Genomic DNA, 45,866 nt, shown 5'->3' on the forward strand with positions numbered 1-45,866 from the left:
ACGGCCCTTGACGCCGGCGACCTGCAGGCCGACGGTGCCGCCCGCGCCGACCCGGGCCTTGGGGGCGCCGGTGCCGTCCCGGGTGTCCAGGAACCGGGCGGGGGTGACCGGCGTCAGTGCGGAGCCCCGGTCGGCGGCGTCGGTGTAGTAGCCGGCGACGTCGGCGACCAGGTCGACCGTTCCGGTGCTGTTGCGCAGGTCGACCTTGCCGTTGGCGACCGGGACCGTGACCTGGGCGGGCACGGTGCGGTGGGCGGCGAAGGACAGGCTCGGCAGGCCGGGGGCGCTCTGCCCGTTCGGGTACGCGGTGACCTGGCCGGCCTCGCTCGGGTCGACGGCGGTCAGGTTCATCACGACGGCGGTGACGCCGTCGGCCGGGACGCCCTTGACGCCGGCGACCTGCAGGCCGACGGTGCCGCCCGCGCCGACCCGGGCCTTGGGGGCGCCGGTGCCGTCCCGGGTGTCCAGGAACCGGGCCGGGGTGAGCGGCACGAACCGGGACTTGGCGGGGGTGTCCGCCGCGGTGACCTCGAACGCCTTCGGCAGGTAGCCCGGGGAGGGCTGGCCGGAGGTGTACCCGATGCCGTCGACCACCAGGTCGTAGCTGCCCGGGGTCAGGCCGCGGGTGTCGACGAGCACGTTCACCGCGGTGCCGTCGGCGTTCACGGACTGCGGGTACACCGGCTTCTGGTAGGCCGGGGCCAGCTCGATCCGGCTGCCCAGCGACAGGCCGGTGCCGTGGATGACGGCGGGCACCAGGGTCTCCGCCCGGCCGGTGGCCGGGGCGATCGACTCCGGGAGGCCGTACCTGGGCGTCGTGCCCCCGGCCATGCCCTGGAGGGTGTACTCCACCGGGGTGGGGGCCTTGGCCGGCGTGACCATCAGCAGCGCCCGGCCGGCGGTGGAGCCGTTGTTCCGGCAGGCGCCGCCGAACTGCGCGTAGTTCTGCATGCACTGGTAGCGCGCGTTGGAGTCGGTCCACTCGTCCGGACCGGAGATCCCCAGCCACGGCACGTCGGCGCCGGTGGCGCTGGTGGTGCCCGCGACGGTGAAGCCCTGGTTCGGGTCCAGGTCGACCACGCCGCAGTAGGCGGTGCCGGACTCGGTGAGCAGTCCGCTGTGCTGCGGGAAGCCGCCCGCCGACAGGACGTTGGAGGCGCACTCGGGGGCCCAGCCGTCCGCCCCGCCGACCTTCCAGACGTCGACGTTCGCGTGGATCGGCCTGTCCTGGTACTCGGACGCGACCACCAGGGCCAGGTACGAGGTCGAGCCGCTCACCTTGCAGGTGATGCCCCACTGCCGGCACAGGACCGTGCCGTCGGCGTCCACCGCCATCAGCACCGTGGACGGGTCGTAGCGGCCGCCGACGGTGCGGCTGCTCAGCCAGAACTTGTCGGTGGGCGCGGCGCCGACCCGCACGCAGCGGGCGTCCAGCGCGGAGGTGAAGTCGAACTGGGTGGACGGGCCGCCGACCGCGGTCGACGGCCGGGAGGTGCACTGCGCGCCGGGCGAGATGTCGCGGCGGACCATCTTGTACGTGTCCGCCTGGCCGTAGCCGACCAGCAGTGCGGTGTAGGACGCGCCGGGGGTCAGCTTGCAGGTGGTGGTGGAGCTGCCGACCGCCGAGCAGACGGTGCTGCCGGAGCCGTCGTTGACGTACACGGCGGCGTTCACCCGGTTGAGGGTGTTGGCGTAGTCCAGCATCTCGGCGGGCGCGTGCCCGTCGGCCGGGACGCTGAGGCAGCGCTGCTGCTCGGTCGGGGTCAGGGACACCTCGGCGCCCCAGGAGCCGCCGTAGCCGGACTGCGGCCAGGCCGTGCAGCCCGCGCCGTTGTCGGTCCGGTGGATCACCAGCGCGTACGCCGTGCCGGCGGTGCCGGTGACGACGGCCCGGAAGGGGGCGGTGCCGGTCAGCTTGCAGACGGTGTAGCCGTAGCCGCCGTTGTCGCACTGCTCGGTGCCGTTGGCGTCGTCGACCTCGACGGTGACCGGGGCGCCGTCGGCGGGCGGCCGGTTGAGCAGGTACAGGCCCTTGCCGGAGGCGGTGGGCAGGGTCAGGCAGCGGGCCTGACCGGCGGTCGCCCAGGTGCCGGTGACGGGGCCGGAGGCGAGGCCGTCGTCGGCGGTGGCGGTGCAGCCGCGGGTCTCGGTCGCCGAGCGCAGGGCCATGCCGAAGGCGCCCGGGTCGCCGGCGTTGCCGTCGAGGACCCAGGTGTGGTCGCCCGCGGTCAGCGTGCAGTCGCCGCTCTGGCAGCTCTCCTGGGTGCCGTCGGCCCGGAACAGCCGCCCGGGCAGGTTCGCTGCGGTGCCGCTCGCCGGGCTGTAGAGGTAGCGTCCCTCGGCCGGCACCCGCAGGGTGCGGCAGCGGGCGGTCGAGGTCAGGTCGGGCGCGTCGCCGTAGGCCTGCGGCTGCGCGACCGCGCAGCCCTCGGGTCGGGACAGCCGGGCCGCGGCGAAGGTGTAGTCCAGGGTCCGGCCGACGATCTGCTGGACGGTCGCCCGGTAGGGGGCGGTGCCGGTCAGCGTGCAGTCGAGGCCGCGGGCGGAGTCGCCGCTGGTGGAGTCGCAGATCCGCTGGCCGGTGCCGTCGTAGACGGTCCAGGTGGTCGAGTAGTCCGGCCCGTAGGTGCGCAGCACGTCGCCCGGGGCGAGGTCGGTGGTGTAGCAGTCGCCGACCGCGCCGGTGCCGAGGGCACCGGTGAACGACTTGGCGGTGCCGAGCGCGCTGTCGGCGCCGGCCACGGTCCGGCACGTGCCGGTGGACAGCAGCGGCAGGTAGGCGACCGAGACCGTGTTGTCCCCGTAGGAGTTGCTCAGCTTCAGGGTGTACGTGCCGGCCTGCGCGGTCGCGCACCGGAACGCGCCGCCGCCGTAGGAGTTGCCGACGTTCTCGCACGCGACGGTGGAGCCGTCGGGCGCGGTGAGCGCGGTGGTCAGGTAGTACTGCTGCGTCGCGAGCACCTGGAACAGCAGCAGGTCGTGATCCTGCGTCAGGTTCAGCGTCGGGCTCGCGGTGCTGTACGCGGTCATCGTGCAGGTGACGGGTGCCTGCGGGTCGAGCGCGGCCGGGCAGGCGCCCGCCGGGTCGGACTCCTGCAGGGACTTCACGGCCGCCTTGTGCTCGGCCTCCGGGTCGGGCTTCGGCGCGGCCTGCGGCCCGGCCTCGGCCTGCTTCCGGGCGGACGCGGCGGGTGTCTGCGGCGCTCCGGCCGCGGGGTTGGCGTCGGCCTTGGCGTCGGCCGGGCCGGCGGCCGCGAAGGCGGTGCCGGACTGGGTGATCAGCGAGGTGAGCAGCAGCGCTCCTGCGGTGAAGATCCCGAGGGAACGCTTCGGTCTGCCGGCGGACGGCAGCAGTCCCATCAAACCCCCCAAAGGTTCGAAAATGCCCAACGCCGGTGATGTCCACCGGAGTTCGAGGCAGGCGGAGTCTAGCGGGCCGTACACACAGCATCGCCACCGATATTCCGGGCCCGGCACGGCCGGGCCCCGGCGGGGGTGCGGCGGGGGTGCGGCCGGCTGCGGAAGATGAGAAAGACGGGCGTCCTTTACCTCCGGGGTTCTGTGTATGGAGGAACCGTCACCTGGGACGCCCCGGCGGTAAAGGGCGGGTCCAATCCGGGGCCGGGCCATTGCAGTTGACGGGACATCATCACTAGCGTCGTCGGTGGCTCACCGTGCGATTCCCCCCGGCGCAGGAGCCTCGGCCCCGTTCGTGCCGTCACTCCCGCCTGCCCCGCCGCACGTTCGCGGGCCGCTCCCCCTCGTGCTCCCCCACCACTGGAGGCAGTCCCTTGCGTACCCTCACCGCGCCCACGCTCATCAGCGCCGCGGCGCTCGCGCTCACCGCGTTCACCGGACTCGCCGCCGCGCCGGCGGACGCGCAGTCCGCGCCCACCACGTACAGCAAGAACGGGGTGTCCTGGGTGCGGGCGTGCGACACGCTCGCCAAGGGCGACACCATGGGCTGCCACGCGCTGAAGGTGACCAGCGTGGCGCAGCACGTCAACGCGCTGGGCGTGACCCCGAACGCCACCCCGTCCGGCTACGGCCCGGCGGACCTGCAGAGCGCGTACAACCTGCCGGCGAACGGCGGCGCGGGCGCGACCATCGCGATCGTCGACGCGTACAACGACCCGAACGCCGAGTCGGACATGGCGGTCTACCGGGCGCAGTACGGCCTGCCGGCCTGCACCACCGCGAACGGGTGCTTCAAGAAGGTGAACCAGACCGGCGGCACCAAGATGCCGACCTCCAACTCCGGCTGGGCGGGCGAGATATCGCTCGACCTGGACATGGTGTCGGCGATCGCGCCGAACGCGCACATCATCCTGGTGGAGGCCAGCAGCGCGACCATGGCGAACCTGGGCACCTCGGTCAACACGGCGGTCAGCCTCGGCGCGAAGTACGTGTCGAACAGCTACGGCGGCGGCGAGTCCTCGTCCGACACCAGCTACGACTCCTCGTACTTCAACCACCCGGGCGTGGCCATCACGGTGTCCTCGGGCGACGGCGCGTACGGCGTCGAGTACCCGGCCGCGTCGAAGTACGTGACGGCGGTCGGCGGCACCGCGCTGACCCGCAACTCCAGCGCCCGGGGCTGGGGCGAGTCGGTCTGGTACACCAACTCGACCGAGGGCGCGGGCTCCGGCTGCTCGGCGTACGACGCCAAGCCGACCTGGCAGAAGGACACCGGCTGCGCCAGGCGCACCGTCGCCGACGTCTCGGCGGTCGCCGACCCGGCGACCGGCGTGGCCGTGTACCAGACGTACGGCGGCAGCGGCTGGGCGGTGTACGGCGGCACCAGCGCGTCGGCGCCGATCATCGCGAGCGTGTACGCGCTGGCCGGGACGCCGTCGACCGGGTCCAGCCCGGCGTCGTTCCCGTACGCGCACACCGGTGCGCTGAACGACGTCACCTCCGGCTCGAACGGCAGCTGCTCGCCGAGCTACCTGTGCACCGCGGCCGCCGGCTACGACGGCCCGACCGGGCTCGGCACCCCCAACGGCATGGCGGCGTTCGCGGGCTGACGGCGCCTCACCCGCGGCACGCCGAAGGGCGGTGGTGCGCAGGGAACCCCCTGTGCGCCGCCGCCCTTCGGCGTGTCCCGCCCGGTGATCGACCGTCAGGGATCAGGACGACGCCGGGCGGACCAGCCGCTCGTCGGGGACGACCGCGACGCCGAGGATCTCGATCATCGCCTCAGGCTGCCACAGGGCGGTGGTGCCGATGCCCGCCATCGCCGGGTAGACCGGGCCGGCGAGCTCGCGCCACACCTCGCCGATCTCCTTGCCGTGCGCCTGGTAGTCGGGGATGTCGGTGAGGTAGAGCGTGATGCTCACCAGGTCCTCCGGGCGGCCGCCCGCCTCGGCGAGGGTGGCGAGGACGTTGGAGAACGCCTGCCGGAACTGTTCGACGATGCCGCCGGGGACGATCCGCATCTCGCGGTCCAGGGCGGTCTGCCCGCCGAGGTGCAGGGTGTTGCCGCAGAGGGTGCCGTGCGAGTAGCCGCGGGGCTGGGGCAGCGAGGCGGGGTTGACCGGTACGGGGGCCGAGTGGCTCGCCATGGAGGGTCTCCTGCGGGTCGGTTGCCGTCGGGGCCGCCACGGTAGCAGCTATTGACAGTCTTGTGACGGCCGCAGAAACATTGAAACACCGCGCCCGGCAGCGGCCGGGCGGCGGCGCCCAGGCGGAGGTCCCTCCCATGCAGCTCGCAACGGTCGCCCACCCGGGCGGCGCCACCGGCGCCGCGGTGCTCCAGGACGGCGCCTGGCACGCCTTGCCGGCGCCCGACCTGTCGGCGTTCCTCCGCTCCGGCGCCCCGGTGCGACCCGGCGCGGAGATCCCCGGCGCCGTCCCGGTGCTGCCCCTGCCCTCGCCCGGCAAGGTGCTCTGCTGCGGGCTGAACTACGCCGAGCACATCCGCGAGATGGGCCACGAACTCCCGTCCCACCCCACGCTGTTCGCGAAGTTCGCGGACACCCTGGCCGGCCCGCGGCAGGACCTGGTGCTGCCGCCCGGCCTGCAGGTGGACTGGGAGGCCGAGCTCGCCGTGGTGGTCGGTGCGACGCTGCGGCGCGCCGACCGGGCGACGGCGCTGGCCGGGATCGCCGGCTACACGGTGGCGAACGACGTCTCGGTGCGGGACTGGCAGGGCCGCACCTCGCAGTGGCTCCAGGGCAAGGCCTGGGACGGGTCCTGCCCGCTCGGCCCGGTGGTGGTCACCCCGGACGAGGTGGACCCGGCGGCCGGACTGGAGGTGGTCTGCCGGGTCAACGGCGAGGAGGTGCAGCGCGCCCGCACCGGGACGCTGGTGTTCGACCCGGCCGACCTGCTGGCCTACGTCTCCGCCTTCACCGTGCTGCGCCCGGGCGACGTGGTCCTCACCGGGACGCCCGGCGGCGTCGGCGCGGCCCGCGACCCGCAGCGCTTCCTCGCCGACGGCGACGTGCTGGAGACCTCCGTCTCCGGCATCGGCGCCCTGCGCAACACGGTGCGCTTCCGGGACTGACCGCGGCGAGCCGCAGCACCGGGCGGCCCGGCAGAGCCGACGATCCATCAGAAGAGAACCTCTCGAACCGCCCCCAGCCACGACGAGGAGCTTTCCATGGACCCCACCCCCGGCAACTCCCCCGACTACCGCTCGTACCTCCTGGAGGGCGACAACTCGGCCTACGCCACCGCCGGCGGCCTGGTGGTCCCGGTGGTCACCCGGGCCGGCGCCGAGCCCGGCGACACCGGGCAGTCGGCCGGCGCGACCCGGATCTCGGGCATCAGCATCCAGCACACCCCCGCGACCCGGCTGTGGTTCGGCAAGGTCGGCAACGAGCCCGGCTACCGCTCGGTGCCGCACCACCACGGCGAGGCGGAGACCGGCGGGTACGTGCTGTCGGGGCTCGGCCGGATCTACTTCGGCGCGAGGTTCGCCGACTACGTGGACCTGGCCGAGGGCGACTGGGTGTTCGTCCCGCCGTTCATGCCGCACGTGGAGTGCAACCTGGACCGGAACCGGCCGCTGACCTGGATGACCACCCGCACGCCGGAGAACATCGTGGTCAACCTGCCCGACGTGCCGGACGCCGAGCTGCCCGACTGGCTGGACCGGCCCTGATGGCCGACACCACCTCGGAGTCCTTCGCCGCCGCCGTCGCCCTGGAGCCGGTCGCTCCCGAGCACTTCGACCTGGCGTTCACCGCCGTCACCCAGCCCTGCCCGTGGCCGAAGGCGTACGGCGGCGACCTGGTCGCACAGGCGGCGGCCGCCGCCATGCGGACGGTCGAGGACGGCAAGGCGCTGCACTCGATGCACTCGTACTTCATGCGCCCGGCCGAGATCGGCGAACCGGTGCGCCACGAGGTGGAGGTGCTGCGCGACGGCCGCGGCTACGCGACCCGGCAGGTGCGCGCCTACCAGCGCGGCAAGGCGCTGTACGTGTGCCTGGCCAACTTCGCGGCGGGCGAGCCCGGCGGCCGGTACGCGGCCGCGCTGCCCGAGCCGTACCCCAGCGGGCTGCCCGGGCCGGAGGAACTGCCCGACACGGCCGCGTACTTGGCGGACCGCGCGGGCGGCACGATGACCCGGGCGGCGAAGGAGTACTGGTCGGCGGGGCGCAGCTTCGACCTGCGGCACGTGCCGGGCCCGCTGTACCTGGACGTCGAGGGCGGGCGGGCGCCGCACCAGGCGGTGTGGGTGCGGCCGTTCGACGCGCTGCGGCCGGTGGAGGGGCTGACCGGGGCGCAGCGGGACGCGGCGGCGCTGGCCTACGTGTGCGACTACACGATCCTGGAGCCGGTGCTGCGGGTGCTGGGCCTGGCGTGGGCGCGGCCGGGGCTGGTGACGGCGAGTCTGGACCATGCGATGTGGTTCCACCGTCCGCCGGGGCCGGGCGAGTTGGACGGCTGGCTGCTGTACGCGCAGCGGGCGGTGGCGGCGGAGTCGGGGCGGGGTCTCGGCGAGGGGCGGTTCTTCACGCCGGAGGGCGTGCACCTGGCGACGGTGCTCCAGGAGGGCATGATCCGCGAGGGGGCGGGGAGGTGAGCGGGGTGCCGTCGGGGTTCCGCGACCCGTTCGCGCGCGAGCACCTGCCGCCCGCGGAGCAGTGGCCGGTGCTGGAGTTCACCACCGAGCTGCTGCGCCACCCCGAGCGGCTGAACGCGGCGGTGGAGCTGTTGGACCGTCAGGTGGCGGCGCTGGGCCCGGACCGGCCGGCGCTGCGCACGCCGGGCGGGGAGCTGTGGACGTACGGCGAGCTGCAGCTGCGGTCGGCGCAGGTGGCGCAGGTGCTGGCGGAGGACCTGGGGCTGGTGCCGGGCAACCGGGTGCTGCTGCGGTCGCCGAACAATCCGTGGGCGGTGGCGGCCTGGCTGGGTGTGCTGCGGGCCGGCGGCATCGCGGTGGCGACGATGGCGGCGCTGCGGGCGCGGGAGTTGGCGCCGATCGTGGCCAAGACCCGGCCGGCGGTGGCGCTGGTGGACCACCGTTTCGCGGACGGCGTCGAGGGCGTCCCGGTGGTGGCGTTCGGCGGCGGCGGCGCGGACGACCTGGTGCGGCGGGCGGCGGCGAAGTCGGGGCGGTTCGCGGCGGTGGACACGGCGGCGGACGACGTCGCGCTGTTCGGGCCGACCTCGGGCACCACGGGCGTCCCCAAGATCACCGTGCACTTCCACCGCGACCTGCTGTCGATCGACAACACCTTCGGCAGGTGCACGCTGCGGCTGCGTCCGGACGACCTGGTGGCCTGCACGGCGCCGCTGGCGTTCACGTTCGGCCTGGGCATGCTGGTGGTGTTCCCGCTGCGGGCGGGCGCGTGCGCGTTCCTGACCGAGTCGGCGACGCCGGCGGAACTGGCCGGGCTGGTCGCGGAGCACGGGGTGACGGTGCTGGCGACGGCTCCGACCGCGTACCGGCAGATCGTCAAGTCCGGTCTGGCGGGGCGGCTTTCGAGGCTGCGCCGGGCGGTGAGCGCGGGCGAGCACATCCCCCGGGAGGTGTGGGAGCGGCTGCGTACGGAGGCCGGGATACGGGTGGTGGACGGCATCGGGGCGACCGAGCTGCTGCACATCTTCATCTCGGCGGCGGACGACGAGATCCGGCCGGGGGCGACCGGCCGGCCGGTGCCGGGGTTCCGGGCGGCGGTGCTCGGCCCGGACGGCGAGGAACTGGGCCCGGGCGTGGAGGGCCGGCTGGCGGTGATCGGCCCGGTCGGCTGCCGGTACCTGGACGACGAGCGGCAGTCGGACTACGTGGTCAACGGCTGGAACGTCACGGGCGACACCTTCGTCCGCGACGAGGACGGCTACTTCTGGTACCGGGCGCGCAGCGACAACATGATCGTCTCCTCGGGCTACAACATCGCCGGCCCCGAGGTGGAGGCGGCCGTGGACAGCCATCCGGACGTGCTGGAGTCGGCGGTGGTGGCCGCGCCGGACGCCGAACGGGGCTCCGTGGTCTGCGCGTTCGTGGTGCTGCGGGCGGGCGCGGCCGGGGACGCGGCGACGGCGCGCAGCATCCAGGACCACGTGAAGCAGCAGATCGCGCCGTACAAGTACCCGCGCGAGGTGCGGTTCGTGGCGGCGCTGCCGCGCAATCCGAGCGGCAAGCTCCAGCACTTCAGGCTCCGTCGGATCGTGGAGGGCACGGCATGAGGATCGCGATCGCGGGCGGCGGCCCGGGCGGGCTGTACTTCGCCGCGCTGATGAAGCAGTTGGACCCGGCGCACCAGGTGACGGTGTGGGAGCGCAACGCGCCCGACGACACCTTCGGCTTCGGCGTGGTGTTCTCCGACGAGACGCTGACCGGCATCGCGGGCGCCGACGCGGTGGTGCACGCCGCGATGGAGCGGGGCTTCGCCCGCTGGACGGACATCGACGTCGACGTCGACGGGCACCGGTTCACGGTCGGCGGGCAGGGCTTCGCGGCGATGGGCCGCAAGGAGCTGCTGCAGATCCTCCAGCGGCGGGCCGCCGAGCTGGGCGTGCGGGTGCACTACCGGACGCCGGCGCCGGACGTGGACGAGCTGTCCGCGACGCACGACCTGGTGCTGGCGGCGGACGGCGTGCACTCGGCGGTGCGGGCCGCCCGGGCGGGGGCGTTCCGCCCGTCGCTGGACGGCCGGCGCAACAAGTACATCTGGCTGGGCACCGACCTGGTCTTCGAGGCGTTCCAGTTCTTCGTCAAGCAGACGGAGTGGGGCACCATGCAGATCCACGGCTACCCGTACTCCGACGAGGGCTCGACGTTCATCGTGGAGATGCACGAGGACGTGTGGCGGCGGGCCGGCTTCGACCGCACCGCCGGGCGGGAGTTCGGGCCGGGCGAGTCCGACGAGTACGCGGTCGGGCGGATCGCGGAGATCTTCGCCGCCGAGCTGGCCGGCCACCGGGTGCGCACCAACAACTCGCGGTGGCTGAACTTCACCACCGTGCGCAACGAGCGCTGGTACGACGGCAACGTGGTGCTGCTCGGCGACGCCGCGCACACCGCGCACTTCTCGATCGGCTCCGGCACCAAGCTCGCCATGGAGGACGCCCTCGCGCTGGCGGCCTGCCTGCACGAGCGGCCGACGGTGGCCGAGGCGCTGGAGGCGTACCAGGCGGAGCGCAGGCCGGTGGTCGAGTCGACGCAGCGGGCGGCGCAGGCCTCGCTGGAGTGGTTCGAGAACATCGGCATGTACGCCGGTCAGGAGCCCGCGCAGTTCGTCTTCAACCTGCTGACCCGCTCGCGCCGGATCACCTTCGAGAACCTGAAGGAGCGGGACCCGGAGTTCGCCGCCCTGATGGAGCGCGAGTTCGCCCGCAGCCAGCGCTCCGCCGAGACCGTTCCGGCGATGTTCCAGCCGGTGCGGATCGGCCCGCTGCGGCTGAGCAACCGGATCGTCGTCTCGCCGATGGACATGTACTCGGCGGTGGACGGCGTGCCCGGGGACTTCCACCTGGTGCACCTGGGCTCCAAGGCCCTCGGCGGCGCGGGCCTGGTGATGAGCGAGATGGTCTGCGTCTCGCCCGACGGCCGGATCACGCCCGGCTGCCCGGGCTTGTGGAACGACGGGCAGCGCGACGCCTGGCGGCGCGTCACCTCCTTCGTCCATGAGCGCAGTTCGGCCCGGATCGGACTGCAACTGGGCCACTCCGGCCGCAAGGGCTCGACCCGGCTGATGTGGGAGGGCATGGACGAGCCGCTCCCGGACGGCAACTGGGAGGTGATCGGGCCGTCCGCGCTGCCGTACGGGCCGGGCTGCCACCTGCCGCGCGAGGCGACCCGCGCCGACCTGGACCGGGTGGTGGCGGACTTCGCGGCGGCGGCGCGGCGCGGGGTGGACGCGGGCTTCGACCTGATCGAGGTGCACGCCGCGCACGGCTACCTGCTGTCGTCCTTCCTGTCCCCCGTCGCCAACCGGCGCACCGACGCGTACGGCGGCGGCCTGGAGAACCGGCTGCGCTTCCCGCTGGAGGTGTTCGACGCGGTGCGGGCGGCGGTGCCGGAGCGGATCCCGGTGACGGTGCGGATCTCGGCGACCGACTGGCTGCCGGACGGCAACACCGACGAGGACGCGGTGGAGATCGCCCGGGCGTTCGTCGCGCACGGCGCGGCCGCGATCGACGTCTCCTCCGGGCAGGTGGCCAAGGAGGAGCGGCCGGCCTACGGGCGCTCGTACCAGACGCCGTTCGCCGACAAGATCCGCCACCGGGTGGCCGGGCCGGCCGGGGTGCAGGTGATCGCGGTGGGCGCGATCTCGTCCTACGACGACGTCAACTCGATCCTGCTGGCCGGGCGGGCGGACCTGTGCGCGCTGGGCCGCACCCACCTGTACGACCCGCAGTGGACGCTGCACGCGGCGGCCGAGCAGGACTACCGGGGCGCGGGCGCCGAGTGGCCGGTGCAGTGGCAGGCCGGGCGGCGCCGGCCGCCGACCTCGCGCACCGACCGGGTCCCGCCCCGCCTCTCGCTGCTGCGCGAGGGCCCGGCCGGGCCGGTGCACCTGCGGTGGAGGCCGGAGCGCCGGATCGGGGTGTCCGCGTGAGCCCCCGCCCGGCGGCGGCAGTGGCGGTGGCGGTGGCGGTGGCGGTGGCGGTGCGATCATGTGCCCGGCGTCCGCCATACTCGGTGGGATGAGCGAGACGAAGGACGCCCGGCCCACCGCGGCACGCCGTTCCCGGACCGTGCTGGTGACCTTCCTCGGCGCCGTCGTCCGCAAGATGGGCAACTGGATGCCGATCGCCGGCACCGTCGAACTGCTCACCCAGGCGGGCCTGGACGCCTCCAGCGTCCGCACCGCGGTGTTCCGGCTCAAGCAGCGCGGCTGGCTGGCGGCCGAGACCCGCGGCGGGGCGCGCGGCTACGCGCTGACGCCCGCCGCACTGGAGGCGCTGGCCGCCGGGGACGAGGTGATCTGGCACGCCCGGCAGCCCGCCGACCTGGCCGACGGCTGGTGCCTCGTCAACTTCTCCGTACCGGAGTCCGCCCGGGCCAAGCGCCACCGGCTGACCGCGCACCTGACCTCGCTGGGCTTCGGCAACATCGGCGCGGCGGTGTGGATCGCCCCCGCCCGGATGCTGCCGGCCGCCGGGCGGGCGATCGGCGAGCTCGACCTGACCGACCAGTGCGCGGTCTTCACCGGCGACCACGTCGGCGGGCAGGACCTCGCCGCGATGGTCCGCAAGGGCTGGGACCTCGCCGAGATCGACCGCCGCTACCGGGAGTTCATCACCGCCCGGGCCGCCGAGGCCGACCGCCTGGCCGCCGCCGCCTTCGTGGACGGCCGGCAGGCCTTCGTCGGCTACCTGTCCGTCGTCGACGACTGGCGCAAGCTCCCGTTCCGCGATCCCGGCCTGCCCCCGCAGGTGCTGCCCGCCGACTGGTCCGGCCCCGCCGCCGTCCGCCTCTTCGAACGCCTGGTCGCCGCGCTGGAGGGCCGCGCCCTCGCGCACGCCGCACCGTACTGGTCCGCCCAGCCCCGGAGGCCCTGAACGCCGGGGCGGCGGACAACGCCAAAAAGGCGGGCCCGGAACGAGAGTTCCGGGCCCGCCCTGTCAGTAGCGGGGACAGGATTTGAACCTGCGACCTCTGGGTTATGAGCCCAGCGAGCTACCGAGCTGCTCCACCCCGCGTCGGTGAACCCAACAATACAGCACGTCGGAGGCCGGACCGACCACGGGCCGTTCGGACCGGTTCCGCAACCGCCCGGCAGGCGGCGCCCCGGCTGTGGTGGGATGAGCCAACGAGTGCGTCGGGGACGGGACTTGGGAGGCACGGGTGGCGTCGGTCGTACTGGTGCACGGAATCTTCAACCACGTCGCGGGGGCGACCCCGGAGCAGGCGGCGCGGGTCCGCGCCGACGCCTGCCGCGACCGGCTCGCGGCGGGCCTCGCCCGGCTGTCCGTCCCCGCCCCCGAGGTGGCGATGGCCTACTACGCGGACCTGCTGCGGCCCGACCTGCCCGAGCAGGCCCAGGACGCCGCAGCGGCCGGGGGCTTCGAGGAGCTGACGCCCGCTCAGCGCGCGGCCGCCGCCGAGTGGCTGGCCGCGGCCGGAGCCGTGCTGCCCGCCGAACCGCAGAACGTCGGCCTCGCGCCGCTGCGGCACCTGCTCGGCGTGCTGGTGCGCGAGCGCGGCGGGCGGCTGACCGCGGCGGTGCGGGAGCGGACCGTCCGCCGGATCGAACGGGCGCTGGTGGCCAACCTCCGCGAGGTGGAGGCCTATTCGACCTGGCCGCAGCGGCGCGCCCTGGTCCGGGACCGGGTGGCGGAGGCGGTCCGCCGGGAGCGGCCGAGCGTGGTGATCGCGCACTCGCTGGGGTCGTACGTCGCCTACGAGACGCTGCACGCCTTCCCCGAGCCGGCCGTCGACCTGCTGGTGACGGTCGGCTCGCCGCTGCGGGTGCCCTCGCTGGCCCGTCGCCTCGATCCGCCGCTGCGGGCGGGGCGCGGCGCCAGGCCGGCCGGGGTCGGCCGGTGGGTGAACCTCGCGGACGCGGGCGACCTGGTCGCGGTGCCGCCCGGCCTCGCGGAGGTCTTCCCCGTCGACCACGAGGAGACCACCGGCAACGGCCTCGGCTTCCACGGCTTCGGCGGCTACCTCGCCAACGGCCTGCTGGCCGCCGCCGTCGCGCCCTACCTGTCCTGACCGTCGATCACCTCTCAAGAAAGGCCGGGGCCGGGTGGCACGGGCGCTGGTAGCCGGAGTGGGGAGCTTCCCCGCACTCCCCCTCGACGAGGACGAACTGGCCGACGGGACGGCCGCCTTCGCGCCGCTGCCGGCGGTCGCGGACGCGACCCGGGCGCTGGCCACCGCGCTGGACCGGGCCGGGGCGCCGCCGGGCGGCGAGCCGTTGCTCGACTGCACCCGCGCCGAATTCACCGCCCGCTGGGACGGCCTGCGGCGCACGGCCGACCCGGACGAGCCGCTGGTGGTGCACTTCTGCGGGCACGGCGCGCAGTCGCCGGGCGGCGGCGGCCTGTTCCTGGCGACCGCCGACGGGCAGGCCGCGGCGGACCGGCTGTTCGACACCTGCGTGAGCTTCGCCGGCCTGCTGGAGGCCGCCGAACTGTCCGGCCGGCCGGTGCTGTTCCTGCTGGACGTGTGCGGCGCGGGCCGGGCGGTCGTCCAGCAGCAGCTGAACGACCTGGCCGCGCGCCGGGCCCAGGACGCGCCGCGCAGGGTGTCGGTCGTCGGAGCCTGCGCCGACGGGTCGCTGACCTACGGCGCGCGGTTCACCTCGGCCGCCGCCGAGGTGCTGCACCGGCTGGCCGACGGCGCGCTCGACCTCACCCCCACCCTGGAGTTCGTCCCGGTCGAGACGCTCGCCGCGGCGATCGACCGGCTGCTCGACGGCCCGGGCGGCGGGACGGTGGTCCGCACCCCGCACGCCGCGGCGGCCGGGGAACCGCAGCCGTTCTTCCGCAACCCGGCGCACACCCGCGACCCGCAGGCGGGCCTGCTGAGCGGGATGAACCCGCGGCTGCGCGAGTTCGCGCTCGGCTGCGCCCCCGGTCTGGACCCGCTGCACTTCGCCACCCGGGCGGCCGGCAACCCCACCGTCCACGTCGTCCAATTCTCCGGACGCACCGCGCAGTTGGCGACCGTCACCGACTGGCTGGAGCGCGCCGACGACGAGCGTGACAACCTGCTGGTGGTCACCGGCGGACCGGGCAGCGGCAAGTCCGCGCTGCTCGGGGTGGCCACCTGCCTGCTGCACCCCGAACTGGAGCCGCTGGCCGAACTGGTGCGCCCGGTGGTGCCGCAGTTCGCTCCGCGCCCGCCGGCCACCGTCCTGGCCGTCCACGCCCGGCAGTTGACGCTCCGGCAGATCACCGACTCGCTGCGCCACCAACTCGACCGGCAGACGGCGGACGGCGCCGTTCGGCCCGGGCCGAACGGCGGATCGCCGGGCGGCGCCGGCGGCCCGGCCGAACTGCTGCGGGAACTGCGGGCCGCCGAGGACGTGCTGATCGTCCTGGACGCCCTCGACGAGGCCCAGGACCCGGCGGAGGTCGTCGCCGAACTGATCCTGCCGCTGACCGGCGGCGACCCGGCGGGCGGCTGCCGGCTGCTGGTCGGCACCCGTCCGTGGTGGGACTCCCTGCCGTCCCTGGCCGCCGCCTGACGGAGCGTCCGGCGGCGGCGCTGGACCTCGACCCGGCCACGCCCGAGGACCGCGCCGCCCTCGCGGCGGACCTGCGGTCGTACCTGCGCAAGCTGCTGCCGCCGCGCCGGTTCCCCGACCCGGAGGTCCGGGCGATCGCCGACCGGATCGCCGACTACAGCGACCACGGGGCGTTCCTGGTGGCCGCCCTGTACGCCGACCACCTGCTCACCGCGGCCGGCCGCGGGACGGCCGGCCCGCCGTGCACCATCACCGAGGTGTTCGACCTGCACGTGGACGCCCTCGCGGCCGCCGACCCGTGGGTGCGGCCGGTGCTGACCGTGCTCGGCCGGGCCCGGGGTCACGGCATGCCGCTGGACCTGCTGCACGCTGCGGCGCTCGCCCACCGCCCGCCCGCCGCCGACCGGCCGACCCCCCAACTCGCCGACACCCGGCGGGTCCTGACCAAGGCTGCGTTCTACCTGCGGACCACGCCGGACACCGACCACCGTCTGCTGTACCGCTACTTCCACCAGGCGCTGGTCGAGCACACCGGGCCGGACGTCGACCCGGCCGTCCTGCACCACTCGCTGCTCGCGGCCGACGGCGCCCCGGTCGACTGGCGCCGCGCCCAGCCCTACCTGCTGCGGCACGCCGCCGAGCACGCCGTGGCGGCCGGCGGCGACGCCCTCGACCGGCTGCTGCACGACCCCCGGTTCCTGGTGCACGCCGACCCCGACACCCTCGGCCCGCTGCTGCACCACGCGACGACCCGGCTCGGCGCCGAGCACGCCCACGTGTACCGCACCACGGTCGCCCACGACCCGCGCCGCCACCGCGTCGACGTCCGGCGCGACCTGCTGGCGCTGGACGCCGCCGGGTGGCGCCGGCCCGAGCTGTCCGCCGCGTTCACCAAGGCCCTCGACACCGGCGACGGCCCGCGGCCCACCGTGCGCTGGGCGACCCGGCAGTCCCATCCGTCCCGGCTGCACACCCTCACCGGGCACACCCGGACGGTGACCGCGGCCGCGACCGCCACGGCGCCCGACGGCACCCCGCTGGCCGTCACCACCGGCAGCGACCACACCGCCATGGTCTGGAACCTGACCACCGGCTCCCGCCTGCACACCCTGCGGGGCCACCGCCACTCGGTGGAGGCCGTCGTCACCGTCGCCGGCACCGACGGCACGCCGCTGGCGGTCACCGCCGGACAGGACGGCGACGCCCTGGTCTGGAACCTGACCACCGGCTCCCGCCTGCACACCCTCCGGGCGACCGACTTCGGCTTCCACGGGGTCGCCCTCACCTCGGTCGCCGCCCTCGTCCTGCCCGACGGCGCCCGACTGGTCGTCACCGGTGGCGCGAACGGCCTGGCCGAGGTCTGGGACCTCGCCACCGGCGAGCGCCTGCGGACCTTCTTCGGACACCGGGCCACCGTCACCACGGTCGTCACCGCCGTCCTCCCGCACGGCCGCCCGCTGGTGGTGACCGGCGGCGAGGACAACTCCGCCCTGGTGTGGGACCCGACCACCGGCGACCGGCTGCACCAACTGGTCGGTCACCACGACGTGGTGACCGCCGCCGCCGTCTCCACCACCTCGAACGGGACCCCGGTCGTGGTGACCACCAGCCGCGACCACAGCGCGATCGTCTGGAACCTCCGCACCGGCGAGACGCTGCACCGGCTCTCCGCCCTGAGCACCTTCGTGGCCGCCCCCGCGGGGCTGCCGGTGGCCGTCACGGCGGGCGGCGGACGCGACGCCGTCGTCTGGGACCTCGCCACCGGCACCCGCCGCCACACCCTCACCGGCCACACCGCCGCCGTCACCTCGGCCGTCACCACCACCGCCCCGGACGGCACCCCGCTGGCCGTCACCACCAGCCGGGACCGCTCCGCCATGGTGTGGAACCTGCGCACCGGCGAGCGCCTGCACGTCCTGACCAGCCACACCGACTGGGTCGGGGCCGCCGCCGCCGGCGCCACCCGCGGCGGCACCCCGCTGGTCGTCACCGCCGGCCGGGACCGCAACGCCATCGTCTGGGACCTGTCCACCGGCACCTCGCTGCGCACCCGGTCCGGGCACATCGGCGAGATCACCTCGATCGAGTGGACCGAGGCCGGCCCGGAGCCGCTGATCCTCACCGCCAGCCGGGACCGCTCCGCGATCGTCTGGGACGCCCGCACCGGCGAGCGCCGACGGACCCTCAGCGGCCACACCCGGGCGGTCACTTCGGTGGCCACCACCGCCGCCCGGGACGGCTCGCTCCGCACCGTGACGTCCGCCGAGGACCACACGGCACTGGTCTGGAACCCGCTCACCGGCGAGCGCCTGAACCGGCTGGCCGGCCACGACGGCTGGATCAGCCCGATCGCCGCCGCCACCGCCCCGGACGGCACCCCGTTCGCCGTCACGGTCGACTACGGAACGCCGGTCGTCCGCTACCTCGACCCCGGGTCCGGGTCGCAGGCGTTCTGGCGGCAGAGCGGCACGCCGATCCACGCGCTCGCCGTCACCCGGCTGCCCGGCGGACGGCAGGTGCTGGTCACCGCGGGCCGCAACGGCACCGCCTCCGTCTGGGACCTGGAGACCTTCGACCTTCGGCTCCCGCTCGTCGGGCACACCGGCGACGTGACCGCCCTCGCCCTCACCGAAGCGGCCGGCGGCGCCCGGCTCGCCGTCACCGTCGGCGACGACCGGACGGCGATCGTCTGGGACCTGGCCCGCGGCACGGCGCTGCACCGCCTGACCGGCCACCTGGCCGAGGTGCTGGCGGTCGCCGTCGTCCCCGGGCCGCGGGGCAGGCCGTTGGTGGTGACCGGCAGCCGGGACCGCACCGCCGTGGTGTGGGACCTCGCCTCCGGCCACCGGCTGCACACCCTGCTGGGGCACACCGGCCGGGTCACCGCCGTGGCCGGGGTGGCCGGGCCGGGGGACGGCCGGGCGGTCGTCACCACCGGCTTCGACCGCACCGCCGTCCTGTGGGACCTCGCCACCGGCCGGGCCCTGCACCGCTGGCACCTGCCGTTCGAAGGCTCGGTCGCCCGGACCGCCCCGGGCGGCTTCCTGCTGGCCTACGGCCAGGAACTCGCCTACTTCTCCTGCTCCTGAGGCGCCGTCGTCCCGGTGTCAGCGGTGGCCGACCAGGCCGGACTCGTAGGCGGTGATGACGAGTTGGACGCGGTCGCGGGCGCCGAGTTTGCCGAGCAGGCGGGAGATGTAGGTCTTCGCGGTGGCGGCGGAGAGGTGGAGTTCGGCGGCGATCTCGGCGTTGGAGCGGCCGAGGCCGACCAGGGTGAGGATCTCGCGTTCGCGGCCGGTCAGTCCGTCGACGGCGGGGGCCGGTGCGGCGGGGGCGGCGGCCGGGTCCTGGCGGGCGAAGTGGGCGATGAGGCGGCGGGTGACGGTCGGGGCGATCAGCGCGTTGCCGGCGGCGACGACCCGGACGGCGGCGATGATGTCGTCGAGTTCCATGTCCTTGACCAGGAAGCCGGACGCGCCGGCGCGCAGCGCGCCGTAGACGTGCTCGTCCTGGTCGAAGGTGGTCAGGACGAGGACCCGCGGGGTGTCGCCGCTCCCGGTGATGAGGCGGGTGGCTTCGAGGCCGTCCATGCCGGGCATCCGGATGTCCATCAGCACGACGTCGGGCCGGAGTTCGGCGGCCAGCCGGACGGCGTCGGTTCCGGTGCCGGCCTCGCCGACGACGGTGAGGTCCGGGGCGTCCGTGATGATCATGTCGAGGGAGGCGCGGACCAGCGGCTGGTCGTCGACCAGCAGCACGCGGGTCGGGGCGGGGGACGTCATCGGGCGGGCTCCAGGGACGGGAGGAGGTCGTCGCGGGCGGGAAGGGGGACGGGAAGCCGGGCGGCCACCCGGAAGCCGCCGCCGGGTTCCGGTCCGGCGGTGAAGCCGCCGTGCAGCAGGGCGGCCCGCTCCCGCATGCCGACCAGCCCGTACCCGTGGGCGCTCCGGGGGGCGCGTGCGGGGCCGGAGTTGACCACGGCGACGCGCAGCTCGTCCGGCCGGAAGTCGATCGAGACCCGGCAGGCCCGCTCCTCGGCGTGCCGCACCACGTTGGTGACGGCCTCCTGCACGATCCGGTACGCGGAGAGTTCGATCTCCGGCGGCAGCGGCCGTCGCGGGCCGGACCAGGCGAGCTCGACCCGGACGCCGGCCGCGGTGGTGGTCGCGGCGAGCGCCGCCAGGTCGTCCAACCCGGGTGCGGGCGCGGTCCGTTCGGCCTCGGCCCCGACGCCGCCGCCGTCCGCGTCGCGCAGCGCCCCGAGCAGGCGGCGCAGCCCGGCGAGGGTCTCCCGGCCGGCGGTCTCGACCTCGCCGAGGGCGGCGCGGGCCCGGTCCGGCTGGGTGTCGAAGACCCGGCGGGCGGCGCCGGCCTGGAGCGCGACGATGCCGATGCTGTGCGCGACCATGTCGTGCAACTCCCGGGCGATGCGCAGCCGTTCGCTGGTGACGGCCTGTTCGGCGGCCTGCGCGCGGAGGGCGTCGGCGTGGGTGTGGCTCTGCCGGACGGCGTGGCCGATCAGCCAGGCGATGGCGGTGGTGAGCGCGCCGGTGACGGTGGTGCTGCCGTAGGCGTCCATGCCGGTGAGCGCGCGCAGGCCGGAGTAGCCGAGGAGGGTGCCGAGGGCGAGGGCGCCGGCGGTGAGGGAGGTGCGGGCGGGCTGGGTCGCGGCGAGGTAGCAGACGGCGACGTCGACGGCGAGGTACTGGAGCAGCGGGATGTCGGCGACGGCCATCGCCATGACGGAGACGACGGTGCCGAACAGCAGCAGGCACAGGGCGGTGAGCGGGCGGCGGCGCGGGCGGCCGGCGGCGAGCACGGCCAGCACGGCGACCGCCTCGTCGAGCTGGTTGCCGAGGCTGAGGGTGAGGACGGAGAGGCCGTCGCGGGTGTGCATCTGCTCGAAGACGGTGTACGCGGTGACGGCCAGCCAGAGCAGCACCATCCAGCTGCCCGGGGCCACGCGGGAGAGGACTTTGGGCGGCACCCGGGTGAGGTTCATGCGCCCGAGCGTAGCGATCTTCCTCGGGCCGGCGCAGTCGCCCGCGGATGACATCCCGGAGTTGACGGTGCGTCGGCCGAAGTGTCCGCCGTCGCCGACTGTGTGCGGGCGGTGCCGGGCGGCAGCGTTGTCCCCGTGATCGAAGTCAACCGTCTCACCAAGCGCTACGGCCGCGTGACCGCCGTCGACGACCTGTCCTTCACCGTCCGCCCGGGACTGGTCACCGGGTTCCTCGGCCCGAACGGGGCGGGCAAGTCCACCACGCTGCGCATGATCCTCGGGCTGCACGCCCCGACCTCCGGCACGGCGACCGTCGCCGGCCGCGACTGCCGCGGGCTGCGGCGGGCGCTGCGGCAGGTGGGGGCGCTGCTGGACGCGGGGGACGCGCACGGCGGCCGGTCGGCCCGCGACCACCTCCGGTTCCTGGCGCGCAGCAACGCGATCCCGGCGGGCCGGGTGGAGGAGGTGCTGCGCGAGGTGGGCCTGTCGGCGGTGGCGGACCGGCGGATCGGCGGGTTCTCGCTGGGCATGCGCCAACGGCTGGGCATCGCGGGGGCGCTGCTGGGCGACCCGCCGGTGCTGATCTTCGACGAGCCGTTGAACGGGCTGGACCCGGAGGGGGTGCTGTTCGTCCGGACCCTGTTCCGGCGGCTGGCCGCCGAGGGGCGGACGGTGTTCGTCAGCAGCCACCTGATGTCGGAGATGGCGCACACGGCGGACCGTCTGATCGTGGTCGGGCGCGGCGAGTTGCTGGCGGACGAGACGGTGGCGGCGTTCGCGGCGCGCGGAGCGCGGAGCGCGGTGCTGGTCCGGGCGGTCGCCCCGGACGGGCTGGTGCCGGCGCTGACGGCGGCGGGCGCGCAGGTGGTCCGGGAGCCGGACGGGCTGTTGACGGTGACCGGCCCGGACGCCCTGACGATCGCCGGCGTCGCGGTCTCGTGCGGCGTGCTGATCCACGAACTGACCACCCTGACCGGCTCCTTGGAGCAGGCCTTCATGGAACTGACCGGCAGCAGCGTGGAGTACGCGGCGGCCGGCCGCACGACAGGAGCACGGGCATGAGCAGCACCCCGACGGGCCGTCACCCGGCCACCGCCCCCGCCGACCCGCGGCCCCGGTTCGCGGACCTGCTGGCGGCCGAGTGGATCAAGCTGTGGTCGTTGCGGTCGGTCCCGTGGTTCCTGGTCGTCGGCGCACTGGCCCTGGTGGCCCTGAACGCCAACGGGGCCCGTACCTCGCGGGCCGAGTTCGGCTCGTGGACCGCCGAACAGCAGGCGTACTACGCGGAGTTCGGGGCGCTGCACGACGCGTTCACCCGCCCGTGCGGGTCGCTGGTGCTGCTGGTGACGGGCGCGGTGGGGGCGATCGCGGTGCTGAGCGAGCAGACCAGCGGGCTGCTGCGGACGACGTTCGCGGCGGCGCCGGCCCGGCGGGAGGTGCTGGCCGCCAAGGTGCTGGTGGTGGCCGGCGCGGCGACGGCGTTCGGCGTGCTGGTGGCGTCGGTGTCGTTCTGGCTGGACGAGGCGATGCTGGCCGGCCGGTACGGCGGGGTGTCGATCGGCGATCCGGGTGCGCTGCGGCTGCTGGTCGCCTCGGCGCTGCTCGCGCCGCTGGGCGCGCTGGTCGGTCTGGCGCTGGGCGCGGTGATCCGGCACGGCGTGGCGGCGATGGCGGCGATGTTCGCGCTGCTGTTCTTCGTGCCGATGTTCGCCCGCGACAACACCTGGTTCGGCGCGGTCGTCGCCCACGCGCAGCCGTTCAACGCCTGGGCCCGACTGGGGCTGGTCGGAGCGGCCACCGGCCAGCCGTACCCGTCCTCGGCCGCTGGGGCCTGGGCGGTCTACCTGGTCTGGTCGGCGGTCGCGGTGCTGCTGACCCTGACCGTCCTGCCGCGGCGGGACCAGTGAACGCACGCCCGCCGCAGTCCTCTCCCTTCCCTTCGATCCGCAGGAGCGTGACCACCATGACGACCATTCACCGCGACGGGTTGACGCGCCGTCACCTGCTGGGCGGCGCGCTGGCGCTGGGCGCGGCCGGGCCGCTCGCCGCGGCCCTGCCGGCCGTCCCGGCCCGGGCGGCCGCGCCCGCCCCGGGCCCGGCCCGGCTGACGCTGCCCTCCCCCACCGGCCCGTTCCCGGTGGGAACGGTGCCGCTGCACCTGGTCGATCCCGCCCGGCCGAATCCGCTGGGCGGGCCGAACCCGCACCGCGAGCTGGTGGCGAGCGTCTGGTACCCGGCCCGGCCGTCGACGGGTCTGCCGCTCGCCCCGTGGCTGGCGGACGGCGCGATGCGGGCGTTCCTGGCGGACACCGGCTTCCCGATCGACCCGGCCCTCGCCCCGCTCACGGCGGGCCGGGTCGGCGCGCCCGTGCACCGGGCCGGCCGCCCGCTGCCGGTGGTGGTGTACTCGCACGGCTCGGGCAGCCACCGCGGCGACCACACCGTGACGGTGCAGGAGTTGGCGAGCCACGGCTTCGTGGTGGTGACGGTCGACCACCTGGGCAACTGCTTCAGCGAGCTGCCGGACGGGCGGGTGCTCACCCCGGCGGACGCGGCCGGGCCGATGTACGCCCTGGACTACGCGGTCGACCTGCGCTTCGTCCTGGACTGCGTGGAGCGGCTCGCCGCCGGAGAAAACCCGGACGCCGGGCGCCGCCCGCTGCCGGACGGGCTCGCCGCGGCGCTCGACCCGTCGCGGATCGGCATGTTCGGCTGGTCGAAGGGCGGCACGGCCACCGCCTGCACCATGCTGACGGACCGTCGGGTGCGGGCGGGGCTGGCGGTGGACGGGCCGATGCAGCCCGGGTCCGGGCATCCCGTGGTGACCGAGGACCTGGACCGGCCGTTCCTGCTGATGACGGCCTCGTTCCCGCTCGCCGGGGACCCGAACGTCGCCGAGTTCTGGTCCCACCTGCGGGGCTGGCGGCTGGAGGTCCGGGCCGCGGGCGCCGTGCATCCGTCGTACGGCGACAACGTCACGCTGATCCCGCAGGCCGGGCGGCTGCTGGGGCTGACGGAGGAGCAGATCCGGGCCATGGTCGGCACCATCGACCCGGACCGCGCCGTCCTGATCCAGCAGGCGTACCCGCTCGCCTTCTTCGACCTGCAGCTGCGCCGCCGCCGCGCCGCGCTGCTCGACGGGCCCTCGCCGCGCTTCCCGGAGGTGGCGTACCACGGCTGATGCCCGTGCCCGGCGCCGCCGTTCACCCCTGCGGTGCGGCGGCCCGGGCGAGTTCCCGGCTGCGGTACTCGCGCGGGGAGAGGCCGTGGGCGGCCTTGAAGGCGCGGGTGAACTCGGGGGCGCGGGGGATGCCGCAGCGGGCGGCGATCCGGTAGATGGGCAGGGTGCGCAGGGCGGGGTCGGCGAGTTCGCGGCGGGCCTTGTCCATCCGCCGGGCGCGGATGAACGCGGCGACGGTCTCGCCCTCCGAGTGGCGGGCGAAGAGGCTGTGCAGGTGGCTGACCGAGATGTGGTGGGCGGCGGCCACCACCGGCGGGGTGAGACCGGGGTCGTGCAGGTTCTGCCGGATGAACTCCTTGGAGCTCTCCACCAGAGCGCGTTGCCGGTCCTCCTGGGAGACGTCGGCCTCCGCGTCGAGGAGCCCGCTGAGCCAGGTGGAGACCAGGTCGACCACCACGTTCCCGAGTCGGCAGGCCTCGGCGGGCTGGAGGGCGGCGGCCTGGCGGTCCAGGCCGACCAGCAGGGCCGTCAGCAGGGCGCCGGTGCCCTCCCGGCCGGAGAGCCGGCGCCCCGTCAGGTCGCGCATCCGGTGCGGCGGGACCTGGAGCAGCGCGACCGGCACGTCCAGGCCGACGCCCTCGGCGGGGCGCTGCCCGGCGGCTCCGTCCGCGAAGCCGAAGAACTGCCCGTCGGCCGGGTCGGAGCTGGTCGTCAGGTGGATGTCTCCCGGTCCGAACTCCTCCGCCCCGTCCCGGCCCGCGCCCTGCACCCGGCCGCCGCCGGCGGTCAGCAGTGACAGGTGACAGAGCTCCTCGTCGTCGTCCCGTCCGGTCGGCCCGCCCCGGTGGGCCCCGGTGCGCGGGAAGGTCGTCACCGTGACGGTCACCCGCCCCAGTCGGTGTCTCCGCACCAGCACCTCCCGGGTTCCGTCCGCCCCGCTCGTGCGCGCCGTCCCGGCCGGTCTGTGCGCCCCCAACGCCCCTCCTTCGACTACGGACCAAGAATGCCCCGCGTCATCATCAACCAGCGCCATGACCCCGCCAAGTGGGCAACCGGGCACCTGGCGTGATCCCGCCGCACCCGTGGCCACATCTGTCCGCTTAGAGTGAGCGAAGGCAAACCTAACCAGCAGGACCAGGACGGGAGAGCGATGGCGATCGGCGGCCAGGACAGCAGGCGACCGCACGGGGAACTGGTCGCGGACGTGCTCGCGGCGCTGTGGAGCGCGGGCCGGCCGCTGACGGCGCAGGAGGTGAAGCGGGCCCTGGGGCGGCCGTTGGCCCGGACCACGGTGGCCACCATCCTGGCCCGGCTGCACGACGGCGGCACCGTGGTGCGGACCCGCCCGGGCCGCTCGTACGCGTACGCGCCGGTCTCGGACGCGGCCGGGCTGGCCGCCGGCCGGATGCGGCGCGAACTGGAGAAGGAGGACGACCGCAGCCTGGTGCTGCGCCGCTTCGTCTCCGCGCTGTCGGCCGAGGACGAGGACGTGCTGCGGGAGTTGCTGCGCGACGCCGACGGCGGGGCCGGCGGCGGGTCGGAGGCCGGGAGCGGGCCGGACGGCGGACCGGGGCGGGGGCGGACGACACCGGTGTAGACCGGTCGGCGGTCCCGTCGATAGAGTGGGGCCGGCCCTCGCTCCGCCGTACCCCGCCCGGGCGTCGACCGGTTCCCCGGAGGGCGTCTCCCGCTCTCCCGCGATAGGAACCGGCGTGTTCGACGGTAGGAAAGAGTCGTCCGATCCCTTCGAACAGTCCGTCTACCTGCTGTCCGTCCTGGCCCGGGCGGCCGAGGACGGCATCGGCGAGCGGCTCGCGGCCCGCGGCCTGGACCGGGTGCACCAGGAGGTGCTGACCGTCCTCGCGCAGGCCGGTCCGCACGGCCGCGCCGACCTGGTCCGGCGGATCGCCTCGCCGGACGCGGCCGCCGCGGTGGACGCGCTGCTGGCGCGCGGGCTGGTGCAGGCGATGACGGTGCACGTCGGCGGCGCGCGCCAGGAGGTGCTGATGCTGTCGCCGGACGGGCAGGGCGAGTTGACGGCGATGCACGCCGACGCCGCCGCCGTCCAGGACGCCCTGATGGTCTCCTTCACCCGCGGCGACCGCGCCCAGCTGAACGCGCTGCTGCGCCGGATGCACGTGGCGCTGGGCCGCCGCGAGGGGTTCGGAAGCCCGCAGTCGGTCTCCCGCAAGGTGCGCGGCCGCGACCGGGCCTGACGGGCTGTCGGCCTGACGGGCCGTCGGGCGGGCGTGCCGCCCGACGGTTCGGTCAGTGCCCTTCGCCGCCCTCGGAGGTGCTGTCGGTGCTGCCGGAGCTGCTGGTGAGGGCGTCCTGCCAGGCGGCCTTGGCGCCGGAGTCGCCGATCAGGTAGACGTCGACGACCGCGCCGACGGCGACCGCGGCGCACAGCACGGCGGCGCCGATCCGCAGCGCGCTGGAGAACGGGCGGCCGCCCGCTGCGCGGCGGGTCGCCCACCAGACCACCACCGCGAGCACGAACAGTCCGGCCGCCCAGGGCAGCAGGCCGTCGCCGAGCTCGGTGTGACGGCGCACCACGTCGGTCCGCTCGACGTGCCGTTCGAGCCACTCCCCGGCCTCGGTGGTGAGCGGGACGCTCGCCAGCGTGACGAAGGCGAGCAGCGGCAGCGCCAGGCCCGCCCGGCGGGCGGCGGCGGGGCTGAGCGCGCAGACGATCAGTGCCAGTGCGGTCAGCGGGACGAACACCACCACCAGGTGGACCAGCAGTATGTGTGCGGGCAGTCCGTTGATCGTGCTCACCGCGAAACTCCTTCCGGCCGGCGGGCCCGGCAGCCGCCCGGAGCGGGTGGCCGCCGGGCGGGCACCATGGTGGCAGCCGAACTTCTCAGTTCCCCATGAACGGTGGGAGTCCCGGGGGCCGCCCGGCCGGCGTCCGGTGGTCGAAGGCGATCAGCGGGTCGCCGGTCAGCGGGTGCCGGGTGACGGCGGCGCGGACGCCGAACACCTCGGCGAGCAGGCCCGGGGTGAGCACGTCGCGGGGCGGGCCGGAGGCGACCAGCGTGCCGCCGGCGAGGACGTGCAGGCGGTCGCAGACGGACGCGGCGGCGTTCAGGTCGTGCAGGGCGACCAGGGTGGTGGTGCGCTGGGCGCGCAGCAGGGCGAGCAGTTCGACCTGGTGGCGGATGTCGAGGTGGTTGGTGGGTTCGTCCAGCACCAGGACGTCGGGCTGCTGGGCGAGCGCGCGGGCGAGCAGGACGCGCTGGCGTTCGCCGCCGGAGAGTTCGGCGAACCGGCGGTCGGCCTGCGCGCCCATGCCGACCTGGTCGAGGGCGCGGGCGGTGCGGGCCCGGTCCTCGGCGCTGTCGGCGGCGAACGCCCGCTGGTGCGGGATCCGGCCGAGCGCGACCATCTGGCGGACCGTCAGCTCGAAGGCGTCGCCGCGCTCCTGGGGCAGCGCGGCGAGGTGCCGGGCGGCGGCCGCCCGCGGCAGCGCGGTCAGGTCGCGGCCGTCGAGCAGCACCCGGCCGGCCCGGGGCGCCAGGTGCCGGTAGACGGCGCGCAGCAGGGTGGACTTGCCGCTCCCGTTGGGGCCGATCAGCCCGGCGGTCTCACCGGCCTCGGCGACCAGGTGGACGCCGGCCACCACGTCCCGTCCGGCGAGGGCGACGTGCAGGTCGTCGAGGGCGAGTCTCACCGGTTCTCCTGGCGTCGGTCGAGCAGGTACAGCAGGACGGGTGCGCCGAGCAGCGCGGTGACCACGCCGATCGGCAGTTCCTGGGCGTCGAGCGCGGTGCGGGCGACGGTGTCGACGGCGGTGAGCAGCACGGCACCGGTGAGCGCGGACAGCGGCAGCAGGCGGCGGTGGTCGCCGCCGGCGGCCAATCGGCACAGGTGCGGCACCAGCAGGCCGACGAAGCCGACGGCGCCCGAGACGGCGACCAGGACGCCCGTCAGCAGGCTGGTGAGCAAGAAGAGTTCGCGGCGCAGCCGGTCGGGCCCGATGCCGAGGCCGGCGGCGGTCTCGTCGCCGAGGACGAGCGCGTTCAGGGCGCGGGCGCGGGCCTGCAGGGCGACCAGGCCGAGCGCCACGGCGGCGGCGGGGAGGGCGAGTCGGGCCCAGGTGGCGCCGCCGAGGCTGCCCATCAGCCAGAACAGCACGCCGCGGGTCTGCTGTTCGTCGCCCGCCCGGAGCACCAGGTAGCTGCACAGCCCGGCGAGGAACTGGCCGACGGCGATGCCGGACAGCACCAGCCGCAGCGGGGAGAAGCCGCTGCCGCGCCCGGCGGTGAGCCGGACCAGGGCGAAGGAGCCGAGCGCGCCGGCGAACGCGGCGGCGCCGGCGCCGAGTCCGAGGGCGCCGCCCGCGCCCACGCCGAGGACGGTCGCCGCTACGGCGCCGAGCGAGGCGCCGGAGGAGATGCCGAGCAGGTAGGGGTCGGCGAGCGGGTTGCGGACCAGGGCCTGGACGGCGGTGCCGACCAGGCCGAGGCCGGCGCCGACCAGTGCGGCGAGCAGCGCGCGCGGGACGCGCAACTGCCAGACGATCAGGTCGTGCGGGCCGGGCGGGCCCTGGGTGCCGGTCAGGTGGCGGGCGACGGTGCTCCACACCTCGCGGGCGGGGACGTCGACGCTGCCGAGGCCGACGGCGAGGGTGAGGGCGAGCAGCAGAGCCAGGACGAGGCCGGCCGCGAGCAGGCCGGCCCCGGCGCGCCGGGTGGTCGACGGGAGGAGCTGGGTGGCGGCCATCTACCGTCCGTCCTTGACCAGTTCGGGGTGGACGGTACGGGCGATCTGCTGCACGGTGTCGGCGTTGCGGACGCCGGCGACGGTGGTGACCTCGGAGCCGATCCGCACGAACCGGCCCTGCCGGACGGCCGTCAGGTCCCTGGTGGCGGGGTTGTCGCGGAGGAACCGCTCGGCCTCGTCGAAGGCCGCGCGGGTGTCGTCCGCGCTGCCGCGGTTGCGGACGCCCAGCTGGATCCAGTCGGGGTTCCTGGCGACCACCTCCTCCCAGCCGACGGGGCGGAAGTCGGCGTCGCAGTCGGCGAAGGCGTTGCGCGCCCCGGCCAGGGTGATGATCGCGTTGGCGATCTGCCGGCGGCAGACGGCGGTCGGCTGCTGGGTGCCGGCGTCGTAGTCGAAGAAGAAGTAGCTGGGGCGCCGGTCGTCGGGGAGGGCGCCGAGCGCGACGGCGACCCGGTCGAGCGTGCCGTCCATGGCGGCGACCAGCCGGTCGGCCGCGGGGAGGGTGCCGGTGACGGCGCCGAGCCGCTCGATGTCCTGCTCGACCTCGGCGAGGTCGGTCTTGGTGGTGGCGGTGCAGGCGGTGGACAGCAGGTGGAGGTGCTTGATGCCGGCGGCGGCGAACTCCTGCTCGCCGGGCGGCCCGCCCGGGCCGCCCGCGGTGGTCGAGGAGAAGGTGTCGATGTACAGGTCGGCACCGGAGCCGAGCAGCTGCTCCTTGGCGATCACGGTCTTCCCGAGGACCGGCACCTTCGCGCCCCGCTCGGCGATCGCGGCGGGCAGGTAGCCGGCGCCGGGCGGGAAGCCGGTGCCGATCACCCGGTCGCCGGCGCCGAGTTCGAGCAGCATCTCCAGGGCGGCGGCGTTGCTGGTGACGATCCGGGTTGGCGGGGCGTCGAAGGTTGTCCTGCGGCCGGCGCAGTCGGCGATCTTCACGGGGAAGGTCGTGGAGGCGACCACGTCCGGGTCGCCGGCGGTGGGGGTGCTGCTCGCGCAGGCGGTGGCGAGCAGCGCGGTGGCGGCGGCCAGGCCGCGGCGTATCCGGTTTGGCACGGTGGGCTCTCCTGGTGCGGTGCGGGCGGGCGGTGGGGCGGTGGTCAGCCGGTGGCGGGTCGGGTCCGGGTGGGCCGCCAGGTGCGCAGCCGGAGGCTGTTGGCGACCACCAGGACGGAGCTGGCGGACATGGCGAGGGCGGCGAGCATCGGGTTGAGCAGGCCGAGTGCGGCGAGCGGCAGCAGCACCGCGTTGTAGCCGAACGCCCAGGCCAGGTTGGTGCGGATGGTGGCGAGGGTGCGGCGGGCCAGCCGGACGGCGGTGACCAGGGAGTCGATGTCGCCGCGCACCAGGGTCAGTCCGGCGGCGCCGATCGCGGCGTCGGTGCCGGAGCCCATGGCGATGCCGAGGTCGGCGGCGGCGAGCGCGGCGGCGTCGTTGACGCCGTCGCCGACCATGGCCACCGTCCGTCCCCGGGACCGGAGTTCGGCGACCACGGCGGCCTTGTCCTCGGGGCCGGCGGCGGCGTGCACGGTGGTGATGCCGAGTTCGGCGGCGACGGCGCGGGCCGGTCCGGGCCGGTCGCCGGTGAGCAGCACGACGTCCGTGCCGAGTTCCCGCAGCTGCCTGACGGCCCGTCGGCTGCCGGAGCGGACGGTGTCGCCGACGGCGAGGACGGCGGCGGGCCGGCCGTCGAGCTCCACCAGGACGGCGGTCCGTCCTTCCGCCTCGGCCCGCTCCAGTGCCGCCCGCAGCGCGGGGTCACCGGGCGGCACTGGAGCGGGCCGGCCGACCCGGACGTGGTGGCCGTCGACGGTGGCGCGGACGCCGCTTCCGGCGGTGGCGGCGAAGCCGGTGGCGGCGGGCAGCGGGCCGCCCTGCTGCCGGGCGGCGTCGGCCACGGCCCGGCCGATCGGGTGCTCGGAGTAGTGTTCGACGGCGCCGGCCAGCCGGAGGGCCCGGGCCGCGTCCTGGCCGTCGGCGGGGGTGGTGCGGACCAGTTCCATCCGGCCGGTGGTCAGGGTGCCGGTCTTGTCGAGCAGCACGGTGTCGATCCGGCGCAGGCTCTCCAGCACGTCCGGTCCCCGTACCAGCACGCCGAGTTCGGCGCCCCGGCCGGTGGCGGCGAGCAGCGCGGTGGGGGTGGCCAGGCCGAGCGCGCACGGGCAGGCGACCACGAGCACCGCGACGGCGGCGGTGACGGCGGCCTGGGCGCCGGCCCCGGCGCCGAGCCAGAAGCCGAGCACGCCGACGGCGACGGCGAGCACGGCGGGCACGAAGACCGCGGCGACGGTGTCGGCCAGTCGCTGGGCGCGCGCCTTGCCGGTCTGGGCGTCCGTCACCAGGGCGGTGATCCGGGCGAGTCGGGTGTCGGCGCCGACGGCGGTGGCCCGGACGACCAGGGAGCCGCCGACGTTCAGGGTGGCCCCGGTGACCCGGTCCCCGGGGCCGACCTCGACGGGCACGCTCTCGCCGGTGAACACGCCGACGTCGACCGCCGAGCCGCCCTCGACCACCACGCCGTCGGTGGCGATCCGCTCGCCGGGGCGGACGGTGAACTCCTGGCCGGGCGTCAGCCACTCGACCGGGACGGTCCGTTCGCCGCCGTCCTCGCGCAGCGTCACCTCCGGGGCGCCGAGCGCGGCCAGCGCCCGCAGGGCCTCGCCGCCGCGCCGCCTGGCCCGGCCTTCCAGCAGCCGCCCGGCGAGCACGAACAGCGGCACGCCGACGGCGGCCTCCAGGTAGACGTGCGCCGCCCCGCCGGCGGCGGTCGGCGCGAGCGGCATCCGCATGCCGGGCGCACCGGCGCCCCCGAACAGCAGGGCGTACCCGGACCAGCCGAAGGACGCGGTCACGCCGAGGCTGACCAGGGTGTCCATGGTCGCGGTGGCGTGCCGCAGGCCCTGCCCGGCGCGGCGGTGGAAGCCGGCCGCACTCCACGTCACCACCGGCAGGGCGAGCGCGAAGCACAGCCACTGCCAGCCGTCGAACTGCCAGCCGGGCACCATCGACAGGGCCAGCACCGGCACGGCGAGCACGGCGGTGACCGCCAGCCGCACCGCGGCGGCCCGGTCCTCCGCGGCCGGGGCGGCGGCCGGTTCCCCGGTCACCAACTCGGCGCTGTAGCCGGCCCGTTCGACGGCGGCGAGCAGGTCGTCCGGCGGCAGGTCGGCCGGGTGCAGCACCCGGGCCCGGCCGGTGGCCAGATTGACGGCGGCGGTGACGCCGTCCAGCCGGGCGAGGCGCTTCTCCACCCGGCCCACGCAGGCGGCGCAGGTCATCCCGCCGACGGCCAGGTCAGTGACCTGGCGCTGCGCGGTGGCGCTCACCGCCCGCCCTCCCCCGCCGTGCCGTCCGCGCCGTTCATGCCGTCCGCGCCGTTCATGCCGTTCATGCCGTTCATGCGGTCGGTGGCCGGGTGCCCGTGCTGCGGGGCGGTGCCGCCGGCGGTCGGGCGCGGGCCCGGGGCGAGCGGGCCCGCGGCGTGGCCGACGGTGCAGGAGGCGGCCAGGACGGCAACCAACAGCAGGGCGAAGCCGGCCAGGGTCGGCAGCGGCCCGCGGGCCGGTCGGGGTGCGTTCACACCTCAGCAGTCGCGCCCTTCCCGGCCCGGGTTCCCGGCGGTTCCGTCTTCACCCGCACGGGTGGTGACGGTGCGTCAGATCCGCCCGGTCAGGGTGAACCCGGCCTCGCCGACGGCCGCCCGGACCTGGTTCTCGTCGACCTCCCCGGCCGCGGTGAGGGTGACCCGGCCGGCCTTGGCGTCGGCGGTGACGGCGGTGACGCCGGGCAGCGCGGACAGGCCGGTGCTGACGGTCCGTTCGCAGTGGCCGCAGCTCATTCCCTCGACGGCGAAGACGGTGGTGCTGGACATCGGTGCTCCCAGGGGTGCGGTGGGTGGATGCGGTGCGGGATCCACGACAGCGCACCGCGGGCGGCGGGGGCACCGGGACACGCGGCCCGGTGCCCCCTTCGGACGGACCCGGGAACCGGTCAGGCCGCGCGGCCGACGGCGGCCCGGTCCGCCCGCTCGGCGTCGGCCAGCTTGCGGATCAGCACGCGGCGCGCCCGGTTGACCCGGGAGCGGACGGTGCCGACCGGGCAGCCGGTCAGTTCGGCGACCTCCTCGTACGGCAGGCCGAGCAGCGCGGTCAGCACGAAGGCGTCGCGGCGTTCGGCCGGCAGCGCCCGGAGCAGTTCGCCGAGCGCGATCCCCTCCTCGAAGCCGGGCAGGTCGTGGGGCTGGGTCAGTTCGGCGGCGCGCTGCCAGTCGTCGGTGTCGACCAGCCGGGGCCGGCGGGCGGCGAACCGGTACCGGTCGACGACGGTCCGGCGGGCGATGGACAGCAGCCAGGTGCGCGCCGAGGAGCGGCCCTCGAAGGTGGGCAGGCTGCGCAGCGCCCGGAGGTAGGTGTCCTGGGTGAGGTCGTCGGCGGCCTGCGGTTCGCCGCTGAGGTGGGTGACGAACCGGCGGACGTCGGTGCGGGTGGCGCGGACGAACCGGTCCACGGCAGCCGGGTCGCCGCCCCGGGCGGCCAGCGCCCAGGCGGTCACGGTGGGGTCGTCGGCGCGGGCCCGTCCGGGGACGGGGCGCGGCGCGGGCAGGGCAGGAGTCATCTCCGGGGGTCCTTGCTCGGAAGACGGGAGCGGCCGGATGGTCGGGCCGCGAGGCCGGTCCGGGGCGTGCCGAGGACACCGCGCGCCCCGTTCTCGGGGCGTGCGGCGGCGTCCGGGCGGCTTCCCCGGGGTGACGGGCCGTCAGGCGACGGCGGTCCCCACCGGCGGTCCCCGAGTGGCGAGGGAGTGGACGAGCAGGCGCGACCGGGGCCGGCGGGCCGCGTCGCGCGGGCGGCGCGGCCGCGGCCGCGGGGCGGCCCGGACGGCGCCGAGCAGCAGCAGGACGGGCGCGAACAGCCGGGCCGCGACGGTGCGGGCCAGGTCGTGCACGGCGCGTTCGCCGGCCGACAGCCACAGGCCGAGCAGCAGCGCGGCCAGCAGGTGGGCGGCGAGCATGCCGCCGCCGTTCTGGTGTCCCGCCGCCGCCATGGCGTGGTGCCCCATGGCGTGGTGCAGCATCGCGGGCATCTCGGGCGGGTCGGCCAGGACGACCGCCAGTCCGTCGCCCTGCGCCGCCGGGATGATCCCGGCGGCCTCCACCAGCCGGGCGGCCTCCTCGTCGGTCAGCGGCCCGGCGTTGCACAGCAGCAGCTGCGCCCACCGGGCGGCCAGTCCGCCGGGCGCGGGCGCCGTGGCGGTGGTGGCGGCGGCCTGGCCGAGCGAGAACAGCGTGTGCAGCGCGGCCTGCACGCCGACGGTCAGCACCGTGACCAGCAGCGGCCCGCGCTCCCGCCGGGCGGTCAGCCAGGCCAGCCCCGCGGTGCCGGCGAACGCGGCGGCCAGGGCCGGGGCGGCCACCGGCCGGCCGGACATCAGCACGTGCGCGACGGCGGCGAGCAGCACGGATCCGGCCGCGAACACCGCGGCCCGACCCATCCGTACGACTCGTCCTGCTTGCATGGCGGCCTCATCGTCGCATCCTTCACACCGGCCCGGCGGCACCCTCCCGCCCCTGTCCCCCGCCCGGGCGGATGTGACGGGCCTCATACGACGGAGCCGGGAACCGGACCGCCCGCGCCGGCGACCACTCCCCCGGGGGCCGTCCGCCCTCCGGCAGCGGATCGACGGGCCGCCGCCCACGGTGGGCCGTACCACCCCGGGCCCGGCCCACCGTCCGCAGGGGCGGGCCGGATCGGCGCCCCGCCGCACGTCCGCACCCGCGGTTCCCGCTCCCGCCCGCGCACCGGGACAATGATCTTGATCGGGTGGTGCGGAACGAGGGGCGGGCGACGTGCGGATCAACGTGCTGGGACCACTGCAGGTCCTCCGGGGCGGTGACGGCGCGACCGTCGAGGTCGGCGGGGCGCGGCTGCGGGCGCTGCTGGCCCGGCTGGCGCTCGACCCCGGGCGGGTGGTCACCCGTGAGCGACTGGTGGACGACCTCTGGGCGGACGCCCCGCCCGCGGAGCCCGCCGGAGCCGTGCAGTCCCTGGTGGCCCGCCTGCGCCGGGCGCTCGGGGCCGACCGGGCGGTGATCGTCTCGCACCCCGCCGGGTACCTGCTGGACCTGCCTCGGACGCACGTGGACGCCTGGGACTTCGAGCAGCGGGTCGCCGCGGGGCGGGCGGCGCTCGCGGCGGGCGGCTTCGCCGAGGCGGTCGACCGTTTCGGCGGGGCGCTCGACCTGTGGCGGGGCACGCCGTTCGCGGACGCCGGGGAGGCCGGGTTCACGGCCGCACCGACCGCCCGGCTGGCGGAGTCGCGGCTCGCCGCGATCGAGGCCCGCGCGGACGCCCTGCTCGCGCTCGGTGGGGTCGAACCGCTGCCCCGACTGGTCGCCGAGCTCACCGGTCTCCGCGCCGCCCACCCGCTGCGCGAGCGGACCGCCGCCCGGCTGATGCGCGCCCTGCACACGGACGGGCAGCAGGCGGCGGCACTGGAGGTGTTCGAGAAGACCCGGCGGGCGCTGGCCGAGGAGCTGGGCGCCGACCCGTCGGCCGAGCTCCGCGACGCCCACCGGCAGGTGCTGTCCGCGCCCGGCCCGGTGCCGGACGCGCGGGCCGCCCTGCCCGGCTGGCTGACCGCCCTTGTCGGCCGCGACGCGGACCTGACGGCCGTTCAGGAACGTCTGCGCCGGCACCGGCTGGTGACCCTGACCGGACCGGGCGGGGTCGGCAAGACCCGGCTGGCGGTCGCCGCCGCCTCCGCCGCACCGGCCGGCACCGACGTCCGGCTGGCCGAACTCGCGGACGCCACCGGCCCGGACGGCGTGGCCAGGGCCGTGCTGGCGGCGCTCGACCCGCCGGCGGAGGCCGCCGTGCCCACCGGCCCCGGGCACCCGGCCGGGCCGGTCGAACGGATCGTCCGGGCCGTGGCGGGCCGGGATGTGCTGCTGGTCCTGGACAACTGCGAGCACCTGGTCGAGGACGCGGCCCGCCTCGCCCAGCGCCTGCTGGCCGCCGCGCCCCGGCTGACGGTGCTGGCCACCAGCCGCGAGCCGCTGGGCGTCACCGGCGAGTCCCTGTGGCCGGTCGCGCCGCTCGCCGTGCCCGAGCCGGACGCCGCCCCGCGGCAGGCGCTCGCGCACCCCGCCGTCGCCCTCTTCGCCGAGCGCGCCGCCGCGGCCCGGCCCGGCTTCGCCGTGGACCACGACACCGTCGAACCGGTGGTCCGGATCTGCCGCGAGCTCGACGGCCTGCCGCTCGCCCTCGAACTGGCCGCCGCCCGGCTGCGCGCCCTGAGCCCCCGTCAGGTCGCTGACCGGCTGCACGACCGGCTCCGGCTGCTCGACCGCGGCTCGCGCACCGCCCTCGACCGGCACCGCACCCTGCGCGCCGTGGTCGACTGGAGCTGGGACCTGCTCGCCGAGGACGAACGGGTCCTGCTGCGTCGGCTCTCCGTGTTCGCCGGCGGGACCACCCTCCCCGACGCGCACCTGGTCTGCTCCGGGGACTGGCCGGGCGGCCCCGCGCCCGACCCGACGGCGGTCGAGGACCTGCTGGCGTCCCTGGTCGACAAGTCGCTGCTCACCGCCGCCGGCCGGGAGCCCGCCACGGTGCGCTACCGCCTGCTGGAGACCGTCCGCGCGTACGCCGCCGAACGGCTCGCCGAGGCCGGCGAGGAGCACCGCACGGCCGCCGCCCACCTGCGCCGCTTCGTCGAACTCGCCGAACACGCCGAGCCGTTGCTGCGGACGGACCGTCAGACCGTGCTGCTGGCCCGGCTCGACGCCGAGCAGGGCAACCTGGACGCGGCCCTGCGCCGGGCGGTCGCCGCGGGGCCGGCCGGCCCGGCCCTGCGGCTGGCGGCCGCCCGGGCCTGGCCCTGGCTGGTCCGCGGCCGGGGCCGGGAGGCCGGCGAGTGGACCTCCGCGGTCCTCGCCGCCCACGGCCTCACCCCGCCGCCCGGCCTGGAACAGGTCCACGCCCGCTGCGTCGTGCTGGCCGGACTCACCGCCCCGCTGCGGGACTCCGATGCCGTCCCGGTCCCCCCGGAGGCGATGGCCGCGGCCCTGGCCACCGCGCTGCGGTCCGAGCACCCGGTCGCACTGGCCGCCGCGCTGCTGCTGGCCGCGGCGGGCACGGACCCGGGCGGCGGGACGGACGCGGAACCCGGCGACCGGTCGGACGCGGAACCCGGCGGCGGGACGGACGGGCCGGGCCGGACGGGCGGCGTGGGCGGGGCGGCGGAGCGGTTCACCGGGCATCCCGACCGGTGGGTCGGCGCCGCCGCGCACCTGGTGCTCGGCCGGGTGAAGTTGGGCGCGGGCCGGATCGGGCGCGCCGAGCGGTGCGTGCGCACCTCGGTCGCCGGTTTCCGCTCGCTGGGCGATCGTTGGGGCCTGGCGATGGCGCTGGTCACGCTGGCCGCCCTGCTGTCCGTCACCGGCGCGGCCGAGGAGGCGCTCGCGGCGCTGGCCGAGGCGGGCGAACGGGACTCCGAGCTGGGCGGCTCCGGCGAGTCCCCGCTCCCGCTCCTGCTGTCGGGCCGCCTGCGGGCCCGCTGCGGCGAACCGGCCGCCGCCCGGACCGACCTGACGCGGGCGCTGGCCGCCGCCGAACGCGCCGGGGACCAGCACCTGCAGGCCGCCGCCCGCTACGCGCTCGCCGAACTCGCGCGCCGCACCGGCGACTCGGCGACGGCGCTGACCGCCCAGCTGGAGACCCTGGGCCGGCTGGAGCCGCTCCCCGCCGCCCCGGCCCGCCTGCACCTGCTCGCCCTCGTCCACACCTCGCTGGCCCGCATCCGCCACCGGCTCGGCGAACCGCGCGAGACCGTCGGCCGACTGCACCGGCGCGCCCTGGAGTTGGCCGCCGGGAGCGGCGACCGCCCGGTCCGCGCCGACGTCCTGGAGGGGTACGCCGAGTACTGCCTCGCCCTCGGCGATGCGTTCCGCGGCGCGGCGGCGCTGGGCGCGGCCCACCGCCTGCGCGGGGGCCACGACGCGGGCGACCCGGAACTCCGGGCCGTCCTGGACTCCTGCACCGAGGCCCTCGGCGCGGCCGCCTTCCGCGCCGCCTGGGACCACGGCCGGGCCCTGCCGCACCCGGAAGCCCTTGCGCCGGACGCCACGTGACGCCACCTCACGCCGCGCCCGGGTGTGGCCTCGTCTGCCGGGCCGCCGTCACGGGCGGGCTACAGCCACCGGTCGAACCAGGCGCGGATCCGCCGGAGGGCGTCGATCCGGTGGGCGCGTTCCTCCAGGCCGTGTCCCTCGCGCGGGTAGACGACGAACTCGTGCTCGACCCCGAAGTGGCGCAGCGCGCGGTGGAAGTGGATCGCCTGCCCGAGCGGGACGTTGGTGTCCTCCTCGCCGTGCAGGATCAGCACCGGGGTGCGGATCGCGGAGGCGTACGAGAGGGGGCTGTTCCGGTCGTGGAGGTGCGGGCCGGGGCCGTCCCATCCGGTGCTGCCGCCGAGCGCCGCGTCGAGGATCCCCCAGTCGCCCGTCCCGGCCTGCGCGCCCCAGTCGCTGATGCCCGCGCCCGTCACGGCGGCCTTGAACCGGTCCGAACGAGCGACCGCCCAGGCGGCGAGGAAGCCCCCGTGGCTCCATCCGGCGATGCCGAGCCGCTCGGGATCGGCGACGCCCTCGGCCACCAGCAGGTCGATCCCGGCGAGGACGTCGGTCCACTCGTCCCCGCCGACCTCGCCCGCGACGAGGGCGGCGAATTCGTGGCCGCGGCCCGAACTGCCGCGGGGGTTGGGCAGGAAGACCGCGTACCCGGCGTCCGCCAGCCACTGCCCGCAGTCGACCGCGTTGAGCGCGAACGCGTCGGCGTACCGGCCGTACGGGCCGCCGTGGACCAGGGTGACGAGCGGAAAGGGCCCCTCCTCCCGGGGCCGCCCGGCCGGTCGGATCAGCAGGCCGTCCAACGCGAGCCCGTCGGACGCCCGGTGGTCGAGGCGCTCCTGCACACCCCAGCGGATCCCGCGCAGTTCCGGTGCCGTGTCACTGATCCGGGTCAACTGCCCACCGGCGGGCCCCGCGTGGACGTTCGCCGGCTCGTGCGCCGTACTCGCCAGCAGGGCGACGGTCTCCCCCGAGCGGCTCGCGGTCAGCCCGGCGAGCAGGCCGGGCGCGCCGGACAGGCGGCGGAACCGCAGCGAGTCGGCGTCGAGCCGGTACAGCGCGGTGTCCAGCCGCTCGGCGAACAGCGCGAGCGGTGGCCCGTCCGCGACCTGCGCCAACTCCGTCGGACAGACCGACATCCCGGCGGTGAGATTCCGACGCTCCCCGGCCGGCCCGGCCTCCGGCACGGCGGCGTCGACCACGGCGAGCCCGCCGACGAGGTGACCGGGCGTCACCTCCAGGTGCGCCAGATGCCACACCCCGTCCCGGCTCCACCACACCGGCGCCTGGGCCTCGACCCCCACCGGCCCCAACTCCCGGACGGCCGCCGTGACCGCGTCGACCAGGTGCAGCTCCGCCGTCAGCACCCCGGGATCGATCTCCCGGGTGGACCAGCTCAGCACCGCCAGCGGCCCACCGTCCGGACGCTGCGCCACCGCGACCACGTGCCGCTCACCGAGCCCGTCCACCGTCCGGACCGTCCCGCTCTCCAGATCGACCAGCCGCAACCGGTCCGGCGGCAGGTGCCGGCCCCACACCTTGACGTCGCCCTCGCGCTCGTCCGCGGCCAGCAGGGCGACGGTCCGGCCGTCCAGCAGCGGCACGTGATCGGAGACGCCGCCCCGCCACTCGCCCACCGCCTCGGGCTCACCGGCGTCCGCACCGTCCACCCCGACCCGCAGAAGCCGCTGCTCCTGCCCTCCGGAAACGAGGAACACCGCCCCCGAGTCCGGCCCCCACTTCGGCACGCCCCCACGCCCCGCCCCGTCGGCGATCCTGCGGCCCGGGCCGTCGCCTCCGACGACCGCCACCCGAACCTCCCCGCCCGGCAGCCGATGGCCCACCACCCCGTACGCCACCAGCCGCCCGTCCGGCGACACCGCCGGTGCCACCGCGGCGGCAGCATCCACCACCAGTTCGGCAGTGAGCTCCTTCGCGCGTTCGGGTCGGGGCATGCGGGGCGCCTCTCATGGGGCCGGACGACAGGTGGCCATCCTGTCCCACCACCGGTCCGCCGTCATTCGAATTTCCTTCCGAAGAAACTCAGTTGACTGGCCGTCACCGCTCGCCGAACGGGAGGCGGTCCGGGGCGCAGACCGTTCCGGGGGCGGGAAGCACGCCGTCGATCAGGTAGCGGGCCTCGTGGCGCGAGGCGCAGGCGCTGGGGTTGGCCAGGACGGTGTGCCCGTAGCCGTCGACGGTGAGCAGTTCCGCGCGTCCGAGCGAGCGGGCCATCGCGCGGGAGCCCCGGTACGGCATGGCCGGGTCGCCGGTGTTGGCGACGACCAGGATCGGGCGGGCGGTCGGGGCGTTCCAGGGGCCGTCGTAGCGGTCCTGGTCGCGGGCGGGCCAGTCGGCGCACCGCTCGTCGGTCCAGGCGAAGTACGGGCCGACCTCGCCGGACCGGGAGCGGGCGAGGGCGGCCAGGGCCGCGTGGTCGGCGTCGGCGGGCGGGGTGGCGCTGTCGGAGCAGGCGACCGCCAGCACCTGGTCCGGCGACGGGTGCACGGCGGGCGGCAGCGGCGCGGTCGGGCCGGGCGGCGTCTCGGTGGCCGTCCACAGCGCCCGGAGCGTCGCGCCGAGTTGGGCCCATCCGGTGCCGGGGAGGTGGGCGACGGGGTTGGCGGCATAGAGCAGCGGGATCGTCGCCTCCACGGTCGCGGCGGCGGTGAAGCGGGCGCCGCCGAGCACGACGGGGCGGGTGCGCAGCCGCTGGAGCAGTTCGCCGTACCGGGCCCGGGTCGCGGTGGCCGTCCCGGCGGAGAACGCGCAGGCGTCGGGGCCGGCTTGCCCGCACCGGTCGAGGAAGGCGTCGAGGACGCGCCCGGCGGCGAGGTCGGTGCCGTTGCGCAGCAGCGGGCCCATCAGGGTGGGCCCGTCCCCGGTGGACCAGGCGACCGGGTCGGGGGCGCTGTCGAGGACCATGGCGCGGACCCGTCCGGGGAACAGGTTGGCGTAGGTGGCGCCGAGGTAGCTGCCGTACGAGGTGCCCAGGTAGGTGAGTCGCCGGTCGCCGACGGCCTGCCGGAGCAGGTCCAGGTCGCGGGCGACGTCGGCGGTGGAGAGGTGCGGCAGCAGGTCGGGGTTGCGGGACGCGCACTGCCGGCCGAGCGTCCGGTACGCGTCGGTCCAGGCCGCCTGCTCGGGGGCGGTTTCGGGGTGTCCGGCGGCCGTGGCCGCCAGCAGGGCCTGCTCGTCGGCCGGGTCGTCGAAGCACTGGACGGGGGCGCTGCGGCCGGTGCCGCGCGGGTCGAAGGAGACCAGGTCGAAGCGCTTGCGGACCTCGTCCGGGAACTGACCGAGCATCAGGGGCAGGGCGACGGTGCCGGGCACGGCCGGGCCGCCGGGGTTGTAGAAGAGGGAGCCGATCCGGTGGGCCGGGTCCTCGGCGGGGTGCCGGACGACGGCGAGGTCGATGGTGGCGCCGTGCGGGTCGTGGTGGTCGAGCGGGACGCGGGCGGTGGCGCATTCGAGGCCGTCGGCGCACGCCGTCCAGGCGAGTCGCGGCGCCGGGGCGGTGTCCCGCGCGCCGCCCGGTGCGGCGGCGGCGTTCGCCGGGAGGGCGGCGGCCAGCAGTCCGGCGAGGGCGATGCCGAGCCGCCCGGGCGAGGCCGGGTGCCGGCGCGGGCCGGCGGGTGCGGAGGTGCGGGTCATGCGGGTGCCTTTCGTCGACGGGCCGGGGAGCCGGCACGCGCGCCTCGGTGGCGGCGTGCCCTCCCGGCGCGTCCGACGGTTCCGCATCCCGCCGGCAGGGCGCTGGCATCTCGCCGGCAGCACCGGCCGGGCGACGGCAGGGCGATGGCAGGGCCTTGGCATGCCGCCGGCAGCGCCGGCCGGATGCGACGGCGGGGCGCTGCCGGCGAGGAGCGGATCCGTCAGTCGGCGGCGGAGCCCGTGACGGGGGCGCCCACGGGGACGGTCTGCCCGCTGACGGTGGTCTGCACGAACTGCCAGGTGATGCCGTTGATGACGCCCTGGGAGAGCGGGGCGAACTGGGCGAAGGCGGGCTTGCTGAGGTCCAGGTGGGTGGAGTTGCAGGTCGGGCACTTGTCCTTGACCGGCAGGGTGAGGGTCTTGCCCTGGTAGCTGACCTTGACCGAGATGCCCTTGCAGAGCGGGTCGTTGTTGGGGTTGGCGGTGGTCCACCAGGCGGCGGGAACGGCGACCAGCAGTTGGGTGCCGGCGTTGATCTGGGTGCCGCAGGCGCCGTAGCCGGTGTCGGTGAAGTAGGTGGCGGTGCCGGTCATCGGCTGGTTGATCGGTATCGCGGCCGCGGCGGAGCCGGTGCCGAACGCGAGCAGGACGGCCGCGACGAGCGGTGCACCGGCCAGCAGGCTCAGCTTCCTCGGGGTGGCGGGCATGGTTCCCTCGGCTTTCTCCAGTGCGCGCGTGACCGTGCCAAGTCGTCTGCTCCCGTTGGGAGTTCGGTGATGACGCGGCCACCGGACGGCACCGAACCTACGGAACCCGCCCACCAGTGGTCCACACTTCTGACGAATTGTCATGAACACAGGCGGGGAATCCTTGACATTTCGCCCTGCACACCGACGGCCGGCCGTCAGGTCGGCTGCGCACCACCCGCCCGCGGGGCCGGGGACGGCAGCGCCGGGGCCCCGCGCGGCACGAGCCGCACCCGCATGGTGACGGTGGCGTCCACGGGAGTCCCGCCGGGGGCGTCGACCAGCAGCCGGAGGCCGGCCTCCCCCTCCTGCGGCAGCCGCCACTGCTCCCGCTGCCGGGCAGCCGCCGGCGCCACCAGCGCGCCGGGTGCCCGCCGCGCGAGCCGGGGGGCGCACAACTCGACGACCCGCTCCGGCCGTTCGGCGGCCGCGGCGGCCGCGACCAGCTCGAACGCCTGGCGTCGGAGCCCGAACCCCTCACGCAGCTCCGGCAGTTCGCGGCCCGGGCGGCGTTCCGGTTCGACCACCGCCGGCTCCAGGGCCGGCACGAGCCCCTCGGCCCGGACGGTGTGCGCCGCACTCCCGCACACCCGGGGCTCAGCAGCGCCGGCTGCGCCGGGGGTCGCGCTGGCCACCCGCGACGCCGACGGCCGCCGGGGCGACGCACCGCCACTCGGCCGCCGGCTCGGCCTGCTGACGGGCCGACAGGAACCTCCGGCGCGCCTCGCCCCGGTGCCCGGCGGCGTCCCACCTCCACGGCCCGCAGCAGTCGGACCCACGCCTCCAGCACCAGCTTCGCCCGACGGTCGGCCTCGTTCCCCACCCCGACGGAGGCGACGACGTTTCCGGGCCGTCGCCTCCAGCCAGCACCGCCGCCAGGACGGCGGCGTCGGCCCCGGCGGTCCACGGGTCGTCCTACGCGGCCGACCGGGCCGGCGCACCGCCACTCGGCCGCCGGCTCGGCCTGCTGACCGGCCGGCAGGAACCTCCGGCGCGCCTCGGCCCGGTGCCCGGCGGCGGCCACCTCCACGGCCCGCAGCAGCCGGACCCACGCCTCCAGCACCAGCTTCGCCCGACGGTCGGCCTCGTTCCCCACCCCGACGGAGGCGCCGACGTTTCCGGGCCGTCGCCTCCAGCCAGCACCGCCGCCAGGACGGCGGCGTCGGCCCCGGCGGTCCACCGGTCGTCCTGCGCAGCCGACCGGGCCGGCGCGGTGCCCGTCAGGCCCTGGCCGCCGGCCTCCGCCGGCCGCCCGACGGCGTCGCGGCGCGGCTCGGGCGCGAGGGCGGCCGACTCCCGCAACCGCCCGGCGGTCGCGGCCGGGTCGTGCGCCGGGCCGCCGCCCTCGCGTCCGGTGCGCAGGTCCGTCGCCGGCGCCGTCCCCGTTGCCCGGGCGAGCACGGTTCCCTTGCCCCGGGGAGCGCCCGCCGTCCCCGCCATGGCGCTCCGGCGCCCAGTGGTTCCCGCCCGGCCCGGCGCACAACTGCCGGGCGGCCGGGGCTACTTCTCGACCGGGCCGGCGCCCGCGGGCCCGGCCGTCCGGCTGCCGTGCGCGAGGCGCTGGCGGGCGGTGCGGCCGCGGCGTTCGAGCGGGAGGGTGCCGGTGGCGGCGGCCAGGCCGTACGGAGGCATGTCGCCGTAGATCACCTCGTAGTTGCCGGGCGGGACGATGTACGTCTCGTGCCAGAGCCCCACGTGCTGACGGGACTTGGCCTCGTAGCGGTTGACCGTCGACCAGGCCTTGCGGTGCAGCTGCCGCGGCGCGGCGGCGTACTTGAGCAGCTTCTCCTCGGACTCCCAGTACTGGACGACGTAGTAGGTGCGCGGCGAGCCGGTCAGCAGGTGGTAGCCGAGCAGTCCGCTCTCCGGGTCCCGGGAGAGTTCGCGCAGCATCCGCGGCATGGCGACGAAGACCGGCAGCCAGTGGTGCAGCCCCCAGAAGTGGTTGATCCGCATGCCGATCAGGAACAGGACGACGTTTCCCTCTGCGGCGGCGGTGGTGCGACCCGGTATCGGCTTGGCGAACACAGGTGTCCCCTCTCGTGGCGGACCACCCCGTGATTGGATAGTCCCGCTCATCAATGCTTTGGATAGTGGCACTCACCTACGGAGGGCACAAGGGGATGCGGCTGGCAGATCTCAGTGAACGGAGCGGCGTCTCCCTCGCCACCATCAAGTACTACCTGCGCGAGGGGCTGCTCCCGCCCGGCCGCCGCGTCAACACCACCCAGGCCGAGTACGACGAGTCGCACCTGCGACGGCTCCGCCTGGTCCGGGCCCTGATCCAGGTCGGCCGGATCCCGGTGGCCACCGCCCGGGAGGTGCTCGCGCACGTCGACGACGACTCCCTCGGCCTCACCATCCGCCTCGGCGCGGCCCTCTGGGCCCTTCCGCAGTGCCCCGAACCGCCGGAGCCCGCCCCGGCGGCCGAGGACCCGTCGGACGCCGCCGCCCGCAGCCTGGTCGACGACCTGCTCGACCGCCTCGGCTGGAGCACGGCCCGCGAACTCGGCGACCTCTCCCCCGCGCACCGCTCCCTGGTCACCACCCTCGCCACCCTCGACCGCCTCGGCTACCCCTTCGACGCCGACGACCTGCTCCCCTACGCCCACTCGATGGAACAGGCCGCCGCCTACGACCTCGACCGGATGGAACTCCTCCCCACCCCTCAGGAGCAGGCCGAGTACGCCGTCGCCGGCGCGGTCCTCTTCGAACCCGTCCTCCTCAACCTCCGCCGCCTCGCCCAGGCCGAACAGTCCACCCGCCGCTACGGCCTGTAGCCGGCACGCCGGACCCGCCGGGTTTCTCGGCCCCGGTCCGGCACCGCCGCACCGACCGTCCCGACCACCTGCGCCGCCGGCGCGCCCCTCCCGCCCGTGCCGGCGGGCGGCCTGCCCGCCTTCGGTTCCGCCGGGTCGCGGGCTGCCCCGCCTGCGATCCGCACCTGCGCGGATTCGGGCTCCGCCACGGCGGGTCGAGCGCGGCGGGGGTGCGGGAGGCGGCGGTGTTCCACTCCCGGCCGAGGAGTTGCGGCCGCCCGCGTCCCGTCCGCTCGGCGGCCGGGTCGGGCTGCCCGCCGACCTCCTGCCCGCCGCCGACGGACGGCTCCTGGCCGCGCACTGCGGCACGCACGCGCCCGACCACTGGAACGTCGGCCGGGTGCTCGCGCCGGCCGCCGCCCACCGCGCGAGCGCGCCGGGACAGCCGGGCCGAGCTCGGACGATTGGGCGTCGCCGGGCCGGGCATGCGCTAGGTGAGCCCGTCCGGCCGCGAGGAAGGGAGCCGGGCCATGGAGGAGACGCCGCAGGGCGGCGCGGGCGGTGTGCCCACGCCCGAGCGGGACCGCGAGGAGCACCGCGACCCGCACCAGGACGACCCGCTCCGGGTGCGCCTGGACTACCGCGACGAAGGACGCCCGCCGACCGTCCGGCACGGCCCGGCGAGCGACCGGGAGACCGCCGGCGACGAGCCGGCCCACGCCCGCGAGGACCACCGCGCCGAGGGGCGCCCGCCGACCGTCACGCACGACTGGTGAGACCGGCCGGGGGTGGAACTGCTGCGGATGCAGCCCGAGTTGTGCGGGGGGATGCTGGCTGTACCACCTGACCTCCAGACCCCAGGAGCGACCCGATGTCGGTGATGGACAAGCTGAAGCAGATGCTGAAAGGCCACGAGGACCAGGCCGAGAAGGGCGTCGACAAGGCCGGGGACGCGTTCGACGAGAGGACCGGAGGGAAGTACTCCGGCCAGGTCGACACCGCCCAGGACAAGCTCAAGGAGCAGTTCGGCGACGACCCGGGCCGGCCACCCCAGTGACCGGCGGCGGCCGGGCCGGAGCG

At 76.0% G+C, this 45,866-nt stretch carries 38 protein-coding genes and 1 tRNA gene; 19 read left to right on the plus strand and 20 right to left on the minus strand.

Features of this window, described 5'->3' with window-relative positions; all coding sequences use genetic code 11:
- The coding region (locus ACFV1L_RS23155) for a hypothetical protein (protein WP_380368616.1) at positions 1-3,360 on the minus strand (3,360 nt) is incomplete at its 3' end.
- A gap of 431 nt (positions 3,361-3,791) precedes the next feature.
- Between ACFV1L_RS23155 and ACFV1L_RS23160 the strand changes: the two genes are divergently transcribed.
- Positions 3,792-5,027 (plus strand): peptidase S8, encoded by a 1,236-nt coding sequence (locus tag ACFV1L_RS23160; protein ID WP_380368618.1) that lies wholly within the window; start codon positions 3,792-3,794, stop codon positions 5,025-5,027.
- 102 nt (positions 5,028-5,129) lie between these two features.
- Here ACFV1L_RS23160 and ACFV1L_RS23165 read toward each other — a convergent pair whose 3' ends face one another.
- Positions 5,130-5,564, minus strand: a complete 435-nt coding sequence (locus ACFV1L_RS23165) for a RidA family protein (RefSeq protein WP_380368621.1) — start codon at positions 5,562-5,564, stop codon at positions 5,130-5,132.
- A gap of 137 nt (positions 5,565-5,701) precedes the next feature.
- Here ACFV1L_RS23165 and ACFV1L_RS23170 point away from each other — a divergent pair, with 137 nt between their 5' ends.
- From ACFV1L_RS23170 to ACFV1L_RS23195, 6 genes are all read left to right on the plus strand, one after another.
- A complete protein-coding gene (locus ACFV1L_RS23170) occupies positions 5,702-6,508 on the plus strand; it encodes a fumarylacetoacetate hydrolase family protein (RefSeq protein WP_380368624.1) in 807 nt (268 codons plus the stop codon).
- Positions 6,509-6,604: 96 nt separating this feature from the next.
- Positions 6,605-7,108, plus strand: a complete 504-nt coding sequence (locus ACFV1L_RS23175; RefSeq protein WP_380368626.1) for a cupin — start codon at positions 6,605-6,607, stop codon at positions 7,106-7,108.
- Positions 7,108-8,034, plus strand: coding sequence for an acyl-CoA thioesterase (locus tag ACFV1L_RS23180; protein WP_380368629.1), 927 nt, complete (start codon positions 7,108-7,110; stop codon positions 8,032-8,034). The genes ACFV1L_RS23175 and ACFV1L_RS23180 overlap by 1 nt, the downstream gene beginning before the upstream one ends.
- Positions 8,031-9,641 (plus strand): AMP-binding protein, encoded by a 1,611-nt coding sequence (locus ACFV1L_RS23185; protein WP_380368631.1) that lies wholly within the window; start codon positions 8,031-8,033, stop codon positions 9,639-9,641. The genes ACFV1L_RS23180 and ACFV1L_RS23185 overlap by 4 nt, the downstream gene beginning before the upstream one ends.
- Positions 9,638-12,016, plus strand: coding sequence for a bifunctional salicylyl-CoA 5-hydroxylase/oxidoreductase (locus ACFV1L_RS23190; protein ID WP_380368634.1), 2,379 nt, complete (start codon positions 9,638-9,640; stop codon positions 12,014-12,016). The genes ACFV1L_RS23185 and ACFV1L_RS23190 overlap by 4 nt, the downstream gene beginning before the upstream one ends.
- An 88-nt stretch (positions 12,017-12,104) precedes the next feature.
- Positions 12,105-12,962 carry a PaaX family transcriptional regulator C-terminal domain-containing protein gene (locus ACFV1L_RS23195; RefSeq protein ID WP_380368637.1) on the plus strand — a complete coding sequence of 286 codons (858 nt, stop codon included), beginning with the start codon at positions 12,105-12,107 and terminating at the stop codon, positions 12,960-12,962.
- 67 nt (positions 12,963-13,029) lie between these two features.
- Here the strand turns inward: ACFV1L_RS23195 and ACFV1L_RS23200 are convergent.
- A tRNA-Met gene (locus tag ACFV1L_RS23200) sits at positions 13,030-13,103 on the minus strand.
- 145 nt (positions 13,104-13,248) lie between these two features.
- Here ACFV1L_RS23200 and ACFV1L_RS23205 point away from each other — a divergent pair.
- The 3 genes from ACFV1L_RS23205 to ACFV1L_RS23215 are packed head-to-tail and all read left to right on the plus strand — an operon-like array spanning position 13,249 to position 18,687.
- Positions 13,249-14,118, plus strand: coding sequence for a hypothetical protein (locus ACFV1L_RS23205; protein ID WP_380368638.1), 870 nt, complete (start codon positions 13,249-13,251; stop codon positions 14,116-14,118).
- 58 nt (positions 14,119-14,176) lie between these two features.
- Positions 14,177-15,598 carry an ATP-binding protein gene (locus ACFV1L_RS23210; protein WP_380368640.1) on the plus strand — a complete coding sequence of 474 codons (1,422 nt, stop codon included), beginning with the start codon at positions 14,177-14,179 and terminating at the stop codon, positions 15,596-15,598.
- Positions 15,565-18,687: a WD40 repeat domain-containing protein gene (locus ACFV1L_RS23215; RefSeq protein WP_380368643.1), complete on the plus strand. Its 3,123-nt coding sequence runs from the start codon at positions 15,565-15,567 to the stop codon at positions 18,685-18,687. Before ACFV1L_RS23210 ends, ACFV1L_RS23215 begins: the two co-directional genes overlap by 34 nt.
- 18 nt (positions 18,688-18,705) lie before the next feature.
- Here the strand turns inward: ACFV1L_RS23215 and ACFV1L_RS23220 are convergent, their stop codons facing one another.
- Positions 18,706-19,380 carry a response regulator gene (locus ACFV1L_RS23220; RefSeq protein WP_380368644.1) on the minus strand — a complete coding sequence of 225 codons (675 nt, stop codon included), beginning with the start codon at positions 19,378-19,380 and terminating at the stop codon, positions 18,706-18,708.
- The gene (locus ACFV1L_RS23225; protein WP_380368647.1) at positions 19,377-20,600 is read right to left on the minus strand and encodes a sensor histidine kinase; all 1,224 of its coding nucleotides are present in this window, start codon (positions 20,598-20,600) and stop codon (positions 19,377-19,379) included. The genes ACFV1L_RS23220 and ACFV1L_RS23225 overlap by 4 nt, the downstream gene beginning before the upstream one ends.
- A 135-nt stretch (positions 20,601-20,735) precedes the next feature.
- Between ACFV1L_RS23225 and ACFV1L_RS23230 the strand changes: the two genes are divergently transcribed.
- Genes ACFV1L_RS23230 through ACFV1L_RS23240 form a run of 3 tightly spaced genes read left to right on the plus strand, consistent with a single transcriptional unit; the run spans position 20,736 to position 23,781 of the window.
- On the plus strand, positions 20,736-21,662 hold the full coding sequence (locus tag ACFV1L_RS23230; protein WP_380368649.1) for an ABC transporter ATP-binding protein: 927 nt from the start codon (positions 20,736-20,738) through the stop codon (positions 21,660-21,662).
- Entirely contained in the window at positions 21,659-22,507 is an 849-nt protein-coding gene (locus ACFV1L_RS23235; protein WP_380368651.1) for an ABC transporter permease, read from the plus strand. Before ACFV1L_RS23230 ends, ACFV1L_RS23235 begins: the two co-directional genes overlap by 4 nt.
- 56 nt (positions 22,508-22,563) lie before the next feature.
- Complete coding sequence (locus ACFV1L_RS23240; protein WP_380368654.1) at positions 22,564-23,781, plus strand: alpha/beta hydrolase family protein; 1,218 nt, start codon at positions 22,564-22,566, stop codon at positions 23,779-23,781.
- Positions 23,782-23,803: 22 nt separating this feature from the next.
- Here ACFV1L_RS23240 and ACFV1L_RS23245 read toward each other — a convergent pair whose 3' ends face one another.
- A complete protein-coding gene (locus ACFV1L_RS23245) occupies positions 23,804-24,691 on the minus strand; it encodes an AraC family transcriptional regulator (RefSeq protein WP_380368657.1) in 888 nt (295 codons plus the stop codon).
- 240 nt (positions 24,692-24,931) lie between these two features.
- Between ACFV1L_RS23245 and ACFV1L_RS23250 the strand changes: the two genes are divergently transcribed.
- Positions 24,932-25,378 (plus strand): BlaI/MecI/CopY family transcriptional regulator, encoded by a 447-nt coding sequence (locus tag ACFV1L_RS23250; protein ID WP_380368660.1) that lies wholly within the window; start codon positions 24,932-24,934, stop codon positions 25,376-25,378.
- 115 nt (positions 25,379-25,493) lie between these two features.
- Complete coding sequence (locus ACFV1L_RS23255) at positions 25,494-25,997, plus strand: hypothetical protein (protein WP_380368663.1); 504 nt, start codon at positions 25,494-25,496, stop codon at positions 25,995-25,997.
- Between the two features lie 52 nt (positions 25,998-26,049).
- Here ACFV1L_RS23255 and ACFV1L_RS23260 read toward each other — a convergent pair whose 3' ends face one another.
- The 9 genes from ACFV1L_RS23260 to ACFV1L_RS23300 form a co-directional block, all read right to left on the minus strand.
- The gene (locus tag ACFV1L_RS23260; RefSeq protein ID WP_380368666.1) at positions 26,050-26,559 is read right to left on the minus strand and encodes a DUF2231 domain-containing protein; all 510 of its coding nucleotides are present in this window, start codon (positions 26,557-26,559) and stop codon (positions 26,050-26,052) included.
- An 85-nt stretch (positions 26,560-26,644) separates the two neighbouring features.
- Complete coding sequence (locus ACFV1L_RS23265) at positions 26,645-27,454, minus strand: ABC transporter ATP-binding protein (protein ID WP_380368669.1); 810 nt, start codon at positions 27,452-27,454, stop codon at positions 26,645-26,647.
- Complete coding sequence (locus ACFV1L_RS23270) at positions 27,451-28,506, minus strand: FecCD family ABC transporter permease (protein ID WP_380368671.1); 1,056 nt, start codon at positions 28,504-28,506, stop codon at positions 27,451-27,453. The genes ACFV1L_RS23265 and ACFV1L_RS23270 overlap by 4 nt, the downstream gene beginning before the upstream one ends.
- Entirely contained in the window at positions 28,507-29,556 is a 1,050-nt protein-coding gene (locus ACFV1L_RS23275; protein WP_380368673.1) for an ABC transporter substrate-binding protein, read from the minus strand.
- 44 nt (positions 29,557-29,600) lie between these two features.
- A complete protein-coding gene (locus tag ACFV1L_RS23280; protein ID WP_380368703.1) occupies positions 29,601-31,778 on the minus strand; it encodes a heavy metal translocating P-type ATPase in 2,178 nt (725 codons plus the stop codon).
- Between the two features lie 44 nt (positions 31,779-31,822).
- Positions 31,823-32,080 carry a hypothetical protein gene (locus ACFV1L_RS23285; protein ID WP_380368675.1) on the minus strand — a complete coding sequence of 86 codons (258 nt, stop codon included), beginning with the start codon at positions 32,078-32,080 and terminating at the stop codon, positions 31,823-31,825.
- 75 nt (positions 32,081-32,155) lie between these two features.
- Positions 32,156-32,371 carry a heavy-metal-associated domain-containing protein gene (locus ACFV1L_RS23290; protein WP_380368677.1) on the minus strand — a complete coding sequence of 72 codons (216 nt, stop codon included), beginning with the start codon at positions 32,369-32,371 and terminating at the stop codon, positions 32,156-32,158.
- A gap of 119 nt (positions 32,372-32,490) precedes the next feature.
- Positions 32,491-33,114 carry a sigma-70 family RNA polymerase sigma factor gene (locus tag ACFV1L_RS23295; protein ID WP_380368679.1) on the minus strand — a complete coding sequence of 208 codons (624 nt, stop codon included), beginning with the start codon at positions 33,112-33,114 and terminating at the stop codon, positions 32,491-32,493.
- Between the two features lie 141 nt (positions 33,115-33,255).
- On the minus strand, positions 33,256-34,014 hold the full coding sequence (locus ACFV1L_RS23300) for a hypothetical protein (protein WP_380368681.1): 759 nt from the start codon (positions 34,012-34,014) through the stop codon (positions 33,256-33,258).
- A 343-nt stretch (positions 34,015-34,357) separates the two neighbouring features.
- Here ACFV1L_RS23300 and ACFV1L_RS23305 point away from each other — a divergent pair, with 343 nt between their 5' ends.
- A complete protein-coding gene (locus tag ACFV1L_RS23305) occupies positions 34,358-37,630 on the plus strand; it encodes a BTAD domain-containing putative transcriptional regulator (protein WP_380368683.1) in 3,273 nt (1,090 codons plus the stop codon).
- A 59-nt stretch (positions 37,631-37,689) separates the two neighbouring features.
- Here ACFV1L_RS23305 and ACFV1L_RS23310 read toward each other — a convergent pair whose 3' ends face one another.
- From ACFV1L_RS23310 to ACFV1L_RS23330, 5 genes are all read right to left on the minus strand, one after another.
- Complete coding sequence (locus tag ACFV1L_RS23310) at positions 37,690-39,582, minus strand: prolyl oligopeptidase family serine peptidase (RefSeq protein ID WP_380368684.1); 1,893 nt, start codon at positions 39,580-39,582, stop codon at positions 37,690-37,692.
- A 103-nt stretch (positions 39,583-39,685) separates the two neighbouring features.
- Positions 39,686-41,281, minus strand: coding sequence for an alpha/beta hydrolase (locus tag ACFV1L_RS23315; protein WP_380368686.1), 1,596 nt, complete (start codon positions 41,279-41,281; stop codon positions 39,686-39,688).
- Positions 41,282-41,502: 221 nt separating this feature from the next.
- Positions 41,503-41,988: a cysteine/serine endopeptidase inhibitor gene (locus ACFV1L_RS23320; RefSeq protein WP_380368688.1), complete on the minus strand. Its 486-nt coding sequence runs from the start codon at positions 41,986-41,988 to the stop codon at positions 41,503-41,505.
- 197 nt (positions 41,989-42,185) lie between these two features.
- Positions 42,186-42,554 carry a hypothetical protein gene (locus ACFV1L_RS23325; RefSeq protein WP_380368690.1) on the minus strand — a complete coding sequence of 123 codons (369 nt, stop codon included), beginning with the start codon at positions 42,552-42,554 and terminating at the stop codon, positions 42,186-42,188.
- 973 nt (positions 42,555-43,527) lie between these two features.
- Positions 43,528-44,055 (minus strand): DUF4188 domain-containing protein, encoded by a 528-nt coding sequence (locus tag ACFV1L_RS23330; RefSeq protein ID WP_380368692.1) that lies wholly within the window; start codon positions 44,053-44,055, stop codon positions 43,528-43,530.
- A 95-nt stretch (positions 44,056-44,150) separates the two neighbouring features.
- Here ACFV1L_RS23330 and ACFV1L_RS23335 point away from each other — a divergent pair, with 95 nt between their 5' ends.
- From ACFV1L_RS23335 to ACFV1L_RS23345, 3 genes are all read left to right on the plus strand, one after another.
- On the plus strand, positions 44,151-44,807 hold the full coding sequence (locus tag ACFV1L_RS23335) for a MerR family transcriptional regulator (RefSeq protein ID WP_380368694.1): 657 nt from the start codon (positions 44,151-44,153) through the stop codon (positions 44,805-44,807).
- Positions 44,808-45,316: 509 nt separating this feature from the next.
- Positions 45,317-45,562, plus strand: a complete 246-nt coding sequence (locus ACFV1L_RS23340; RefSeq protein WP_380368696.1) for a hypothetical protein — start codon at positions 45,317-45,319, stop codon at positions 45,560-45,562.
- A 95-nt stretch (positions 45,563-45,657) separates the two neighbouring features.
- Positions 45,658-45,843 carry an antitoxin gene (locus tag ACFV1L_RS23345; protein ID WP_380368698.1) on the plus strand — a complete coding sequence of 62 codons (186 nt, stop codon included), beginning with the start codon at positions 45,658-45,660 and terminating at the stop codon, positions 45,841-45,843.
- Positions 45,844-45,866 lie beyond the last annotated feature (23 nt).

This window comes from Kitasatospora sp. NPDC059646 (assembly GCF_042734615.1).
Classification (GTDB): Bacteria; Actinomycetota; Actinomycetes; order Streptomycetales; family Streptomycetaceae; genus Kitasatospora.

What these genes read in the sequence shown, in the direction of transcription:
- ACFV1L_RS23165 (WP_380368621.1), bottom strand. Translation starts at nt 5,564, where the DNA reads ATGGCGAGCCACTCGGCCCCCGTACCGGTCAACCCCGCCTCGCTGCCC.
- ACFV1L_RS23170 (WP_380368624.1), top strand. Translation starts at nt 5,702, where the DNA reads ATGCAGCTCGCAACGGTCGCCCACCCGGGCGGCGCCACCGGCGCCGCG.
- ACFV1L_RS23175 (WP_380368626.1), top strand. Translation starts at nt 6,605, where the DNA reads ATGGACCCCACCCCCGGCAACTCCCCCGACTACCGCTCGTACCTCCTG.
- ACFV1L_RS23180 (WP_380368629.1), top strand. Translation starts at nt 7,108, where the DNA reads ATGGCCGACACCACCTCGGAGTCCTTCGCCGCCGCCGTCGCCCTGGAG.
- ACFV1L_RS23190 (WP_380368634.1), top strand. Translation starts at nt 9,638, where the DNA reads ATGAGGATCGCGATCGCGGGCGGCGGCCCGGGCGGGCTGTACTTCGCC.
- ACFV1L_RS23195 (WP_380368637.1), top strand. Translation starts at nt 12,105, where the DNA reads ATGAGCGAGACGAAGGACGCCCGGCCCACCGCGGCACGCCGTTCCCGG.
- ACFV1L_RS23220 (WP_380368644.1), bottom strand. Translation starts at nt 19,380, where the DNA reads ATGACGTCCCCCGCCCCGACCCGCGTGCTGCTGGTCGACGACCAGCCG.
- ACFV1L_RS23225 (WP_380368647.1), bottom strand. Translation starts at nt 20,600, where the DNA reads ATGAACCTCACCCGGGTGCCGCCCAAAGTCCTCTCCCGCGTGGCCCCG.
- ACFV1L_RS23235 (WP_380368651.1), top strand. Translation starts at nt 21,659, where the DNA reads ATGAGCAGCACCCCGACGGGCCGTCACCCGGCCACCGCCCCCGCCGAC.
- ACFV1L_RS23240 (WP_380368654.1), top strand. Translation starts at nt 22,564, where the DNA reads ATGACGACCATTCACCGCGACGGGTTGACGCGCCGTCACCTGCTGGGC.
- ACFV1L_RS23250 (WP_380368660.1), top strand. Translation starts at nt 24,932, where the DNA reads ATGGCGATCGGCGGCCAGGACAGCAGGCGACCGCACGGGGAACTGGTC.
- ACFV1L_RS23270 (WP_380368671.1), bottom strand. Translation starts at nt 28,506, where the DNA reads ATGGCCGCCACCCAGCTCCTCCCGTCGACCACCCGGCGCGCCGGGGCC.
- ACFV1L_RS23280 (WP_380368703.1), bottom strand. Translation starts at nt 31,778, where the DNA reads ATGACCTGCGCCGCCTGCGTGGGCCGGGTGGAGAAGCGCCTCGCCCGG.
- ACFV1L_RS23290 (WP_380368677.1), bottom strand. Translation starts at nt 32,371, where the DNA reads ATGTCCAGCACCACCGTCTTCGCCGTCGAGGGAATGAGCTGCGGCCAC.
- ACFV1L_RS23295 (WP_380368679.1), bottom strand. Translation starts at nt 33,114, where the DNA reads ATGACTCCTGCCCTGCCCGCGCCGCGCCCCGTCCCCGGACGGGCCCGC.
- ACFV1L_RS23300 (WP_380368681.1), bottom strand. Translation starts at nt 34,014, where the DNA reads ATGCAAGCAGGACGAGTCGTACGGATGGGTCGGGCCGCGGTGTTCGCG.
- ACFV1L_RS23310 (WP_380368684.1), bottom strand. Translation starts at nt 39,582, where the DNA reads ATGCCCCGACCCGAACGCGCGAAGGAGCTCACTGCCGAACTGGTGGTG.
- ACFV1L_RS23315 (WP_380368686.1), bottom strand. Translation starts at nt 41,281, where the DNA reads ATGACCCGCACCTCCGCACCCGCCGGCCCGCGCCGGCACCCGGCCTCG.
- ACFV1L_RS23320 (WP_380368688.1), bottom strand. Translation starts at nt 41,988, where the DNA reads ATGCCCGCCACCCCGAGGAAGCTGAGCCTGCTGGCCGGTGCACCGCTC.
- ACFV1L_RS23335 (WP_380368694.1), top strand. Translation starts at nt 44,151, where the DNA reads ATGCGGCTGGCAGATCTCAGTGAACGGAGCGGCGTCTCCCTCGCCACC.
- ACFV1L_RS23340 (WP_380368696.1), top strand. Translation starts at nt 45,317, where the DNA reads ATGGAGGAGACGCCGCAGGGCGGCGCGGGCGGTGTGCCCACGCCCGAG.
- ACFV1L_RS23345 (WP_380368698.1), top strand. Translation starts at nt 45,658, where the DNA reads ATGTCGGTGATGGACAAGCTGAAGCAGATGCTGAAAGGCCACGAGGAC.